This is a genomic window from Thioalkalivibrio sp. ALJ16 (assembly GCF_000377345.1).
Classification (GTDB): Bacteria; Pseudomonadota; Gammaproteobacteria; order Ectothiorhodospirales; family Ectothiorhodospiraceae; genus Thioalkalivibrio.
This window is the reverse complement of the sequence record NZ_KB898050.1, coordinates 1-57671: the sequence shown is the minus strand read 5'-3', so window position 1 is coordinate 57671 and position 57671 is coordinate 1. Positions and strand designations below refer to the sequence as shown.

Genomic DNA, 57671 nt, shown 5'->3' with positions numbered 1-57671 from the left:
TATTCGAGGAACTGCATCGCGGTGCTCGGCGAGGACGGGATGTAGATCGCCTCCGGTTCCCAGCCGTGATCCAGCGGCGGATGCGCCGCAGGGTCGGTGAAGTCCGTTTCCAGGTAGTTCATCCCGGTAATGCCCTGAGCCGCCATGCGCACCCGCAGGCCGGCCTCGATCAGGTTCTCCAGGACCCCGGCATGGAAGTCCCCCTGCTGGGCGCTGGCGGCAAAGCGATCCGGATACAGGCGCGCACGGACCATCACATACCGCTTGCGATCCGCGGGCGGGATATCGGATTCGTAGACCACGGAGGTAAAGGTCAGGTCAGTCACCTCCCCGATCGTGACCCCGCGAAACTTCACCGGCGCCCCGATCTCGAGCCCCTGCACCGAGGCATCCATGTAGGTCTCGATCTGGATGGACGGTCGCAGCAGATTGCCTGCGGTCAGGATCAGCAGCGCGACCACCAGGGCCGCCAGGCCGCCCAGGATAAACAGCCCCAGGCGGAAATGATGTCGCGCACTCATGCGGGCCTCTCGTCGTCGGATTCCGTCCGCCGCAGGAACCTCTGCACCCACGGATGATTCGATGTATCACGCAGGGCGGCCGGGTCACCTTCGGCCACGATCCCCTGACTCTCCCTGTCGAGCATAATGACCCGGTCCGCGATCGCAAAAATGCTGGCCAGCTCGTGGCTCACGATCACGATGGTCATATCCAGGGTCCGTGCCAGCCGCTGGATCAGGCGGTCCAGGTCGGCCGAGGTGATCGGATCCAGGCCCGCGGAGGGCTCGTCCAGAAACAGCACTTCCGGGTCGAGCACCATGGCGCGCGCGATCGCCGCACGTTTCTGCATGCCGCCACTGATCTCCGCGGGCATGAAGTCCTTGAAGCTCCCCAGTCCCACCAGCTGCAGCCGCGACCAGGCGATGGCATCCATCGCCTCGCGCGGCAGGTCGGTGTGCGCCTCCAGCGGCAGACGCACGTTTTCCAGCAGCGTCATCGACCCGAACAGCGCCCCCATCTGGTACATCACCCCGACCCGGCGCAGGATGGCCTCCAGCTCCGCGCCGTCCGCCACCGCGACATCGGCACCGCCCACAAAGATGTGACCGGCCTGCGGTCGGTACAGCCCGATCATGTGCTTGAGCAGGGTGCTCTTGCCGCTGCCGGAGCCGCCCAGAATCACGAAGATCTCGCCCCGGCATATATCGAAGTCGAGATCGCGCATCAGCACCAGGTCATCAAAGCCCATGGTCAGACCGCGCACGCGGATCACCACGTCGCTGTCCGCGCATGCCTGTGTCCGGGCGCCGTCCTCGACCATGCCTCAGACCCCCATGTGATAGAACAGGACCGCGAACAGGCCGTCCAGCACCACGATCAGGATGATGGACGTGACCACGGCGCTGGTGGTCGCAAGCCCCACCGACGCCGCTCCGCTGCCTGTCTGCAGACCGCGCAGGCAGCCGACACCCGCCACCACCAGGCCGAATACCACGGCCTTCGCCAGACCGGAGAACAGATCGGAAGGCGTCAGCGCGGCCGCTACCTGGTTAAAATAGGCGACCCAGGGGATGCCGAAGCCCTGCATCACGACCGCGCCACCAATCAGCCCGATCATGTTCGCGTACAGCGCCAGCAACGGCGCCACCAGCAGCCCCGCCAGTACCTTCGGGAGCACCAGGAAGCGCACCGGATCCAGACCCATGGTCTTGAGGGCATTCACCTCCTCGTTCACCTTCATGGTCCCGATCTCGGCCGCGAAGGCCGCCCCCGAACGGCCCGCCAGCAGGATCGCCATCATCAGCGGCCCCAGTTCGCGGAACAGCGAGACCGCAACCAGATTGGCCACGAAGATCTCACCGCCGAACTGACGCATCGCGATCGCGGACTGAAAGGCGAGGATCACGCCCAGCAGAAAGGCAATCAGCGACACGATCGGGAGCGCCTGGAAGCCAGCCGCCTCCGCCACCCGCAGGGTATCGCCCCAGCGCACCTGCCGCGGATGACGCAGACCACTGCCGACCGCGCGGGTGAGCTCGCCGACAAAGGTAGCCTGCGAGTACGCCGCGCGCCCGACTCGGTCCACCGCGTCGAGCAGGCCCGGCCACCAGCCGTGCCCGCGCCCGGCCCGTGCCGGCTGTACGGCATCAAGCTCGCGATACGGCTTGATCTGGTCCGCGACCATACGCGCCATGCCCTCAAGCCGCAGCTCGGCACCGGCCCGCTGCAGGTCCTGCTCCAGGGCATGCAGCAGGGCCGCGCCCGCGCCGTCGCAGTAGTCGACCGCGGACAGGTCCACGATCACCGTGGCGCCCGCCCCGCCCAGCCCGCGCGCCGCGCGCCGCAGGGGCCCCCAGGCGCGCTCCACCGCGCGCACGTCCAGCCGCCCGCGCAGGCGCAGTCGGGCCGGCGATCCGGCTGTGGCATCATATTCAAACGGTTGGCCGGAACCGGCGGCAGCAGAGTCCATCCATTCACCCGCGGGACAATTGCGGCCATGGTAGCCGCAACCTGCCCCCGGGAACCATTCGCCCCGGACAAACTCTTCCACCGGGGCCTGCGCAAAACAGCCCCCGGCCCATTCGCACCAGGAGATCGGCATGGCATCGGCATCGGAGGCCCTGCAGCGGGTCGAAAACGCCCTGAACGAAGTCCTTCTGGGCAAACCGGAGCCGATACGGCTGGCGCTGGCCTGCCTGCTTGCCAATGGCCACCTGCTGATCGAAGACCAGCCGGGGGTTGGCAAGACCACTCTGGCGCATGCGCTGGCCAACGCGATGGGCCTCGAATACCGCCGAGTGCAATTCACCAGCGACCTGCTGCCCGGTGACGTCCTCGGCGTCTCCGTATTCGAGCAGGGTACCGGCGAGTTCCGTTTCCACCCGGGGCCAATCTTTACCCAGGTACTGCTGGCCGACGAGATCAATCGCGCGCCGCCCAAGACCCAGAGCGCCCTCCTCGAGGCCATGGAAGAACGCCAGGCCAGTGTCGAGGGAGCCACCCGCGAACTGCCGGTGCCCTTCTTCGTGATCGCCACACAGAACCCGGAGGAACAGGTCGGCACCCATCCCCTCCCGGAATCCCAGCTGGATCGATTCCTGATGCGCATCCAGCTCGGCTACCCGGACGCCCGCGCCGAGCGCGCACTGCTGGAACGCACGGCCCCGGCCAGCGGCACGCCACTGGCCGCCGAGACGCACCCGATCCTGCCGCACCTGGCCGTTCCGCATCAGCTGAGGGCATGGCAGGACCGGGTCGGCGAGGTGCATGCCGAGGGCGCGGTGCTGGACTACCTCCAGGGCCTGCTCGCCGCCAGCCGCGATCGTGCCCGCTTCGCCCACGGCCTGTCCCCGCGCGCCGGCCTCGGCCTGCTGCGCGCCGCCCGCGCCCATGCCTTTCTCGATGGCCGCGACTACACGACGCCGGACGACATCGCCCGCGTACTCCCCGCCGTCGCCGGCCACCGCCTGCGCACGCGCGAGCCGGAAACCCCGGAACGCAGCGTTGCCCGCCTGATGGAATGCGTGCCGATCCCGTGAGCGGGTCCGCCCGCCAGCGCATCAACCGGCTGCGCGACGATGCCATCCGCTGGATCACTCGGCGCCACGCGCAGGATGGCCAGGCTGCCCGGCTCGGCCGCGACCGCGTCTACATCCTGCCCACGCGCGCCGGCTATACCCTGGTCGCGATCCTGCTAGTCATGCTCCTGGGTTCCATCAATTACTCCAACAACATGGCCTTCCTGCTGACCTTCCTGCTGGTCGGCATCGGCCACAACGCCATGTGGTACACCCATCGCAACCTGCTGGGACTGCGTATCCACTCTCTGCCCGTGGCACCGGTGTTCGCCGGCGCCACCCTGAGCATTGCGTTCCGGCTGGAGGAGCCATCCGGGCGCCCCCGCGAGGCCCTGACCCTGAGTATCGGCGCGCGCGCCAGCGCCCCGGTGGCTGTCCCCGCCGAGGCCTCAACCCATGTCGAGCTGACGCTCCCCGCGCCGGCCCGCGGCGTCTACCAACTGCCACGCCAGCGCCTGCACACACGCTACCCGCTGGGCATCCTGGAGGCCTGGACCTGGCTGACCCTGAGCCCCGAGATCCTGGTCTATCCGGCCCCCATCGACCCCGGAAACGTCCTCGGGGGTCCCGAGGGGCACGCGACCCAGCCCCAGGCGCAGTCCCGCAACAGCGGCGAGACACCCGACCACCTGCGCCCCTATCGCCCCGGAGATCCGCCCGGCCGTATCGTCTGGAAGGCCTTTGCCCGCAGCGGCAAACTGCATGTGCGCGAATCCGTCAGCGGGCACGGCGACCACCTCTGGCTCGACTGGGAGTCCATGCCGGCCGCCGACACCGAGACCCGCCTGGCGATGCTTTGCCACCAGGTCCTCGCCGCCCACGAAGAGGGTCGACTCTTCGGCATGCGCCTGCCCGACCAGACCGTGGAGCTCGGACAGGGCGCCCGGCACCGCGACCTCTGCCTGCGTAGCCTGGCCCAGTTTCGCAGCGAGCCCCGGATCCTCGATCCAGAGGGTTCGCGCGCATGAAGCCACGCACCCATACGGTCGCCGCCGACCCCGGCCTGCGCGGCCTGGAGCTCGCTCTCATTGCCCTGCCGGTGGCTGCGCTGCCCCATGTCGCGCACCAGCCGCCCTGGATCACCCTGCTGGTGGTGCTGGCGATCGCCACGCGCGCCTGGCTCCTCGCCAGCGGCCGGCCGGCCCCGTCGATGGGCATCATGGCCATCCTGGCCGTACTTGCAGGCGGCCTCACCCTGACCCAGTACGGGACGATCTTCGGGCAGGAGGCCGGTACCGCCCTGCTGCTGGTGATGATCGCCTTCAAACTGCTGGAAACCCGCAATCGGCGGGACATTGTGATCGCCCTGTTCCTGGGCTATTTCGTGGTCGTCACCACCTATTTCTTCGATCAGTCCATCCTGATCGCGGCCTATTCGCTGCTGGCCACCTGGCTGCTCACCGCCGCGCTGGTCCAGGTCCATGCCGAACGCCGCATCGAGCGCCGCCGCCTCGCCCGCCAGGCGGGCGCCATGCTGCTGCATGCTATGCCCTTCATGCTGGTGCTGTTCCTCGCCTTTCCGCGCATCCAGGGCCCACTGTGGGGCGACCCGCAGCGCGAAGAGGCCGCCCGCACCGGACTCTCCGACGAACTCAATCCGGGCGACATTGCCGAGCTGCTGCAGGACGAATCCACCGCGTTGCGGGTGGAATTCGACGACACGGTGCCCCCCCTGCGGGCCCAGTACTGGCGCGCCTTGGTCATGACCGACTTCGACGGCCGCCGCTGGTCGGCCGACCGCGACCGCGAGACCATCCAGCCACCGGACACCGATGACCGCGTGGTGCATTACACCGTCACCCTGGAACCCACGCGCGGACGCTACCTGCCGGTCCTGGACTACCCCGTCGCACTACCCGACGACGCAGAGCTGCGCGCGAACTACCAAGTCCTTCGGGATCGCCGCATCACCAGCCGCATCCAGTACCGCGCAGCCGCCCACCTGACCACACCGCCCGGGGTCGCCGAACCGCATCTGGATCCCGCGGAACGGGAACGGGCTCTCGCCCTGCCCGCCGGAGCGGCACCGCGCGCGCGGACCGAGGTCGCGCTGTGGCGGGCCACCCATGGCAACGACGATCACGCCGTGATCGAAGCCGCCCTGCAGCGCTTCGCCGGCGAGCCCTATCGCTATACGCTGCGGCCGCCACGCCTTGCCGGCGACACCACCGACCACTTCCTGTTCGAGACCCAGGCCGGCTACTGCGAACACTACGCATCGGCCTTCGCGGTGCTGATGCGCGCCGCCGGCATCCCCACCCGGGTGGTCACCGGCTACCAGGGCGGCTCCTGGCAAACCCGCGGCGAGTACCTGCGTCTGCGCAATGCCGATGCCCACGCCTGGAACGAGGTCTGGCTGGACGGCGAAGGCTGGGTACGGGTGGACCCCACCGCCGCGATCGCGCCGGAGCGAATCGAACAGGGCCTGCCGGGACTGGCCAGCGACACCGGCGAGTCGATCCCCGACTTCCTGCGCCGCGGCGAGGGCCTGTCGTGGCTGCAACGTGCCCGGTTCGGGCTCGAGGACTGGCGGGATTTCGCCCGTTTCCGCTGGGAAAGCTGGGTCCTGGCCTTCGACCCCGAACGCCAGCGCGAGCTGTTCGCGCGGCTCGGCCTGGACCCGGGAGACTGGCGTTCGGTGCTCATCGCCCTGGGGGTCGGCTTCGGTACGATCGGCCTGGTCGCGCTGGCCTGGATGTGGCTGCGCACCCTCCGGCGCCGGCATCCCCCGGCCGACCGCGTGCTGCGGCGCCTGTCGCGCCGCCTGGCCCGTCACGACCCAGCACTGGCGCGGGCGCCGCACGAACCCGTAGACGCCTGGTCGCGGCGGGTCGCAGACGCGCGCCCGGAGCTCGCCACTGCTATGGAGACCTTCTCCCGGACCTACAACCGGCAACGTTTCGGCCGCCTGACGCCCGCCCAGCGCGCGGCGGATCTGGACCACCTGCGCGCACTGCTGCAGGCCGTGCCACGCGCCCGCCTGGCCTTCGCGCCACGCCCTTCGCGTGCGGCCAACTAGGAGGATGCGGGTCTAAATCACACGGCGCCGATACCGGCTGCACGCAGTCTCGGGTTGCGCCCCCGCCTTCCGGGACGGTCTGGTACCCCTACCCGCGTAAACACCGCCTCGCCTCGAAAAACGGTCCCCCGCGGCCACGCGCCACTGGTAGCGGACCCACAAACAAAAAAGGCCGCCCGGTCATATTGACCGGGCGGCCCGTTCCGGGTCCGTAGCCGCAAGTGCGGTTACGCCGCGTCGTTACGGAAGATGAAGTGGTGACGAGCACCGCGGCGCTCGTCCTGGCGCCGGGCCACCTTCTGCACCTCCGGACGGTTGGCAAACTGCGCCAGCGTAATGCCGTCCAAGAAATCATAGAGCTGCTGGCTCAGGTCGTCCCACAGCTCGTGCGTCAGGCAGCGACTGCCGTCCTGGCAATCCTTGTGACCCTTGCACCGGGTGACGTCCACCGACTCATCGACCGCAGTGATGATGTTGGCGATGCTGATCTGATCCGCACGCTTGGCCAGGCGATAACCACCACCCGGGCCCCGCACGCCTTCGACCAGATCGGCCTTGCGCAGCTTGGCGAACAACTGCTCCAGGTAGGAGAGTGAAATGCCCTGGCACTGCGAGATGTCGGCAAGCGTCACCGGCCCGATCCGGTCATGGATGGCCAGATCCATCATCGCGGTCACCGCGTAGCGGCCCTTGGTTGAGAGTTTCATATGCGTTGCCTCCGAAAAACGTAGCTATGTGTCCTGCTCGACATCCGTTCGCAGGCTGGAATCCGTTCTCCATTTCCTGACAACACTTATCAGGAATAATTCCCTTCTTACCTGACAAGAGTAGTCGGGAATAATTCCCTTATTCTAGCAAGCGAATGCATAAAAATCACGAATTGCTAACGTAGACCCCTGCGCGGCACCCGCGCACAGCCGGATACGCCCGCTCGGACCGTGTCCGGGCACGCGTGCAACGGGTTTGTGAGAAGGTTCCCCGAGGTACGGGACGGGCACGGCGTCAGCCGAGCTCCGGGACCTGCGGGCCGTCCAGGATCAGGACCGGGGTGCCGACGGGGAGACGCGGGAACAGCTCGATCACCTCGTCGTTGCGCATGCGTACACAACCCTCGGAGGCGGGCTCGCCAATGCGTCCCTCCTCGTCGGTCCCGTGGATGTAGATATAACGGCGCAGCGAGTCCACCGAGCCACCGCGATTGATGCCCGGCTCGAGGCCGTCCAGCCACAGGATGCGCGAAGTGATGTTGTCGCGCGGGCTGCGCGCACCGGGCTCGGTCAGGATGTCCGCGATCTCGCCGGTATTGCCGCGGGCGCGGAAGATCGTGCCCCGCGGGGCACCCTCGCCAAAACGCTCGGCGATGCGATGCAGGCCCAGCGGCGTGGTGAACGACCCTTCCTCGAAACCGACGCCGCGCGCGGCCGTGGAGACATCATAGATGTCGGTCACCCGGCCCTGTTCCCAGACATAGAGTCGCTGCTGATCCACCCGCACCAGCACGACCGGCAGGCCATCCGCATCGGGGGCCCGGCGGCGCGCATCCGCCACCACGGGATCAATCCATTCGAGACTGGGCAAGGGCACCTCGCGTCTACTTCTTGTTGGCCAGATCCAGCACCTCGCCCGCCACCGGCGTATTCACCAGCCCGTCGCCGCGCAAGGCGGCCAGATGCTCGAGGTAGCCGGGCGGCAGCCCGGTCACGTATTCGCCGGTAAACACCGAGCAGTCGAACTCCTGAATGCTCTTGTTGCCACGGCGCACCGCCTTTTGCAGATCATCCAGGTCCTGGTAGATCAGCCGGTCGGCCGCAATCGCTTCGCATACCTGCGCCTCGTCACGCCCGTGGGCAATCAGCTCCTCGGCGGCTGGCATGTCGATTCCATACACATTGGGGTAGCGCACCGGCGGCGCCGCAGAGGCGAAATAGACCTTCTTCGCACCCGCCTCGCGCGCCATCATCACGATCTCGCGCGAAGTGGTACCGCGCACAATGGAGTCGTCGACCAGCATCACGTTCTTGCCGCGAAACTCGAGCGAGATCGCATTGAGCTTCTGGCGAACCGATTTTCGCCGCTTGGTCTGGCCGGGCATGATGAAGGTGCGGCCGATATAGCGGTTCTTGATGAACCCCTCGCGGTACTTGATGTTCAGTTCATGCGCCATCTCCAGCGCGACGGTGCGGCCGGTGTCGGGGATGGGCACGATCACGTCGATGTCGTGATCCGGCCAGGTACGGCGGATCTTCTCGCCCAGCGCCGTACCCATGCGCATGCGGGCGCGATGCACGAACACGTTATCGATAACCGAATCCGGCCGGGCGAAGTACACGTGCTCGAAGATGCAGGGGTTGAGCCGGGTGTCCGCCGCGCAGACCCGGGTCGAGACCTCGCCTTCGGGCGTAATGAACAGCGCCTCCCCCGGCGCCAGGTCGCGTTCCAGCTCGAAGCCCTGGGAATCCAGCGCAGCGCTTTCCGAGGCCACCATCCACTCGACCCCGCCCTCCTCCGCCTGGCGCGAACCGTAGACGATCGGGCGGATGCCGTACGGGTCACGGAACGCCAGCAGCCCGCGCCCGGCGATCATGGCCACCACGGCGTAGGCCCCGTCCGCGCGCTGGTGCACACGCTCCACGGCATCGAACACCGAGTCCGGCGTCAGACCGTTGTCGAGGAAACGCATCAGCTCCTGCGCAAACACGTTCAGGAGGATCTCGGAATCCGAATCCGTGTTGATGTGTCGACGATCGGTGGCGAACAGCGCCTGTTTCAACTCGCGCGCATTGGTGAGATTGCCGTTGTGCCCGAGGGTGATGCCGAAGGGCGAATTCACGTAGAACGGCTGCGCCTCGGCGGAGCTCGAGGAACCGGCCGTGGGATAGCGCACGTGGCCGATCCCCATGTTCCCGGTCAGGGTCTGCATGTGCTGGTTGTTGAACACATCCCGCACCAGACCGTTGTCCTTGCGCAGATGCAGGCGCCCGTCGTCGTCACAGGTCACGATGCCCGCAGCGTCCTGACCGCGGTGCTGCAGCACCAGCAGGGCATCATAAAGGGGCTGGTTCACCGGGCTGCGCCCGACGATTCCGACAACTCCACACATACGGTTTCTGGCTCCAGGTTTACGGCGAGGGTTCGGCGCCGTCGGGGATCACTTCTTCGACCGGTTCGTCACTCGCCAGCAGGTCGCGAATCTGCTCCTGCCAGCCCTCCGGCAACTGCGCAATCAGCCAGTCCACCAGGCGTTCGAATTCGGGTATCAGGCGGCTGTTCTCCCACCATGCCTCTTCCGGCATCAGGGTCAGCGATGCCAGGAACACCAGCACCGCCACCAGCAATGCGCCGCGCAGCAGCCCGAAGATCACGCCCAGGGAGCGATCCGTTCCGGTCAGGCCGGTGCCACGCACCAGACGATTGGCGAGTGCGCCGAGGAGCCCGCCCACAATCAGCACGGCGATGAAGATCACGGCGAAACCGATCCCCAGACGCAGGGTGGCATCGGCGATCGCCTGCGGCAGCTGGTCGGCCACCGGGGCGGCATAGCGAATACCCAGCCACACCCCGATGATCCACGTGGCGAGCGAAAACGACTCGCGCACGAAACCGCGGAAAAGGCTGATCAGCCCCGATACGACGATCAGGGCGATGATGACGAGGTCGATCCAGTTCACGGAGCGGGCATCGTGGGCTGAAGGGGGGCGTAGTTTACCGCAGGCGCCGGTCGCGCGCAGGCCCGGATCGCCATCACGGGTGTGCCACCACGATGCCGGAAAGCTCGAATTCCTCCTTCAGCCGCGCACCCAGTTCCACCGCCTCGTCGCGCTGGGCCAGCGGCCCGACCTTGACCCGGTAGATCGGGCGCCCGTCCGCCATCGAATCATCCACGAAGGCGGCCCAGCCGGCCTCGCGCAGCCGTGCGAGCTGCTCGCGGGCATTGGCCTCGTCGCGGAAACTGCCCACCTGCACCGCCCAGCCCGCCTGCACCGGCTGATCCGCCTCGGCCGGCACCGTTGGCGGCGCGGGCACGGCGGCGGCCTCGGAATCGCGGCCGTTGGCGTCGGCTGCGGTGTCCGCGTCGCCTTCGAGACTGTGGAGTTCGGCGACCGGTCCCTCGCGTTCGGGCGCCGGCGCTGCAGGCGCGGCATCCCGGCGCGGTTCCGGGCGTTCCGACGGCAGGGCGATATCCGGCTCGGCAAAGGTCGGGACCGTGGGTACCGGGTCGTCGATACCGCTCATGTGTTCGTAGCCCGCCCCGTCGAACAGCCAGGGCAGGAAGATCACGGCCAGCACGATCAGGATCACGGCGCCGACCAGACGGAAGCGGATTGGATTGTCAGCGTTCATGCAAGCACCCGTGACCGCGAGGAAAGGAAACCCGGCCAGACTACACGGAAACTACGCCCCAGCCCCGCCCCGCCGCAAGCGCCAGCGCCGCGTCCGCGCTCAGCCCGCACGCCGGGCCTCCACCGTGGGCGTGCCGGCCCCGTCCACCCGCGCAGCGGCCGCGAGCGTGGGGGATGCCTCCAGCACGGCGGCCACGGTATGGAACGACCCGAACACCACAATGCGGCCCTGCGGACCCGCGAGGGCTTCGGCGCGCCGGATACAGGCCTGCGTATCGCCCGCAAGCTCCACAGCCGTCTGGCCGCCGGCCGCAAGCTCCTCGGCCAGCGCATCCGCCGGCAACGCACGTGGCAGCTCCAGGGGCAATGGCAGCCAGGCGGCGATGTGGCCAGCAAGCTGCTCCCACATGGCGGCGCGCTCCTTGTCCGCCATCACACCCACCAGGGCAATCACCGGGCCCGGCACCGGATGCGCCTCCAGCCAGCGCGCCAGTTCACCCACCGCGTGCACGTTGTGGGCGACGTCCAGCAACCATTGTGGGGCCCCCGGCAGCACCTGCAGGCGCCCGGGTGCGGAGGTGCCCAGGGCCTGGCTGATGGCCGCGTCATTCAGGTCCGCCTCGGCGCCCAGTGCCTCGACCACGGCCAGGGCCGTGGCGGAGTTCAGCAGGCCGGCCCCGTCCAGCGCTGCCGCAGGGCCCTCCACCCGCCACTCGCGCGTGGCACCCCCGTAATGCCAGTCGAGCCGATTGCCCGTACGTTCGAGTCGAAAATCCCGCCCGCTACGCAGGACTCGCGCCGCCAATTGTTCGGCGTGTTCCAGCACGCTGGCGGGCGGTTCGGGCTCGCCCAGCACCACCGGACGGCCCGCGCGCATGATCCCGGCCTTCTCGCGCCCGATCGCCTCGCGGGTGTCGCCCAGCCAGGTCTGATGATCCAGATCCACTGCGGTGATCGCGGCCACGTCGGCATCCCAGATATTCACGGCGTCCAGGCGTCCGCCCAGTCCGACTTCCAGCACCTGCACCGAGACGCCACTCTCGCGGAACCACCAGGCCGCAGCCAGTGCGCCAAACTCGAAGTAGGTCAGGGAATCGTTACCGCGTGCCTGGTCGATGGCCTCGAATGCGCGGCAGAGATCGGCATCCGCAGCCGGGGTACCGTTCACGCGGATGCGTTCGTTGTACCGGAGCAGATGCGGCGAGGTGAACAGCCCGGTCTTCACGCCACCCGTCTGCAGCAGGGCGGCGGTCCGGGTCGCGACCGTACCCTTGCCGTTGGTGCCCGCGATCACCACGCTGCGGGGGCCTTGCCCGTCGCGCAGGCCGAGCCGATCGGCGACCAGCGCGATCCGCTCCAGGGTCAGATCCATGCCAACCGGATGCAGCCGCTCCTGGAAGGCCAGCCACTGCGCCAGGGTGGAGAAACGCACGGGCGCCTAGCTGCGCGGCGGCGGCGCGTCCGCGGCCTCGTCACTGCTGTCGGCGGCGATGACATCCACTTCGTCCGCAGCCGCCCCAGTTGCGTCCTCCACGTTGCCCGGGGCGGGCCCATGCGTGAGCATGCCCAGTACCGAGGCGAGGCGGCTGCGCATGTCGCGGCGATCCACGATCATGTCGATCGCGCCGTGCTCGAGCAGGAATTCGGAGCGCTGGAAGCCCTCCGGCAGGGTCTCGCGCACCGTCTGCTGGATCACGCGCGGCCCGGCAAAGCCAATCAGCGCGTTGGGCTCGGCCACGTTGAGATCGCCCAGCATGGCCAGGCTGGCCGAGACGCCACCCATGGTCGGGTCCGTCATCACCGAGATGAACGGGATGCGTTCTTCCTGCAGACGTGCCAGGACCGCGCTGGTCTTGGCCATCTGCAGCAGCGAGAACAGTGCTTCCTGCATGCGCGCCCCGCCCGAGGCGCTGAAACAGACCAGCGGGATGCCCTTTTCCAGCGAACGATTGGCCCCACGCACGAAGCGCTCGCCCACCGCAGACCCCATGGACCCCCCCATGAAGCGGAAGTCGAACGCCGACGCCACCAGTGGGCGGCCCAGCAGCTGCCCCTGCATGACTACCAGGGCATCCCGCTCACCCGTCGCCTTCTGCGCAGCAATCAGGCGGTCCTTGTACTTCTTGGAGTCGCGAAACTTCAGGACATCCGACGATTCGATATCGGCCGCGATCTCCTCGCGGCCCTCCGAATCCAGGAAGGTCTCCAGGCGCCGGCGCGCGCTCATGCGCCGGTGGTGGCTGCACTTCGGGCAGACATCGAGATTGCGCTCCACCTCCGGCCGGTACAGCGTCGCGTCACAGCCCTCGCAGCGCACCCACAACCCCTCGGGCACGCCCCGCTTGGTCGCGTTGTCGGTGCGAATGCGCGAAGGCATCAACTTCTCGAACCAGCTCATGCCGTCTCCCTGTAATCCGAATCGGCGCCGCGCATTCTACACCGAGGCCGCCACACCGGTGGAACGCGCGGCGTCCATGGCGTCACGCATTTCGCGCACCACCGCGGCCGCGGCCCGCGCAAAACCGTCGGCATCGCCGTCGTGATCCTCGGCCAGCCGGACGATCGCGCTGCCCACCACCACGGCATCCGCGACCGCGGCCACCTGCGCGGCCGTGCGCGCGTCGCGAACCCCGAAACCGACGCCCAGCGGCAGCCCGGTATGCCGCCGCAGCCCTTCCAGACGTTCGGCCAGGGCCGAGGTATCCAGGGACTGCGAGCCGGTCACGCCCTTCAGCGAGACGTAGTACACGAACCCGCGCGCGGCGCGCGCCACGTGATCGATGCGCTTCTCCGAGGTGGTCGGCGCGACCAGAAAGATCGGATCGATCCCGGCCGACTCCAGCAGCCCGACCACATCCTCGCTTTCCTCCGGCGGCAGGTCGACCGTCAGCAGGCCGTCCAGCCCGGCTGCCCGGGCGCTGGAGGCGAAGGCCTCGTAGCCCATCCGCTCCACCGGGTTCAGATAGCCCATCAGCACCACCGGCGTGCGGCTGTCGGTCTTGCGAAATTCCGCCACCATGCCCAGCACGTCACGCAGCCCGGTACCGAAGCGCAGCGCGCGCTCACAGGCCTTCTGAATGACAGGGCCGTCCGCCATCGGGTCGGAGAACGGCACGCCCAGTTCGATCAGGTCCGCACCGGCCGCGACCAGCGCATGCATCAGCGGAACGGTGGCACCAGGCTCCGGGTCGCCGGCCGTTACATACGGGATCAAGGCCGCCCGGTTCTGCTCGCGCAGTTCGGCAAAGCGCTGTTCGATACGGCTCATAGCGTGATCCCCTCGCGTTCGGCCACGGTATTCAGGTCCTTGTCACCACGGCCGGACAGATTCATGACGATGCTCTGATCCGGGCGCATCTGCGGCGCCAGCTCCAGCACGTGCGCCACCGCGTGGCTGGTCTCCAGCGCCGGGATGATGCCCTCGGTCCGCGTCAGGCGGTGGAAGCCGGCCAGTGCCTGATCATCGGTGACCGACACATAACGGACCCGGCCGATGTCCTTGAGCCAGGCATGCTCCGGGCCCACCCCCGGGTAATCCAGCCCGGCAGACACCGAGTGGGTGCCGATGATCTGTCCGTTCTCGTCTTCCATCAGATAGGTGCGATTTCCATGCAGCACGCCCGGCTGCCCCGCACACAGCGGCGCCGAATGCCGACCGGTCTCGACGCCCTCGCCCCCTGCCTCGACCCCGATCATCTCTACCGATTCGTCCGCCAGGAACGGGTGGAACAGGCCGATCGCATTGGAACCGCCGCCCACACAGGCGACCAGCGCATCGGGCAGACGTCCGGTCATCTCCAGGTGCTGCTCCCGCGCCTCGCGGCCAATCACCGCCTGGAAATCACGGACCATCGCCGGATACGGGTGCGGGCCGGCTACGGTACCGATGATGTAGAAGGTGTCGTCGACGTTGGTCACCCAGTCGCGCATCGCCTCGTTCAGGGCATCCTTCAGGGTACGGGTGCCGGACTTCACCGCCACCACCTCGGCACCCAGCAGGCGCATGCGATAGACATTCGGCGTCTGCCGCCGCGTGTCTTCCTCGCCCATGTAGATCACGCATTCCAGGCCCAGACGTGCCGCCACCGTCGCGGTCGCGACCCCGTGCTGGCCGGCGCCGGTCTCGGCAATGATCCGGGTCTTGCCCAGGCGCTTCGCCAGCAGGGCCTGACCGATGGTGTTGTTCACCTTGTGGGCGCCGGTATGGTTCAGATCCTCGCGTTTCAGGTAGATCTGCGCGCCACCCAGCTCCCGCGACAGGCGCTCCGCGTGATACAGCGGATTCGGCCGGCCGACGAACTGTTTCAGGTCATGATCCAGTTCCGCCATGAAATCCGGATCCCCCATGTACTGCTCGTACACGGCCTGGAGCTCATCCAGCGCGCCCATCAGCGTCTCGGATACAAAGCGCCCGCCATACGGCCCGAAGTGCCCGCGGGCATCCGGAAATGCGGCCCAGTCAATCTTGCTCATCAGTCTCCACCTCGCATTGGCGCACGGCCTGCACAAAGGCCCGCATACGCCGTGCATCCTTGATCCCGGGTGCGGACTCCACCCCGGAACTCACATCGACTCCATAAGGCCGCAGGTGTTCCAGCGCCCCGCGCACAGAGGCCGCATCCAGCCCACCCGCCAGCAACCACGGCCGGCCCAGGTCCGCGGGCACCCGCTGCCAGTCAAAGCGATGCCCGGAGCCTCCGGACTGCGCCCCGCCGTGACTGTCCAGCAAGAAGCCCTGCGCCCCCGGATAGCGGTCCATCTCGCGACGCGGATCGGCCCCGGCGCCCATCGCAATCGCCTTCAGGTACGGCCTCCCGAAACCCGCACAGAACGCCGCCGACTCCTCGCCGTGGAACTGCAGGCAGTCAAGTGCAACCCGACCCAGCACCGACTCCACCCGCGACGCGTCGGGATCCACAAACAGCCCCACCGTGGTAACGAAGGGCGGCAGTGCCGCCGCGATCGAGGCCGCTTGTTCCGGGTCCACACAACGCCGACTCGGCGCATGGAACACCAACCCGATCGCATCGGCCCCGGCTGCGGCCGCGGCACAGGCCTGTTCCGGGGTCGTCACACCGCAAATCTTCACCCGATACCGCATGCACCCTGACCTCGTCTAGTGGCGGCAAGCCTACCAGAAGCTGACAGCACGCCCGCCTTTCCCGCAATCAGCCCGCTCCATTGCCCGGAACACCGTCGTACACCGGCCCCGCCGTCACCGGCAGCTCGAACTCGGCCGGGTAATCGACGTGCACGAAATACAGCCCACCAGCCGGTGCCGTAATCCCGGAGGCGCGGCGATCGCGCGCCGCCAGCACCTGCTGCGGCCAGTCCGTGTCCATCCGCCCGTCACCCACGGCCAGCAGTACCCCGGCAATGTTGCGCACCATGTGATGCAGAAACGCGTTCGCGTGAATATCCAGAACCACCAGCGAGCCGTGTCGCCGCACGGACAGCGAATGCACCCGCCGCATCGGCGACTTGGCCTGGCAGGCGGCCGCCCGCAGGCTGGTGAAGTCGTGCTCGCCCACAAAGGCCTGACCGGCATAATGCATGCGCTCGGCATCCAGGGGGCGGCGCCACCAGGACACCCGCCCCGCATCCAGCGCCGGGCGTACGGCCCGGTTCAGGATCACATACCGGTAGCGGCGCCCGAATGCACCGAAACGGGCATGAAAGCGGGTGGGCACCGCCCGCGCCCAGGTCACTGCGATACCGTCCGGCAATCGGCTGTTGCTCCCCAGCACCCATGCACCTGCCTCGCGGCGGGACGGCGAATCGAAGTGCACCACCTGGGCCGTCGCATGCACCCCGGCATCGGTACGGCCTGCGCAGCCCAGCTCAACCGGATGGTTGGCCACATAGCCCAGCGCCGCCTCCAGGTGCTCCTGCACGCTGGGCCCGTCCTTCTGACGCTGCCATCCGAGCAGGCCCCGCCCGTCGTACTCGACCCCCAGGGCCCACCGCTGCAGGCCGCCCCCGGGGACCCGGCGCAGGGCCGCATCCTGCTGTTCTGTTTCGCCGCCCATCAAATCCCGACCCTCACAGCCACCACCACAACAGCCAGGCCACCGCCACGCCCAGCCACAGCACCACCACCGGCCACCGGGAACCCGCACGCGGTGCCGCCGAGCCGTGCCCCCCGGATGCCAGAGGTGGCTCCTCCCATGCGCCCGCAAGGGCCTGATCCAGGCGAACGACCAGCCACTCGCGCACGGCGGCAAGACGCGCCTTGCGTGATCCGGAAAGTGCGTGCCGCTTGCGCTGCAGCGCCTCCTGCTCCGACTCGAAATAGGCCAGGGCGAGAAACAGCCGGCGCGCGAAACGCTCGCCCCTGTTTCCGGGCCCTCGCCAGGCCGCCCCCAGAATCGCTCCCAGGGCGCGCACCAAAACCGGTCTTGCCGCATATTCGGTGAGCCAGACCACCAGCAGTACCACCACCATCAGCGCCAGAATGCGGACAATCGCCTCCCCCATACCGGACACCATGCCAGCGGCACCGGTCGGCCACAGGCCGTAAAACACCAGCAGCGACAGATAGAACCACTTCATCCGCAGCAGCAGGCGCCCTGCCCGGCGCCAGGAGAAGGCACTGCCAAAAGCCAGCAACAGCGCCAGCGTCGCCGTGACCCCCACCACCAGTACCTGGGCCGATACCAGCGCCAGCGACGCCGCCAGCACCCCCAGCAGGGCCCACACCGCCTGCGCGACCTCCCGCGGGGCCGGGGCCGTTTGCAACTGCCCTCCCGGAGTATCGATCACCCGCCTGCCACCCTGCTCAAGCCATCCACATGAAAAGGCCCCGACCGGGACATACCCCCGGCGGGGCCCTGCACTGCTCCAGCTGAAAGACCGCCGGGCGGCATCTTCCGCCCGGCCCGCGCCGAGGCGGAAGGTCACGAACCCTTGATCTGCTCCCGGATCGCTTCGGCCTCGCGCTTCTGCTCATCAGTACCGGACGCCAGCACCTCGTCGATCAGCTCCTGGGCACCTTCCTGATCACCCATGTCGGCGTAGGCCTGGGCCAGACTCAGACGCGTGACGTTCTCGTCCGTCTCGGCATCCTCTCCACCCGCGGCAGCCGTCTCGGACCCGAGCAGGGTCTCGTCCAGATCCAGTCCCGCGTCCTCGGAACCGGCGTCGCCACCACTGGCCTCCGCGTCCTCGTCCGGCAGCTCGCTCTCGTCCAGATCGAACGACAGGTTGTTCAGGTCGTCGGTGATCGCATCACCGGCGTCGTCATCGGCCGCCTTCGCCAGATCCGATTCGAGGTTCTCGTCGATATCAAACGACAGGCCCTGCTCGTCCTCATCCGTGCTGGCAGCAGCCGTCTCCGGTCCGATCTCGCTGTCGGTCTCCGGCAACTCCAGCCCGGAGAAATCGATCTCGTTGCTGTCGCCGTCGGCATCCGCACTCGCGTCTGCTGCAGACGGCAGATCCAGATCGGATGCGGGCATCTCATCGGCTTCCGCAGCCCCGTCACCCCCGGACGCCCCCATACGCGATTCCAGCTCGGACAGCTGATCGCGGATGTCGCTGTCGCCCTCATCCAGCAGATCACGCAGCCCGCTGGCCGCCTGACGTGCGCTGGCTTCGTCTTCCAGCGCCAGATGCGCCTCGACCAGCTTCAGGCGGTACTGCTTGTTCTCGGGGTTGCCTTCGATCGCGGCATTCAGCGTTTCCACCGCCTGATCGTTCATGCCATACGCCAGGCACACATCGACCTCGGCCAGAACGTCGTCCGACCCTTCGCCTTCCTGCGGGCCGGTGCTGGCCACGACAACCTCGCCGAGGTCTTCATCGTGCTCATCGGTGCGTGCGACCGCGTCCTCCGGCTGCGACTCACCGTCCTCTTCCTCTCGCGTGCCGGCCGCGGCAGCACCTGCCACGACACCCGCTGCGGCGCCCGCGGCAACGGAGGGGGCCTGGGATCGGTCGTCAGCGGTCACATCCCGCGCCTCGTAGCCCGCGGTTTCGGACTCGCTGGCCTGAACCTTGCTGTTGTCCGCGCGGGGCTTCAGCCCGGCAGCCTGTTCATCAACCAGCATCTCGCGGCGCCCACCGCGGGCAAAGGCCAGCAGCACCAGCAGCAGCAGGATCACAAGCGCAATCGCCATCATCAGCAACAGCGGGTCGTTCATGATCCGTTCGTGCAGCGGAGCGTTGCGCTCGGCGTCCGCGCGATCCAGCCGGGCTCGCAGCTGCTCGCGTTCGGACCGCAGCTGGCTCAGCTGCGCCTCCAGTTCGGCCATGTTCTCGCTGGAGATATCGGCCAGGCGGCCGCGCTCGCCCAGTTCTTCGCGCAGTTCGGAGAGTTGCTCGCGCATCCCCTCCATTTCCGCGCGCTGGGACAGCAGGGCCTCCTGCAACAGATCTTCGGAACCGGCCGCGTCCGCGCCCGCCGCCACGTCTTCGGGCAGCAGGTCCGCGACGATCTCGAGGCGATCTTCGGCCACCGCGGCTTCCTCTTCCGCGGCCACTTCGGCCTCGGCCGCCGCTGCTTCATCCTCGGCGGCCACGGCTTCGTCTTCGTCTTCCTCACGCGCGGCCGCTTCGGCTTCGGCTACCGCCTCGGCCGCCTCGTCTTCCGCTGCAGCGGCGTCGTCCGCGGCGACCGCATCGGCGTCCTCCGGTGCGGGCTCCGGCTCTTCCCGCGCGGTGCGGACCGATTCCTGCCAGGAGCGTGTCTGTTCCGCCACTTCGGCACGGGCCTCGGCCGCACTGCGCGCCTCGAGCTGGGCGCGCGAGGGCGTGCGCAGCTCGGCATCGGCGCGCAGCGTATTGATGTTGTTGCCGATAAAGGCGCGGGGGTTCGCTTCCAGGAAGGCCAGCATGGCCTGCTCGTCGCTGTAACCCGAGATCCCGCTGCGACGCACGACGGCGTACAGCGTGTCCCCGCTGCGCACCCGAATCGTGTCGCCTTCGCGCGGTGCCCGCCGCACGTCGTCCGCTTCCGCCGCGCTCACCGCCGGGGCACCCACACCGGAAGGCATGGTGCCGGGCGGGTCCAGCAGCAGCGAGACTTCACGCAAGGCACGGCCACCATCCCAGCGGGCCTCCAGCAGGATGCCCACGTAGGGCTCACGCACCGGACGCCGCGTGGTCAGGATCACGCGATCATCCTCCACCGAGATCTCGAGGTCCCCTGGCACTCCGCCGCGGTTGAGACCGGCACGGCGGTAAGCGTCCTCTGAGGCCTGGCGGACTCGCAGGGAGTCCGCGACGGCGGATACGCCGCGCAGGGGAATCTCGGCCCGCAAGGGCTGATTCAGGAAGGATTGAAGGTCTACTTCACCGAAGCCCACGGAGTTCGAGGACACCGGGGCCACCAGCAGCAAGAACAAAAGCCCGACCATTAACTTGCGCACGAATTCCCCCTGAATGTGCCGCGTGGCCCATACACCCCTGGCCACGGATATGCCGAACACAAAGCCCGGCGTTTTCCCGGATTAAATCACAGGTAATCGCGGATCAAAACCTCCGCGATCTGGATTGTGTTCAGCGCGGCTCCCTTGCGCACGTTGTCGGAGACCACCCAGAGGTCCAGCCCGCGGGGATGCGAGATGTCCTCGCGGATGCGGCCGACGAACACCGCGTCCTTGCCGGAACCCTCGGTCACGGCGGTCGGATAGCCGCCGTCCTCGTGCTTGTCCAGCACCGTCACCCCGGGTGCAGCGGACAGGATCTCGCGCGCCTTCTCGGCACTGATCTTCTCGCGGGTCTCGATGTGCAGGGCCTCGGAATGCCCGTAGAACACCGGGATGCGCACGGCGGTCGGGTTCACCAGGATGGACTCGTCACCCATGATCTTGCGGGTCTCCCAGACCATCTTCATCTCTTCCTTGGTGTAGCCGTTGTCCTGGAAGACGTCGATGTGCGGCAGCGCGTTGAACGCGATCTGCTTGGGATACACGTTGCACTCGACCGGGCGGCCGTTCAGCAGTGCCGCCGTCTGGTGCGCCAGTTCCTCGATCGCATCCTTGCCGGTGCCGGAGACGGCCTGGTAGGTCGCGACGTTGATCCGCTCGACGCCGACCGCGTCGTGCAGCGGCTTCAGCGCCACCAGCATCTGGATGGTGGAGCAGTTCGGGTTCGCGATGATCCCGTGCTTCTTGTATCCGGCGACGGCCTCGGGGTTGACCTCCGGCACCACCAGCGGGATCTCCGGGTCGTAGCGAAACTGCGAGGTGTTGTCGATCACCACGCAGCCGGCCGCGGCCGCCTTGGGCGCGTATTCCGCGGACACCGGGGCCCCCGGCGAGAACAGCCCGATCTGCACGGTGGAGAAATCGAAGGTGGCCAGATCCTCCACCTCCAGCTCGCGGCGGCCGAAGGCGACCGTCTTGCCGACCGAGCGCGAACTGGCCAGCGCATGCACCCGGCCCAGCGGCAGGTCGCGCTCCGCCAGGATGGAGAGCAGGGTCTCGCCGACGGCGCCGGTTGCGCCCACCACGGCCACGTCAAACTTGCGGTCACTCATCGTTCATTCCCGGTTTAATTTTAATCTTCAAGCTACTGATATTTGGTTAGTCGTCCAGCGCGGCCACCAGGGCATCTCCCATCCCCTGGGTGCCCACCAGCGTCATGCCCTCGCCGAAGATGTCCGGCGTACGCAGGCCCTGATCCAGCACCCGACCCACGGCCTGTTCGATGCGCTCGGCCAGGTCATTGCGGTTCAGGCTGTGACGCAGCAGCATCGCCACGGACAGCACGGTTGCCATCGGATTGGCCTTGCCCTGCCCGGCGATATCCGGCGCGGACCCGTGGATCGGCTCGTACAGACCGACCCCTTCGCTGTTCAGCGAGGCCGAGGGCAGCATGCCGATGGAGCCGGTCAGCATGGCCGCGGCATCGGACAGGATGTCGCCGAACATGTTGCCGGTGACCATCACGTCGAACTGCTTCGGGTCACGCACGAGCTGCATGGCCGCGTTGTCCACATACATGTGAGACAGCTCGACCTCGGGGAATTCCTTCCCGACGCGCTCGACCACCTCGCGCCACAGTTCCGAGACCTCGAGCACATTGGCCTTGTCCACCGAGCACAGGCGTTTGCCGCGCTTCATCGCCGCCTCGAACCCAACCCGCGCGATGCGTTCGATCTCCGATTCGCTGTAGGCGGCCGTATTGAAGCCGTAGCGTTCGCCGTTGCGTTCCTCGATCCCGCGCGGCTGGCCGAAGTAGATCCCGCCGGTCAGCTCGCGCACGATCAGGATATCCAGCCCGCTGACGACCTCCGGCTTCAGCGTGGAGGCCGAGGCCAGCTGCGGATACAGGATCGCCGGGCGCAGGTTTGCGAACAGGCCCAGGTCCGAACGGATACCCAGCAGGCCACGCTCGGGGCGCAGGTCGCGCTCCAGCGATTCGTATTGCGGGCCGCCGACCGCGCCCAGCAGGATCGCGTCGGCGCGGCGCGCCGCCTCGCGGGTGGCCTCCGGATACGGGTGACCTGCCGCATCGTGCGCCGCGCCCCCGATCAGGCCCTGCTCGATCTCCAGATCCAGGCCCCCGATCTCGCCCACGCGCTCCAGCACCTTCAGCGCCTCGGCCACGATCTCGGGCCCGATCCCGTCCCCGGGCAATACCAGAATTCGGCTCACAAACCTCTCCTAACCATCAGATCAATCGAATTTCTTCTCTACCTGTAGGAGGCCAGCCCCCAGGCCGATTGGGCCTGTCCTGGCGCCCAATCGGCCAGAGCGCTGGCCTCCTACAAGGGGAAGCATTCAGCCCTGCGAGTGCTCCGCCATCCAGGGCCACTCGCGGCGCTGGCGCTCCTCATAGGCGCGGATGTCATCGGCGTACTGCAGTGTCAGGGCGATATCGTCCAGGCCGTTCAGCAGGCGGTGGCGCCGGTCCTCGTCGAGCGTAAAACGGAACACCGTACCGTCCGGCGCCGTTACGGTCATCTCTTCCAGGTTCACCGCGACCTGCGCGCCCGGGTTCGCCTGGACCTGATCGAACAGCGTCTGCACCTCGTCCTCGGCCAGCACCACCGGCAGCAGGCCGTTCTTGCAGCTGTTGGAGAAAAAGATGTCCGCGAACGACGGCGCGATCACCGCGCGAAAGCCGAAGTCGGTCAGCGCCCACACCGCGTGTTCGCGCGAGGAGCCGCAGCCGAAGTTCTTGCGCGCCAGCAGGATGCTCGCCTGGTCGAACGGCGCCTGGTTGAGCACGAAATCCGGGTTCATGCGGCGCTGGGAGCTGTCCATGCCGGGCTCGCCCGGGTCCAGGTAGCGCCAGTCGTCAAAGGCGTTCGGGCCAAAGCCCGTGCGCTTGACCGATTTCAGGTACTGCTTCGGGATGATCGCGTCGGTGTCGACATTGGATCGATCCAGCGGCGCGACAATCCCCTTGTGTACGGTAAAGGCCTGCATCGCTTACGCCTCCTTCAGCGCCGACGGTTCGACGAAGTGCCCGGCCACGGCGGCCGCGGCGGCCAGCGCCGGACTGACCAGATGGGTACGTCCGCCCTGCCCCTGACGGCCCTCGAAGTTGCGGTTCGAGGTCGAGGCGCAACGCTCGCCCGGCTCCAGCCGGTCGGCGTTCATCGCCAGGCACATGGAACAACCCGGCTCGCGCCACTCGAAGCCGGCATCCAGAAAGATCCGGTCCAGCCCTTCCTGCTCCGCCTGCTGTTTCACCAGCCCGGAGCCCGGCACCACCATCGCCAGCTTGATGTTGTCAGCCTTCTTGCGGCCCTTGACCACCTCGGCAGCCGCGCGCAGGTCCTCGATCCGCGAGTTCGTGCAGGAGCCGATGAATACCTTGTCCGGACGAATCTCCGTCATCGGCGTGTTCGGCTGCAGGTCCATGTACTCCAGCGCACGCTTCATGCCTTCGGCGCGCACCGGATCGGACTCGGCCGCCGGGTCCGGCACGCGGCCGTCGATCGGTGCGACCATCTCCGGCGAGGTGCCCCAGCTCACCTGCGGGGCGATTTCGGCGGCATCCATCTCCACCACCGCATCGAACTGGGCATCCGGGTCGGAGACCAGCGTGCGCCAGTACTCCGCCGCCTTTTCAAACAGCTCGCCGCTCGGCGCCTGCGGCTTGCCGCGCACGTACTCGATGGTCTTCTCGTCCACCGCGACCATGCCCGCGCGGGCCCCGGCCTCGATGGACATGTTGCAGATGCTCATGCGGCCCTCGACCGACAGGCTGCGGATCGCCGAGCCGGCGAACTCGATCGCATAGCCGGTGCCGCCGGCGGTGCCGATACGGCCGATGATCGCCAGCACCACATCCTTGGCGGTCACGCCCGGGCGCAGCTCGCCCTCCACGCGGATCTGCATGGCCTTGGTTTTCTTCTGCCACAGGCACTGCGTGGCCAGCACATGCTCGACCTCGGAGGTACCGATGCCGAAGGCCAGCGCGCCCAGCGCGCCGTGGGTGGAGGTGTGCGAGTCGCCGCAGACGACCGTCATGCCCGGCAGGGTCGCGCCCTGTTCGGGACCGATCACATGCACGATGCCCTGGCGCACATCGGCCATCGGGAAGAACTTCAGCCCCAGGCTCGTGACGTTGGTCTCCAGCGTCTCCACCTGGGTACGCGAGACCGGATCCTCGATCCCGCGGTCACGATTGGCAGTGGGCACGTTGTGGTCCGGCACCGCCAGCACGGAATCCCCGCGCCAGGGCGTGCGCCCGGCCAGACGCAGACCCTCGAAGGCCTGCGGGCTGGTTACCTCGTGAACCAGGTGGCGGTCGATGTAGAGCAGCGTCGAGCCATCCGGCTCCTCGCGCACCACATGCGCCTCCCACAGCTTGTCGTACAGTGTCTTGCCTGCCATCACCTGCTCCCGCGGCCGCGCCGCGTTCTATCGTTCTTGCGCCCCACCGCCGATGATCTACCAGCGCTCCAAAGGCCCGCCCTTGCACCGCGCCGCAACACGCACCGTCATTGCGAGGAGCCGAAGGCGACGCGGCAACCTCCGAAAGCTGGCAGAGCGCCAGTATCAGGATCCGGTGGTTCCGGACGGAGCTTGCCACGGCCCCTGCGGGGCCTCGCAATGACGTCATTTCAGGACGACTGTTTAACGGAGTCTGCGGCCGCCCTTCCATTCTTTCAAATCCGATTTATTATCTTTATCATTCCAAACGGTTATGGATTGGCGATCCGGCACCGCATCGGTCAGCCGGTCATTATCCCACGGAGGCGGCGGAAATGCGGCCGGAACAGCTCAGCATCGAGTCCCTGCAGGCCTTCGTGGCGGTGGTCGATACCGGCGCCTTCTCCGCCGCGGCCGAGCGGCTGCACCTGACCCAGCCGGCGATCAGCAAGCGCATACAGTCGCTGGAGGCGACGTTGCAACGCCCCCTGTTCGAGCGCCAGGGGCGCCGCGTTCGGCCCACCGAGGTCGCCGAACGCCTGCTGCCCGAGGCCCGCGAGATTCTGGCCCGCCTGCACGCAATCGAGCAGCAGGTGGCGGACCTCGACCAGGTCGTTCGTGGCCGCATCCGCCTGGCCACCTCGCACCACATCGCCCTGCACCGGCTGCCCACGCCGCTGGCCGCTCTGCGCACCCGCTACCCCGAGCTGGAACTGGAACTCGCGTTCATGGATTCCGAGGCCGGCATCGAGGCGGTGATGCACGGCGACGCCGACCTGGCCCTGGCCACCCTGCCCGACGACCTGCCGGAGGGCTCCGAGGCCCAGCCCGTCTGGACCGATGACCTGGTCCCGATGATCGCCCGCGGCCGCGCCCAGGATGCCCCGCAGGAGACCCTGCAACGGCTGCATGAGTGGCCAACGATCCTGCCGCCCGTGGGCTCCACCACCCGCCGCCAGATCGACCAGGCCCTGGCCGCACAGGGCCTGCACCCCGCCGCAGCCCAGGAGAGCCCGTACCTGGAGGTCATCCGCATGATGATCGCCGCCGGCCTCGGCATCGGCTTCCTCCCCCGCACCATGGCCACCGACGAGCTGGCCATCCTCGAGTGGCCCGCCCCGCCCATCGCCCGCCAGCTCGGCTGGGTCCGCCACGCGGACCGCTACCGCTCCCGAACCCTTGCGGCCGTGATCGAGGGACTACATAACGGGGAGGATCAGGAGCCCCCGGACCTTACCGATCTCCAGGCGTGAGCCTGCTGGGCAGGTCCATTGCATCATGGAGCACACGCAATAGCTCCACACAACGCGGTTTGTCGGACGCGGGCCGGAAAACCAGCACATGTCGGCCTCTCCGCCCTCCGCGTGCGACATGGAGGGTGCAGATACCCGGACCGATATCCTCGCGGTTGTGCACAGTCGGGTTGGCGGGCCCGTCCTGCAATGCCCGGATCGCCGCGGACAGGGTGCCGGCATAGGCGCGGGCCTGATGCTCGCCAAAGTGCTCCGCCGTCCACGAAACAATATCCCGCAGATCCTGCTCGGCATGCGCCGCGAGACGGACAGTCCATTGTCCGGATGACTCGTTCACGGCTTATCCCTTCGCGATGGACTGTTCTGTCAGTTCCTGCAAATGCGCCTCGAGGTCGCGCTCGGTATCCAGTTCGGTGTAGCGGCCTGCCTCCAGGTCCGCGATACCTTTCGCAGTCGCCCGCCGCAAGGCTTCCAGACGCGCCTCCTGCTCACGCTCGCGAGCCTGTACGAGGCGGAGCCCGTCACGCAGAACCTCGCTGGCATTCTGATAGCGCCCGGATCGAACCAGCTGCTCCACAAAACCGCTTTGCTCCGGCGTCAGGACAATGTTTCGTGTAGGCATGCTTAACCTCCGTCCATCACTATTGGCATTTTATGCCAAGAGCCACAGGCGATCCAGGCGCCGCCCTGCTGCACGCCCCTTCTCTGCGGGCTGTGCACTCAACAAAACGAGCGCTGCACGATTCTCGACAACGGCAACCGAGCCTTGCCGGCATCAGGCGCGTGCGGCCTCGCGGGGGAGCAGGGAGGAGATCATCCAGGTGGCGAAGATGAACAGGGTGGAGGCGACCAGCGCGCCCTCCAGGCCCCAGACCATGAAGATGGCACCGGAGGCGACGGTGCCGACCAGACGCCCACCGGCGTTGGCCATGTAGTAGAAGCCGACCTTCATTGCGACCCGGTCGGTCTCGGCGTAGTCGAGGATCAGGAAGGAGTGCACGGCAGAGTTGATCGCAAAGATCACGCCGAACACGCCCAGCCCGACCATCAGCACCCAGGCCGGGTCCAGCCCCGTCTCCAGGCCGATTACGATGCCGATGGGCAGCAGCATCAGGATGAAGGCCCAAAGCCGCGCGGTCAGCCCGGTCGGATGCAGCCCGCCGCGGCCCAGCAGGCGCGGCACCGAGGCCTGTACGATCCCGTAACCGATCACCCACAGCGCCAGAAACGCCCCCACCTGCATGTGGTTCCAGTCCAGGGTCGCGCTCAGAAACACCGGCAGGGCGACCACGAACCAGACATCACGCGCGCCGAACAGGAAGAAGCGTGCGGCGGAGAGCACGTTGATCGCCGCGGAGTTGGAGAACATCTGGGTGAATTTCGGCTTGCCGCCGACCTTCCCCAGCCCGCGTGGCAGGCCGACGATGGAGAACAGCATCACCACCGCCAGCATCCCGGCCAGGATCACCAGCGCCATCTGGAACCCGACCGAGTACAGCAGCGCGCCGCCGACGAAGAAGCCCACCCCCTTCAGCGCGTTCTTCGATCCGGTAAGGACCGCCACCCAGCGAAACAGCCGCCCCTCGCCGTCGCCGGCGACCAGCTTCACCCCGGACTTGGCACTCATCTTGTTCAGGTCCTTGGCGATGCCCGACAGCGCCTGCGCGAACATCACGTAGGCCACGCCCAGCCAGGCCTCGGGCACCGTGAGCATCAGCAGCGCGGCGACCTGCAGCAAGGTCCCGGCGATCATCGTCGTGTTCACCCCCAGCCGCGCGGCCAGCCAGCCGCCGGTCAGGTTGGTAATCACCCCGAACAGTTCGTAGAACAGGAACAGAAACACGATCTCCAGCGGGCTGTAGCCCAGCTGGTGGAAGAACAGCACGACCAGCATGCGGATCGCGCCGTCGGTGACGGTAAACGCCCAGTAGTTCGCGGTGATACGCGCGTAGGCGCCCAGCCCCAGGGTAGGCGGTGCGTTCGGCGTTTCGGCCGGGCCGCCCATTCGTCTTACGCGCCCTGCTCGGCCACGCGCGCGACCAGTTCGACCAGCCGGTTGGCATAGCCCCATTCGTTGTCGTACCAGGCCAGCACCTTCACCTGCGTGCCATCCACCACCATCGTCGACTGCGCATCGACAATGGACGAGCGCGGGTCGGTACGAAAATCGCTGGAGACCAGCGGACGTTCCTCAAAGCCCAGGATCCCGGAGAGGTCGCCGTTCGCGGCCTCGCGCAGCAGGGCGTTGACCTCCTCCGCGGAGGTCTCGCGCGCCGCCTCGAAAGTGAAATCCGTCAGCGAGGCATTCATCAGCGGCACGCGCACCGCATGGCCGTTCAGCCGTCCGTTCAGTTCCGGAAAGATGTCGCCGATCGCCTTCGCCGACCCGGTGGTGGTCGGGATCAGGTTCAGCCCGGCGGCACGGGCCCGGCGCAGGTTGTCGCGCGACAGGTCCACGGCCGACTGCGTGGCGGTCATGTCATGCACCGTCAGGATCGTCCCGTGGCGGATCTCCAGGGCCGGATGCAGCACCTTGACCAGGGGCGCCAGGCAGTTGGTGGTGCAGGAGGCAGCGGTGACGACGCGGTGCCGGGCCGGATCGTAGGCCGAATCGTTGACGCCCATCACTACGTTCAGCGCAAGCTCGTCCTTCACCGGCGCCGCGACGACCACACGCCGGGCCCCGCGATCGAAGTGCGGCTGCAGGGTCTCCATGGTGCGAAAGGCGCCGCTGGCATCGATCACGATATCCACACCGGACTCGGCCCAGGGCACCTGCCCCGGCTCGCCCAGCTGCGTATGTCGCAGGCTGCGGCCGTCGATCTGCAGCGCATCCGGCTCGGCCCGGATGCCGCGATCCCAGCGCCCGTGCACCGAATCGAACTCCAGCAGGTGCCCGGTGACCGTACCGTCCGCCGCGATCTCGTTCAGGTGCACGATCTCGAGATCGTCCCGATCCCAGGCCGCGCGCAGTGCCAGGCGGCCGATCCGCCCCATCCCGTTGATGCCAATCCGCACGGCCATTTCGCCCTCCCGCGAAAAATCGCGTCAGTTTACTCCGCCCACATGACCAACGCATGACACCCGGGCACCAAAATCCGGGGCCACCACGAAGCTCACGAAGGCACGAAGAAGGGCAAGAGCTTGTAACCACAGAGTGCACGGAGGACACGGAGGGAAAGAAGCGGCTCCGGCGTTTCGGCTGGCGAAAGAGGACAGAACCCGCGACCGTGTCTATTGGACCTTCCTGCTTTTCAGTCTTACCCCTTCTCCGTGTCCTCCGTGCACTCCGTGGTGTAATCGCCCTCGATCTCGACCTTCTTCGTGCCTTCGTGAGCTTCGTGGTGAAACCGGGTTTCAGCGGCACCCGATCAGGTATTGAGCCAGACGATGCCGGCGTTGAGGTAGACGGCAAAGCCGACCCACAGCAGGTAGGGCACCAGAAGCGCGCCGGCGATGCGGTCGATGCGCCAGAAGGCGATCAGCGTGGCGAGGATCAGCGGCCACAGGATCAGGATCTCGGCGAGTGCCAGATCCGGGCGCTGCAGGCCGAAGAAGAGCACCGACCAGCCCAGGTTCAGTGCAAGCTGCGCCAGGAACAGACCCAGCGCGACCGGTGCCCCGGTCAGGCCGACGCGGCGCCACACATGCCACGCCGCCAGCCCCATCAGGCCGAACAGCACGCTCCAGACCGGGCCGAACACCGCATCCGGCGGGTTCAACGGCGGCCGTGCCAGGGTTGGGTACCAGTCGCCCACCGAAAGACTGGTGGCCCAGCCACCCAGCCCTGCCACCGCAAACACCAGTACCATCCAGGCCAGCAGCCCGAGCATGTCCCCACCGAAAGAGCGCCGTCGCGGACGCGACGCATGGGCCGTATCGCCTGTCATTACAGAATTCTCCTCGAGATTCGTGGTCGCATGGCAGGATGCCCCGAACAAGGCCCGGATTCCGAACCGAATTCATTCAGGATTCAGTGAACCACGCCACACTACCCCTGACTACCCCGAATAAAAGCGAGCTGTGATGCCCCGCCCCGCCACCCTGATCACCACGGCTCTCTTCCTCCTGGCCGCCGGCCTGCTGGGCTGGATGCTGCTCGCCCCGGATGACGATGCCGCGCCAGGCACTCGCCCTGGCGGTGGCGAGACGAGACCGGTGGCCGTGGCGGCTGCCGCCATCGAGACCCGTGACCTGGTCGAGCGCCGGCGCTTCATCGGAAGCATCGAGGGCGCGGACCGCATCGAGATCACACCCCGTGTCGGCGGCCGGGTCGCCGAGGTCTTCGTCAATCTGGGGGACCGCGTGGAACCGGGGGATCCCCTGCTGCAGCTGGATACCGAGGAGTTCGAGCAGGACCTCGCCCAGGCCGCGGCGGAACTGGAAGTGGCCGAGGCCAGCCTGGCGGAGGCCATCGCCAGCCGCGACGCGTCCCGGCGCGAGCTGCAGCGCACCCGTGAACTGCGCGATCAGGGGATCGCCTCGCGTTCCGAGCTGGAGGCCGCCGAGACCGAACTGGCCCTGGCGCAGACCCGAGTGGCCCTCGCCGAATCGCAGATCCGGCAGCGACGCTCCGCACTGCGCACCCGCGAGATCCAGCTTGGCTACGCCCGCCTCGAGGCGGATGCATCCAGCACCACGCGCTGGGTAGCGGAACGGTATGTCGATCCCGGCGCCGTCATCAGCGCCAGCGAGCCGGCGCTGGCACTGGTCCGGCTCCAGCCGGTCCGGGCGATCCTTGCCGTGACGGAGTCCGACTACGGTCGGCTGTCTCCCGGCCAGGCCGCCGAGGTGCGCACCGGCGCCTACCCCGACACCGCATTCGCGGGGACCATCGCGCGGATCGCACCGGAGTTCCGCCCCGGCTCGCGCCAGGCGCGGATCGAGGTGGAACTACCCAACGACGACGCCCGCCTGCGCCCGGGGATGTTCGTCGAGGCGGCGATCACCCTGGGACGGCGCGACGGCGCGCGGGCCATCCCGCGCGACGCGATCATCCAGCGCGAGGCCGGCCCCACCGTATTCAGCGTGGACCGCAGTGGCGAGCGCCCAACGGCCCGGCGCCATCAGGCCGTCACTGGTGTCCGTGAAGGGGGCTGGGTCGAGCTGCTGGAACCCGATCTGCCGCCGGGCACCGAGGTCGTGATCCTCGGCCAGCACCTGCTTGCGGACGGCACCCCGCTGCGGCTGAGTGAACCGGGCCGCATCCCCGACCACGATGACGCGCGCGAGGCACAGACCCCGTGAATCCCGCGCGCCTGACCGTCCACCGCCCCGTGCTGACCAGCATGGTGGCCCTGATCGTGGTCATCCTCGGGCTGACCGCGCTGACGCGCCTGCCGGTGGACCTGCTGCCCGACATCACCTACCCCGTGGTCACGGTGATGACCTCCTACCCCAACGCCGGGGCCGAGGAGGTCGAGCAACTGGTCACGCGCCCGGTGGAACAGGCAGCGGCCGCAATCACGGGTGCCCAGGAGATCCGTTCCACCTCGGCCGAGGGCAACAGCAACGTCCGCATCAACTTCGCCTGGGGCACGGACATCCGCCAGGCCGTGGACGACCTGCGCGATCGTCTGGCGCGCATCCAGGACCGCCTGCCGGATGATGCCGACCGCCCGCTGGTGCGCCAGTTCGACACCCAGGACTCGCCCATCATGCGCCTGGGGGTGGGCTCGCAGCTGGACGCCATCCACCTGCGCACCCTGATCGATAACCGCATCGCCCCGCGCCTGGAGCGCATCCCCGGCGTCGCCGCCGTGGATACCTTTGGCGGGCTGGAGCGCGAGGTCCGCGTGGAGGTGGATCCGGAGCGTCTGGAGGCCATCGACCTGGGCCTGGACGACCTGCGCAACCGCATCCGCGACGCCAACGTGATCACCCCCGGCGGGCCGATCATGGACGGCCGGCGGGAGTACCGCCTGCGCACCCCGGCCGAGTTCCGCTCGGTGGACGAGGTCCGCGACACCATCGTGCAGCGCAGCGAGGATGGCGTGACCTACCTGCACCAGGTCGCGGAGGTGCGCGATACCCATCAGCGCGTCACCCGCCGCTTCCGGGTCAACGCAGAGGAAGGCGTCCAGCTCGCCGTGCGCAAGCTGGCCGACGCCAACACGGTCGAGGTCTCCGAGGCGGTGCATGCCGAACTGGTGCGCCTGAACCGCGACTTCCCTCAGATCGACATCCGCGCGGTCACCGACGAGGCGGGGTTCATCCGCAACTCCATTACCAACGTCGGCCAGGCCATCCTCTACGGCAGCGCACTGGCGGTACTGGTGCTGCTCGTGTTCCTGCGCAACATCCGCTACACGCTGGTCGCCGCCACCGCAATCCCGCTGGCGGTGATCTCCACCTTTGGCCTGGTCTACTTCGGCGGGCACTCCCTCAACCTGATGACCATGGGCGGGATCGCGCTGGGCGTGGGCCTGATGGTCGACAACGCCATCGTGGTGATCGAGAGCATCGCCCGCCGGCGTGAAGAGCACGCGGAACAGACCGCCGCCGAGGCCGCGATCAGTGGCACCGGGCGCGTTGCCCCCGCGATCGTCGCCAGCACCCTGACCACGGTCGCCATCTTCCTGCCGCTGTTCTTCGCCGAGGAACTCGCCGGCCAGCTGTTCAAGCCCCTGGCGGCCGTGGTCGCGTTTGCCCTGGCCGCCTCGTTGATCGTCGCCCTGACCCTCGTGCCGATGCTAATGGCCCGAGCACCGATGCCCAAGCACGACACCAGCGCCCTAGCGCGCATGGAACATCGCTACCAGGGCCTGTTGCGGCACACCCTGACCCAGCCGTGGATGGTCATTGGCATCAGCCTGCTACTGCTGATGATCGCCCTCGTCGGTCTGCGCGGCGTGGGCACCGAGTTCCTGCCCGCCACCGACGAGGGCGAGATCCGGGTGCATGTATCCATGGAACCCGGCACCCCGCTGAACGAGCTGTACGCCACCATGGCCGGGCTGGAGGCGATCATCCGCGACGAGGTCCCGGAGCTGCAGAACCTGGTCTCCAGCTCCGGCGCCTCGGCGTTCCGGGCCTCCTCGCCGGCCTCCGGCAACATGCGCGTGATGGTCGGCTCGCGCGATACCCGCAGCCGCTCCTCCGATGCCATCGCCGCCGCGCTGCGCGAGGCGCTGGGCAGCCCGCCCGGGGTCGAGGTCCGCGTACGCGCCTCCAGCGGGATCTTCTTCCGTGGCTTCGGCCGCGGCGCGGACGAGGAGAGCCTGTCCATCGAGGTCCGTGGCTTCGAACTGCCCACGATGAACGCGGTGGTCGAGCGGTTCGAGGCCGCGCTGGCCGACATTCCCGGCGTGACCGATACCCGCGTCGGCTCCGACGGCGGCCAGCCCGAGTTCGCCACCCGCATCGACCGCGCCCGCGCCGCCGACCTGGGCGTGGACGTGCGTACCATCGCCCAGACCCTGGAGACCGCGCTGGGCGGCTCCAGCGCCGGACAGCTGCGCGCCGGCGGAGACGAGACCCGTATCTGGGTCCAGCTGCGCGACGCCGACCAGAGTTCGCTGGACGACCTGCTGAACCTGACGGTGCGCAGTGAGGACGGCGAGCGCGTCGCCCTGCGGAGCCTTGTTTCCTTCGAAACCGCGATGGGCCCGGACAGCATCCAGCGCCGCGAGCAGGCGCGCATCAGCACGCTGTTCGTCAATATCGGCGATCGCTCGCTGGGCGAGGTCGCGGCGGACGTGCGTGCCGCCCTGGCGGATATCCCCCTGCCGGAGGAGATCGACTTCTCGGTCACCGGCGATATCGAGGAACAGGAGGCGGCCTTCTCCGAGCTGCTGCTGGGCACCCTGCTGGCCACCCTGCTGGTGTACATGGTCATGGCCAGCCTGTACGAATCCCTGCGCGACCCGCTGATCGTGATGTTCTCCATCCCGCTGGCCCTGATCGGCGTCACCGCAGCGCTGCTGATCACTGACACCACGCTCAACGTGCAGTCACTGATCGGCATCCTGCTGCTGGTCGGGATCGTGGTGAACAACGCGATCCTGCTGGTGGACCGAATGGCCCGGCGCCACCGCGACGACGGCACGGAACTGACCGCGGCGATCGTGGCCGCAGCCGGCGAGCGCCTGCGCCCGATCCTGATGACCACGCTGACCACCATCCTCGCGCTGTCGCCGCTGGCGATCGGCATGGGCGACGGTGGCGAGGCCCAGGCCCCGATGGCGAGGGTGGTGATCGGCGGCCTGCTGTCGTCTACCCTGATCACCCTGGTGCTGATCCCGACGCTATACCTGCTGTTCCACCGTCGAAGCCAACAGCACGGCCATGAACCCGTCTACCGGATGCCCGTTAACCATGCGTAGCCTTACCTCCGCCCTTTCGCTTCTCGTTCTGGCGCTGTCTGCGACGGCCAACGGAGAGAGCACCACCGATGACGGCCTGCGTCTCACGCTATCGGCCGAAGAATTGCTGGAACAACGTACGTTCGCCCGCAACCAAGTGGCCGAAGAGAGCTTGTCACTCGAAGAGGCTGTAGCACGCGCCCTGGAAGGCAACCGAGGCCTTCGGGCCGAACGATTACAAACGGCCATCGAGGGCACCTTTGAGGCTCAGGAACGTTCGGTCTTTGATCCGGCGCTTTTCGCTGAATTCGATGTCTTTCGTGATCGCGAAGAGCGTGAATTCGAAGGCTTCACACAGGATTCCTTCTTTAGCGAAAGACGGGGACAAGCCGGATTGCAACAGTCCCTGCCGACTGGCACGGACCTGACCTTGTCCGTTCGCAGCTCTCGGGTTAACAGCTCTTTTCAAAACCAGATCGAATACACCACCCGCGCCGGCCTGAGCCTGACTCAGGCATTACTGCGCGGGGGACGGATCGAATCCAACCTAGTGCGCCTGCGCCAGGCCAGCCTGGATGTGGAGGCCTCGGAATACGAGGTGCGCGGCTTCGTGGAGCAGCTGATCACGGACGTGGAGGGCCGCTACTGGGACCTGGTACTGGCCGACGCACAGATCGCCATCTTCGAGGAGGCCCTGGCGGTCGCCCGCGCCCAGCTGGACCAGACCGAACGCCGCATCCGGGCCGGCGACCGCCCGGAGACCGAGGCCGTATCCGCGCGCGCCGAGGTAGCGCTGCGCCGCCAGGGGCTGATCGACGCGCGTGCCGATCGTGCCCGCGCCCAGGACGCGCTGGCCCGGCTGCTGCAGGCCGACAACGGCGGGCTCTGGGATACCCGGCTGGAGGCCCGTTCGGAGCCGGAGCTGGAGCGCTACGCCCTGGAGCCCCTGGATGCCTACGTGGCGCTGGCCCGCGACCACCGCGCCGACCTCAACGAGACCCGCCTGCGCGTGCAGCGCAACCAGCTGGAGGTGGTGCGCACCCGCAACGGCCTGCTGCCGCGCCTGGATTTCTTCGTCACCCTGGGCCAGTCCGGCTACGCCGACAGCTTCAGCCGCACCTGGCGCGACCGCCAGGGCGACGGCTACGACCTGGCCGCCGGCCTGCGCTTCGAGATGCCGATCGGCAATCGCGCGGCCGAGGCCGAGCACACCCGCGCGCGCCTGACCCGCCAGCAGATCCAGGAGACCCTGGCCAACCTGGAGCAGCTGGCCATCGAGGACGTGCGCGCCACCTGGTTCGACGCCGCCCGCGTGCGCGAACAGATCCAGGCGCAGAAGGAGACGGTGGAACTGCAGGAAGAACTGCTGCGCGTGGAACAGACCCGCTTTCGGGTCGGGGCCGGTACCGCCCTGGCGGTGGCCCAGGCCCAGCGCGACCTGCTGGAGAGCCGCCTGCGCCTGACCGAGACGGTGGTGCGCTTTCGCCAGCTGAGCACCGAACTGCTCAATGCCAGCGGCACCCTGCTACTGCACCGCGGCATCGACGCCCCGGGCGCCGAACGCGTGGAGATCCTCCTGTAACCGGGCCTTCAGCCGGATTACGGGTCGACCGGGCGCGCGTCGCCGGCGGCGTCGATCTCCACCACCAGCATCGCACCGGACCCCAGACTGCGACCGCTGAGCTCGCGAATATTGGCCAGGTGGGTCACATACACCGCGGGCCCCGCCCCATCGCGGTATGCCTCGGCCAGATGTTCGCGCCAGGCCCGCATGCGCCGTTCGCGGTGCACCGCGTTGGCCCGAAAGATCGACGCCAGCGCATCCTCGAGCACCGTGGGCGTGCCATAGCCCAGCAGCTCGGCCGTCTCGAGGTTGCGGCACCAGGGTCCGGCAAACACACGAATTGAAGTGAGTCCTGCGGCCCGCAGCCGCTCACCGCTCGCACGTGCCTGCTCGCGCCCCCCGTCCGACAGGTTGCGCTGGGTGGAACAGTCTTCGACATCGAAGCCCTGTGGATCGCCGATTCCGGGGGCAAGGGCGTGCCGCATCAGCAGTACACGGTGGGGTTCCCCGAGCTGTTCCACAATGGCGCGCTCGGCGGCGAGGTCCTCCGCCATCACCGCCGTCGGTAAAACCATGAAGACGAGCATCAGGCCCAGCTTCGCAAACAGGCTCACAGGCTTCGCCTCACGTTCACGCACTATGCCTCACGGGGGGTCCGAACCTGCGAACGGCGGCGCCGACAGGCCTCGGAGCAGTAACGCACCTCGTCCCAGCAACGCGCCCATTTGCGTCGCCAGGCAAACGGCCGCCCGCAGACCGTGCAGGTCTTGTGCGGGAGATGAGGTTTGGCGTGGGCCACGGGGAGGTCAGCGATCCGGGCGACACAGGCCGTCCGCACAGCGCGAACGCCAGCGATAGCGCGCAAAGACCCGGTAACCCGCATCCATCACCCAGACCACCGGCGGCAGACGGTGCAGCACCACACCCATCCAGCGGTAATACGGCAGATGGCGCCAGACCAGCACGAAGGCCCAGGCTCCGCTGCGCACCTGCCCATCCGGCGCGATCGCGTGCATGCGCTGCATGGCCTGCTCCCATTCGATGCCCCAGGCCGCGAGCGGCTCGGCATCGGCGTGGATATCCTGCCAGTCCACCGCCGCGGCCGTGTCCAGCCGCTGGTAATGGCCAATCTCCCGCCGGCACAGCGGGCAGCCACCGTCGAAGAACACGATCGGGCGCCCCGGCGCCGGCAGGGTCTCAGGCATGGCCCACGGGTCCGGTTTGACGGTGCTCGGCCTCGGCCAGCGAACGCAGCGCCCGCTCCACCACATCGCGCGCCAGCCCGCGGGTCATGTCCGGATCGGCCGGGATCATCTCGGTACGCACCGCCAGCGCCATTGCAAGCGCCTGCAGCACATCGCCATTACAGGTATCGCCGAGAATCCCGATTTCGTGATCCAGGGTCTCGGTCAGACGATCCAGAAGCTGCTGCACGCGCACCGCCGAACCGGTCTCGGGATGCAGGCGGAATTCGAAGGAAACGGCCTCGCCACTCGGGGTGGTGTAGCGGTAGGGCAACAGTTCCATGGCTCTACTCCTTCACGATTCGCGGATTCGGGTTGTAGTACCGGGCAGACCCGGCCCTCTCAGGATGCACGGTTTTCGCGCGCATTACTGCCGGTCTCCTGGCTGCCTGCCCGTTTCTGGTTGCGCCGGGGCGCGACGAACGATCCCCTGAGGACCCAGGCACAGCGGACACCCACCACAGAGGCCTTTGCACACAACAGGCTGACCGCCTGCGCACGCACTTTCGTCAAACCTTCCCTAAACGCCTTTGGCCATAAAAACCGCGAACAGTTCGCCCGTGGCTGGCATTTCCGCGCAACTCCTGCGCGGCGCGTGCGCGCGGTATGCTAGAGCCATCATGAAGCACCACCCTGCCCGCTCCCCTGTCCCCGCCCGGGGCGCCGCCCCGAGGATCGCCTGATGGCGCGGAATCGTCGGCCGCGGCCCCTTTGCCGACTACTGTACTGGGCCCTTGGCCTGGTCACCGTGCTGCTCGGGCTGGTCGCGGGCGCGATGATCGCGCTGGTGCTGCTGTTTGCCCGCGTCGATCCACCCTACGGCATGGCCATGGTCTGGGCGACGGACTGGCAGACGGCCTCGCGGCTGCGACCCGAATGGCAGCGCCTGGACGACCTGCCCCGTCACCTGATGCTTGCGGTCATCGCGGCCGAGGATCAGCAGTTTCCGCTGCACCGCGGTTTCGACTGGGGCTCGGTGCGCAAGGCAGTGGACGACCATGTCGCGCGCGGGGACCGCCTGCGCGGGGCCAGCACCATCAGTCAGCAGACCGCGAAAAACCTGTTCCTGTGGCATGACCGGTCGTGGTTCCGCAAGACCCTGGAGGCCGGCTTCACCGCCACCATGGAGGCGATCTGGCCGAAACGGCGGATCCTGGAGATCTATCTCAACCTCGCCGAATTCGGACCCGGCATCTACGGCATCGAACATGCGGCTCAGCATTACTTCGGGCGCCCCGCCCGCGAGCTCGACCGCCAGCAGTCGGCCCGGCTCGCGGCCATGCTGCCGGCCCCGGGACTGTACGACCCGGTGAATCCCGGGCCCCGCATGACCCGGCGTATCCAGTGGGTCGAGCAGCAGATGCGGCAGCTGGGCATCGCCTGGCTGGACCCGATGCTGCTCGAGTAGCCCGCATTGAGCATCGCCCCCCGGGGCCGTTAAGCTAGTGTCCGCCGATGGGGCCGCCTGGCCGGCCCTTGTCGCGCCTGGAGCCGCACACACAAGGCCCGATCCACGGCCGCCAGTGCCCTCCGGATCCCCGCCCACACCCGAGGTCTGCTGTGTTCCAGTCCCGCTCGACGCCGTTTGCCTTTGCCCGCCTGCTGCCGCTGCTGCTGATCCTGTTCCTCCTGCCGTGGGGCGCTGCCGCCGCACAGGCCGAGGACACCCGCGATCTGCACGACGCCCTGATCGAGGCACTGGAAAATGAGGAGGCGCGCGAACGCCTGCTGGAAACCCTGCGCGCCGAGCGCGCGGACCCCGGCACCGCAACCGCCGCACAGGACGAGGCGACGGCGGACACCGAAGACCCGGTCTCGCTGCCGCGCCAGATCGCGGAACTCACCCAGGCCTTGGCCGAGGGCACCGTGGCCGAGGTCCGCGCCCTGGGCGCGATCGCCACTGACATCGGCGACACGCTGCGCGCCGTGGAGATCGCCGCTTTCGGGGCCGGGGTGCTGGATCTTGTCATCCTGATCGCGTTCACCGTCGTCGTCTTCCTGGTCCTGCGCCGCGTCGGCAGTCCGATCTTTGCCGGGCTCGACCGCTGGGTCATCAACTCGCCGGAGCAGTACCACCTGCTGCGCGCCCTCCCCGCGGTGCTGCTGGCCGCGGTCGTCGACTTCCTGGTCGTGCTGCTGGCCTGGGTGGCCGGCTACGGTCTGGCCCTGTTCGTGCTCGGGGATTCCGGCGAGATGCTCACACGGCACTCCCTGTTCCTGAACGCCTTCCTGCTGATCGAGGTCACCAAGGCGGCCCTGCGCCTGATCTTCGCGACCCGCTATCAGGGCCTGCGGCTGTTGCCGATGGCCGGCGACGAGGCCGCCTACTGGAACGCCTGGCTGGCGCGCCTGGTCACCTACATCGGCTACGGCCTGCTGCTGCTGGTGCCGATCACCAACAACCACATCTCCACCGAGGCGGGGCGCTCGCTCGGCCTGCTGGTGATGCTGACCGCCTTCTTCTACGCGGCGGTGATCATCCTGCAGAACCGCCAGCGGGTGCATGACCGCCTGCTGCAGGTGGCCAACCGGGCCGGGTTCGCGTTCACGCGCATCACCCTGTCGCTGCTGGCCAGCAGCTGGCACTGGATCGCGCTGCTGTACTTCCTGACGCTGGCCGTGGTGAGTGTCACGCGGCCGGAAGACGCCCTGCCCTTCATGGCCAAGGCCACCGGTCAGACCCTGCTGGCCGCGTTCATCGGTGTGTTTGTCGCCAACCTGCTGAGCCAGATCATCGGCCGCGACATCCACGTGCCCGACGAGACGCGAGAAAAGTTCCCGCTGCTGGAGGCGCGCCTGAATGCCTACGTGCCGAAGGCCCTGAAGACCATGCGCCTGGTGATCCTGCTGATCGTGCTGGCCGTGATCGCGGATGCCTGGGGCGTGTTCAACCTCGCGGCCTGGCTGGGTTCCGAGGCCGGCATGCGGGTGGTGGGCACCGCGATCTCGGTTGCGCTGATCGTGCTCGCGGCACTCGCGATCTGGCTGGTGTTTGCCAGCTGGGTCGAGCACCGCCTGAACCCGAATACCGGAGAGGGTGAACCCGGCGCCCGCGAGAAGACCCTGCTGACCCTGTTCCGCAACGCGATCGCGATCGCCCTGAGCGTACTGACGGTGATGGTCGTTCTGGCCGAGATCGGCATCAACATCGGGCCGCTGCTGGCCGGTGCCGGCGTACTTGGCCTCGCGGTCGGGTTTGGTGCCCAGAAGCTCGTGCAGGACATCATCACCGGCGTGTTCATCCAGCTCGAGAAGGCGATCAACACCGGCGATGTCGTGACCGTGGCCGGCACCACCGGCACCGTCGAGAAGATGACCATCCGCTCCATGGGCCTGCGCGACCTGTCCGGGACCTATCACCTGATCCCGTTCTCCGCGGTGGATGCCGTCTCCAACTACATGCGCGAGTTCGCCTACCACGTCGGCGAATACGGCGTGGCCTACCGCGAGGACATCGACGAGGTCATCGTGCGCCTGCGCGAGGCCTTCGAGGAACTGAAGGAGGACCCGGATCAGGGCCCGAACATCCTCGACGAGATGGAAGTCCACGGCGTGACCGCCCTGGCCGACAGCTCGGTGAACGTACGCATCCGCATCAAGACGCTGCCGGGCACGCAGTTCGGCCTGGGCCGCGCGTTCAACCGCCTGGTCAAGAAGCACTTCGATGCCGCCGGCATCGAGATCCCGTTCCCGCACCAGACCATCTACTTCGGTCAGGAGAAGGACGGCAGCGCGCCCCCGGCGAATCTGCGCATGATCGAGGCCGCAACAGACACCCAGGAGGACGACCGCGACTACTCGCGTGACCGCCGCGCGCGCCCCAACCCGAAGCACAAGGGCGACTACGACGAGGCCGACGACTGACCCTCGCGCGTTCCCGGCCACAGAGCCGGGGGCGCCGGAAATGGCCACGCTACGTGGCGGCACTTTCCGCGACGCGGGGGTTCGGGTGATCATTGCAGGATGCGTCTGCTGATCCTGCTCGTCCCGCTGCTGCTGCTCGTCGCCTGGGCCCCCGGCTGGTGGGTGCGTCACACCATGAAGAAATACCACCGCCCGGCGGACCGCTACGACGGCACCGGCGCGGAACTCGCGCGCGAGCTGCTCGACCGCCACGGCCTGAACCGGGTGGCCGTAGAGACGACCGGCAGCGGGGACCACTACGACCCGGCCACGCACACGGTGCGCCTGTCGCCCGAGAACCACGACGGGCGCTCGCTCACCGCGATCACCGTGGCCGCACACGAGGTCGGTCATGCCGTGCAGCATGCCCAGGGCTACGCCCCGCTGCGCATGCGCAGCACCCTGGTCGGCATGACCCGCTACGGCCAGCAGCTCGGCGCCTGGATGCTGGTCGCGATCCCGTTCATTACGCTGATCGCCCGCCATCCGGCCCCGGGCATCCTGTTCTTCCTCGCGGGTGTCCTGTCCATGGGCCTGGCCGCACTGGTGCACTTCATCACCCTGCCCACCGAGTTCGATGCCAGCTTCCGCCGCGCCATGCCCATGCTGCGCGAAGGCGGCTATCTGCATCCGCCCGATTACCCGCATGCCGAGCGCATCCTCAAGGCCGCGGCCTACACCTATCTGTCGCAGTCGCTGATGAGTCTGCTGAACATCGCCTCGTGGTTCCGCTACCTCCGCCGTTGATCCCGGCCGACGATGCCGCCTGCCCCCTGTGCGGCCAGCACAGCCGGCCGTTCTATCACCGCGGTGCGCGCGACCCGGCGCCCGGTGACTATCGCCGCTGCCACCACTGCGGCCTGATCGCGCTGGAACGCAGTACCTGGCCGACGCGCGACGTGGAACGCGCCTATTACCAGACCCACGAAAATCGCCCGGATGACCCTGGGTACCGCGCGCATCTGGAACGCCTGAGCGACCCCCTGACCCGCGCCCTGCCTCCCCCCGCCACCGGCCTCGACTGGGGCTGCGGGCCACAGCCCGTACTCGCCGATCTGCTGCGCGCGCGCGGCTACACACTGGACGCATGGGACCCGGCCTTTGCCCCACAGCGGCCCCAGCCCCCGTCCGGCGGCTGGGATTTCATCAGCTGCACCGAAGTGCTGGAACACCTGCATCACCCCCTGCAGACCCTGACAGCCATGGTGGCCGCGCTCGGCCCCGGCGGCATCCTCGCCATGATGACCGAATGGCCGCCACCCGCGGCCGGGTTTCGCCGCTGGCATTACCGTCGCGATCCCACTCATGTCGCCTTTTACGGGCCGCATACCCTGCACTGGATCGCCGCACGGCTGGGCTGCACGCTTGAACTGCCGGCTGCGGATATCGCCCTGTTCAGGCGCACCGCCACCGCTCCCGTTCGCACTGCGGATAGCGGCCGTCCACGCCCTGCGCGGGGCCACCCGGCAGGATCAGGCCATGCTTGTTAAGCTAGGGTTAAGTCGCCTTTGACTACGATGTACCCGAATTCACCAGGAGTCCGTTTATGAAGATTCATTCCCGATCCCTCGCCGCCCTTGTTGCCGCGGCCGCACTGGCACTGGCCAGCCCGCTCGCCATGGCGCAGGGCATGGGCCAAGGTCAGGGACAGGGCGGAGGCCCGCAGATGGAGATGCAGCAGCTCCAGCAGACGCTGGCCGAGACCCAGCAGCGGGCCATCGAAAACAACCCGGACCTCGAACAGAAGGGCGAGGCACTGGAGAACCTGGTCCTGGACAAGATGGAATCCGCTGGCTACCAGCCGCGCCGTGATCTGGAAACCCTCGAATCAGCCGAAGAGCAGCTGCGTGATCCCGATCTGAGCACCGAGCAGCAGCAGGAGATCTTTCAGTCCGAGTCGGTTCAGCAGGCCCAGATGAACCTGCAGGAGGCCCAGCAGGCCGTTTCCCAGGACGAAGAAATCCTGGAGGCGCAGGCCGCCCTGCGCGAGGACCTGATGTCCGCGATGCGCGAGGAAAATCCCGACATCGACGATGTGCTCCAGCGCATGCAGGCCATTCAGCAGCAGATGCAGCAGCAGGGTGGCCAGGGCGGCGGCATGATGCGCTAAGCCCCTCGGCACCGTCGCGCCCGAGTGGCGCACCGGCAGCCCGGCCCGGCCCCGACGAGGGGCCGGGCTTCTTTATGCCTGGCCCAGTTGTTTCGTTGACCCCACCCTGACAGCCGCCCCCCGGGACGCCCTCGCGGGATCATTCCAGGCGGCCGGTGGACTCCATCAGCGCGCGCATCGCCGGTGTCTGCTCCGGCGGCAGCTGCGCCCAGTCGAAGCGCCAGCTCCAGTTCGCATCCGTCACCGTCCCCGGCAGGTTCATCCGTGCCTCCGAACCCAGCTGCAGGACATCCTGCATCGGCAGGATCGCGAGCTGTGCCGGCGAGCGGCAGGCCGCCCGCAGCATCGGCCAGGGCATCTCGTCGGCCGCTCCGGCATCCAGCGTGGCGATCACGTGCTGTTGCATCGGCGCGTCCAGACTGTGGAACCAGCCAAGCGTCGTGTCGTTGTCGTGAGTGCCGGTATACACCGCGCTCAGCTCGTCATGGTTGGCCGGCAGGTAGGGGTTGTCCGGACCACCCTCGAACGCGAACTGCAGGATGCGCATCCCGGGCAGATCAAAGCGCAGGCGCAGCGCAGTGACCTCGGGGGTAATCACACCAAGATCTTCAGCCAGTAACGGCAATGCCCCCAGACGGGCCTCCAGGCACTCGAAAAACGCAGCACCCGGACCCGCCACCCAGTGGCCGCCGGTCGCATCGGGTTCATCGGCCGGGATCGCCCAGCTCGATTCGAAGCCGCGGAAGTGATCAATGCGCACCGCGTCCACGGTCTCCAGGGTCCAGCGCATGCGCTCCACCCACCAATCGTAGTCGCGGGCCTGCAGCCGGTCCCAGCGGTAATGCGGGTTGCCCCAGCGCTGCCCGGTCGCGGAGAAGTAGTCCGGCGGCACACCGGCCACGGTCAGCGGATGACCGGTCGCGTCCAGATCGAACAGATCGCGGTGGGCCCAGACCTCGGCGGAATCATGGGCCACGAAGATCGGCATGTCGCCGAGGATCATGATGTCGCGTGCGCGCGCATGCTCGCGCACGTCCTGCCACTGGTCGAACAGCACGAACTGGGCGAAGCGCACGGCCTCCAGCGCCTCCGCGGCCTCCTGCTGCAGCGCCGCCAGCGCGTCCGGTTCGCGGTCCCGCCGCGCCTGCGGCCATTCCCACCAGGGGCGGCCGCCCTCCTGCTCGCGGATGACCACAAAGCGCGCGAAATCGTCCAGCCACACCGGGCCCTGGGCGTCACAGAAGGCCTGATAGGCCTGTGCCCAGCCCTCCGGCGCCTGTGCCAGACCGGCACGCGCCTGGTGCAGCGCTTCCGCCACCGGGATGTCCCGTTCGTCCAGGCCCGCACGTTCCGCCAGGCGGTGGCGGTCGATCATGCGGACATCACCGGCAAACGCGGAGATGCTGGCATAGGGCGACCCGTCCGCCTGCGGCGGGTGCAGCGGCAGGATCTGCCACAGCCCGAAGCCGGCTTCGCGCGCCCAGTCCACGAAGCGCAGCGCCTCGGCGCCCAGGGTGCCGACCGGCGCCGGGCCGGGCAGCGAGGTCGGGTGCAGCAGGACGCCGGCACGCCGACGCTGCATCAGGGGGTTGGCGTGTTCGCTTCCGGCCTCCATGCCCTATTGCCCCTTGCGCATGGTCCCGCCGGCTTCCGGGTCCCCGCCCCCTACCGACAGGACTTCGCCGAGGGAGTCGGGTACGTCCAGATCCGCCAGCTGGTACAGCCGCGCCAGGTGCCGCCGGTAGAGCTGCTCGAAGTCGCTCACGGAACCCGCCGGGTTGTACTCGCCGAACCACCAGCACCAGTCGGAACCCTCGCAGACCGCCAGTTGCCGGCGCAGCTCCGGGGTATCCAGAGAGGGATGCTGCGCAATGGCCTGACTCACCGCCGTCCACGCCTCGATCAGCCGATCCCAGCCCAGGTTTTTGTCACGGTCGCCGATCCAGGTGGAGAAGGTGCCGTACACCCAGGAGCCCGCCACCAGCCCGGGCAACTCACCACGATCGGCGCGGGGACCACTGCGCTGGCATACATCGGAGAAGGTGCACAGGTTCAGCCGCGGATTGACCGCCACCCGTTCGTACAGCGCACGCAGGAAGTGGAAACCGTTGTCCGGGTAGTACTCCCAGGCATTCTCGCCATCGAGGATCACGGCGACGACGCCCCCATCGGGCGAGACGTCGGCGATGTTCTCCAGGTGGTGCACGAAATCGCCAACCGCATCGTCAGCATGCCAGTCGGCGTAGCGGAAACCGATGGCATCGGATAGCCCGTCATCGCGGAAGAACAGCTCGGTCTCGGCCCCCTGCAGCCGGTAGGGCCGGTGCAGCCAGCCCTCCTGCGCCGCGGAGCCGGTGTGCGACTGCGCGGTCTCGCCCGCCGCGGCCAGGCTGTTGCCGAGGACCGTCTGCCCGCTGGCCGTCCAGCAGATGTCGTAATCGTCCAGCAGACGCACCGTGGCCTCGCTGAGGCTGCCCTCGGAGGGCCAGCAGCCCCGGGGCCGGAAGCCGAAGTGCTCCTCGAAAACCTCCAGCCCGCGTTCGATGTGCCAGCGCACCCGCGCCTCGCCATCGGGATAGCTCGGGGCCTCGGGCAGCGCCACATCGGGCATCGCCTCGCGCGCGGAGCGCAGGTCGAGCAGCAGCGGCATGATCGGATGGGCATAGGGGGTAAACGAGAGCTCCACGCGCCCCTGACGGGCCAACTCGCGATAGCGCGGCAGGATCCCCTTCACCTCGTCGCGGATCACCTTCAGCAGGCGCGAACGCACATCGCGGTTGAACCCGGTATCGGTCTTCAGCCATCCCTGCACCTCGGGGTAGGCGCGGCGTACCGTCTCGCCCAGCCAGGCCAGGTGGTAGCAGGTGGCCAGATCCTGGAAGTAGCGATTATCCAGGTGGCCCAGCAGGATCGGGTCTTCCAGCGCCTGTCGCGCCAGGGCCGCGAGACGCTCGAACAGCGGGAAGGGTTCGATCATGCGCGGGGCATGGGCCCGCAGGCACACGCGCAGGATCTCGCGTCGCTGCACCGGCTCCACCGGCACAATGTCCATCTGCAGCAGATCCAGCACCGGGTCGCCGAAACTGCAGTGGTTGCCAATACCGGACTCCAGGCGTTCGCTGTAGTCGGCGATCTGCTCCAGCAGGATCGGCGCGAAGTTCACCACCGCGCGCGCTTGGGGACAGGCCTCCAGATGCGCCGCCATATCGGTGTAGTCCTTCAGTGCGTGAAGGTAGGTCCACGGCAGCACGTATTCGCCGGCGCCGGAGTCGAAGTACTGCGGCTGGTGCATGTGCCAGCACAGCACCACATCCAGCTGCGGCGGCTGAGTGGCGAGGGCGGTGGTACTGCCGGATTCAGCGGACATGGTGGGTCGCCTGTCCGAGCATTTCCGGTGTCACCACGCGCACCCCTCCGGGCGAGACGAAGTAGTCGCGGGCATCGGCCTCGTCGTCGACGCCGATCGTGGTCCCGTCCGGGATTTTGCAGCCCTTGTCGATCACCGCCTTGCGGATCACGCAGTTCTCGCCGACAGTCACGCTCGGCAGGATCACCGAGTCTTCCACGGTGGCGCAGGCGTTAACCTGCACATTGGAGAACAGCAGCGAGTGCCGCACGGTGCTGCCGGAGATGATGCAGCCGCCGGAGACCATGGAATCGATCGCCATGCCGCGGCGGTCATCGTCGTCGAAGACGAACTTGGCCGGCGGCAGCTGTTCCTGGTAGGTCCAGATCGGCCACTCCGAGTCGTACAGGTTCAGCTCGGGCGTAACCCCGATCAGCTCCAGGTTGGCCTGCCAGTAGGAGTCGATCGTCCCCACGTCCCGCCAGTAGCCCTGACGTACGCCCTGCTCGTCCCGGAACGGATAGGCCATCACCTGATAGCGGCTGATAATGTTGGGGATGATGTCCTTGCCGAAGTCATGCGAGGAAAAGGTATCGTCCGCATCTTTGACGAGCTGCTCGAACAGGAACTTGGTATTGATCACGTAGATCCCCATCGAGGCCAGCGAATGGGTCTCGGTGCCCGGGATCGGGGCCGGGTCCTCCGGTTTCTCGGCAAACGAGGTAATGCGATTGCGGGCGTCCACCCCCATTACCCCGAATGCCTTGGCCTGGTTGCGCTCGACCTCCAGGCAGCCCACGGTCATGTCGGCGCCACTCTCCACGTGAAAGGCGATCATCTGGCCGTAGTCCATCTTGTAGATATGGTCTCCGGCCAGGATCAGCACATAGCTCGGATTGTGCTGGCGGATAATATCGATGTTCTGGTAGACCGCATCGGCGGTCCCGGCGTACCACGAGGTCTCGATCCGCTGCTGCGCCGGGAGCAGTTCGATGAACTCGCCGAACTCGCCGCGCAGGAGGCTCCAGCCACGCTGCATATGCTGGATCAGCGAGTGCGCCTTGTACTGGGTCACCACCGCCACCTGGCGGATGCCCGAGTTGATACAGTTGGACAGCGGGAAATCGATAATCCGGAATTTGCCCCCGAACGGTACGGCCGGCTTGGCCCGCCACAGGGTCAGTTGTTTGAGACGCGAGCCACGCCCTCCTGCCAGAATCAGGGCCAGGGTCTCCCGAGTCAGGCGGCTGACGTAACGTTGCGGTTGCGGATTCATGCACCCATCCTTGCCAGGTCGTGTTGTACTTTGAGGAGGCAGACACCGGATCCGACCGGCACCGCCCCGATGTGTTCGGCCCGTTCGGCCCGAACCCCGCTGTCCCACCATCGAAATGCGAGCTTGATCCGAGTATGGCAACAGCCCCCCACAAATGCACCCGTTCCGCCCCGGTGGCGTTAGCCCGCCTGGCTGAAGCCCGGCTCCATGATCCGCACAGCGTTCTGGGCTGTCATGAGCTGGATCAAAAGACGGCCTGTTATCGGGCCTGGCTGCCTCACGCGCACGCGGCCAGAATCACCCTGGCCGATGGCCGCCCTGCCGCCCTCGAGGCCGCGCCCGAGGCCCCCGGACTGTTCCTGTGGCAGGGCCCGGCGGCGACCCTCCCGGCCCACCCGCAGCTCGACTGGGAACCCGAGGGTGGCACAACCACGTTGCAGACAATTGACCCCTGGAGCTTCGCCCCGGATCTGCCCGACTTCGACCGCCACCTGTTCGCCGAGGGCCGGCACTGGCACGCCCACCGCATGCTCGGTGCGCATCCGCTGGCCCGCGACGGCATCGACGGCGTGCGCTTCGCCGTCTGGGCACCGAACGCCGAGCGCGTGTCGGTGGTGGGTGACTTCAACCGCTGGGACGGGCGCTGCCACCCGATGACGGTACACCCCGGCTGCGGCATCTGGGAGCTGTTCATCCCGGGGCTGTCCGCGGAAACGCTCTACAAGTTCGAGATCCGCAACCGCGACCACGGCAGCCTGCATCTCAAGACGGACCCCTACGCCCGCGCCTACCAGCAGCGCCCGGAGACGGCCGCGCGCATCCGCCCGTCCAGCACCTATGCCTGGGCCGATGGCGACTGGATGCAGGGCCGCGACCCGGACGCCTGGAAACACCGCCCGATGAGCATCTACGAGGTGCACCTGGGCTCCTGGCAGCGCAGCCCGGAAGGCCACTGGCCGACCTACCGCGAGCTGGCCGAGCGTCTGGTCCCGTACGCCCGCGACATGGGCTTCACCCATATCGAACTGCTCCCGGTAACCGAGCACCCCTTCGACGGCTCGTGGGGCTACCAGAGCACCGGGTTTTTCGCCCCCACCTCGCGCTTCGGCGACCCGGACGATTTCCGCTACTTCGTCGACCAGGCCCACCAGGCCGGGCTCGGCGTGCTGCTCGACTGGGTGCCCGGCCACTTCCCGCGCGACGAGTTCGCGCTCGCCCGTTTCGACGGCACCGCACTGTACGAACACGAAGATCCGCGCATCGGCGAGCACCGCGGCTGGGGCACGCTGATCTTCAACTACTCCCGCCCCGAGGTGCGCAATTTCCTGCTCTCCAGCGCCCTGTGCTGGGTCGAGGACTTCCACATCGACGGTCTGCGCGTCGATGCCGTCGCCTCCATGCTCTATCGCGACTACGACCGCGAGCCGCACGACTGGCTGCCCAACATCCATGGCGGCAACGAAAACCTGGAGGCCATCGACTTCCTGCGCCACCTGAACGAGACCGTGCAGACCGCGCACCCGGGTGTCGTGATGATCGCCGAGGAATCCACCGCCTGGCCTGGCGTCAGCCGCCCGCCGTCCATGGGCGGGCTTGGCTTCACCATGAAGTGGAACATGGGCTGGATGCACGACACCCTGACCTACTTCGGCATGGATCCGATCTACCGGTCGCATCACCACGGCCAGCTCACCTTTGGCCAGCTCTACGCCTACAGCGAGAACTTCGTGCTGCCGTTCTCGCACGACGAGGTGGTGCACGGGAAGCGCAGCCTGCGCGGGCGCATGCCCGGCAACGAATGGGAGCAGTTCGCCAACCTGCGTCTGCTGTTCGCCTGGCAGTGGCTGCATCCCGGCAAGAAACTGCTGTTCATGGGGCAGGAGTTCGGCCAGGGCCCGGAGTGGGCGGAAGATCGCGAGCTGGACTGGTACGTACTGCAGTATCCGCTGCACCAGGGCCTGCAGCAGCTGGTGCGTGACCTGAACCGGGTCTACCGCGAGCGGCCCGCCCTGCATGCCCGCGAGTTCGAGCCGGACGGCTTCGCCTGGCTGGACTGCGACGATGCCGGCCACTCGACCCTCAGCTTCCTGCGCCGCGATGATCACGGGCACGAGTGCCTGGTGGTGCTGAACCTGACCCCGATAGAGCGCCCGGCCTACCCGGTACCGGCGCCGCATACCGGCAGCTGGCGAGTCATCATGAATACCGATGCCGAGGCCTACGGCGGCGCCTCGCGCGGCCCGGCCCAGGCGCATGCGGAACCGGTCGAGCGCAGGGGGCACCCGGCCACGCTGTACCTGCACCTGCCGCCACTGGCGGCCCTCGTGCTGGAGCCGGCCGGCGACTGACCGCCAGCGGCCGCTCGCCTACAGCACCCAACCCGCCGGACCGGCCCTGTGTGCGGGCCGGTCCGGATGCGGGGCGCGCGCATTCAATGCATCGGGATCATTCCAGGCGATAAAGCCCGCCATCCGAATGGTCCGTCAGCACGTAGATGTGCCCCTCCGGTCCCTCGCGGACATCGCGAATGCGCCCGATCTTGCCGTGCAGCAGCTCTTCTATGTGCACGACTTCGTCGTCCTCGATCACGATGCGCAGGATCCGTTCAGCACGCAGGCCGCCCGCCAACAGATTGCCTTGCCAGGACCCGAAGCGATCCGCCGTGACCATCGCCAGTCCGGACGGCGCCAGCGTCGGCAGGAACTCGTAGACCGGGTCGATCATGTCCGCGTCGTAACGCGCCTCGCCAAAGGGTTCCTCGGACCGATAGTCGCGCCCCCGCGACACCACCGGCCAGCCGTAGTTGCCCCCGGCTTCCATGCGATTCAGTTCATCCCCGCCCCGGGGCCCGTGGTCCGTCAGCCAGATCGTGCCGTCCTCCGGATCCACCACTAGGGAGACGCTGATTGAATCGCACGTCCGCGCTCGAGTCGCTTTTGCGTGCGAACAAGGCGCGGTGACTGCGGTGCAGTCATTCTGCACAAGGGAGCCGCAACGCCGTGCGTGCGCAAAAGCGGCCGAGCCCCTGCTTTCAATGGCTTGTGGGGTTGGTGCCCCCTGTTCCCCGATCCTGCGTTGCGCCGCTTGCGGGTAGAATCACTACCCGCTGCACGACGCGCCTTGCCTCGGAAAACAGGGGGCGCCAACGCGGACGTGCGATTCAATCAGCGTCTCCCTAGCCCCTGCGAATTGCGCAGGCCATAGGCAAAGATGTGCGGCTGGGCATCATCGCGGTCTACAAACGGGTTATCCGCCGGGGCCTCGCCATCCTCGGTCAGGCGCAGCAGGGACCCGGTATGCGCGGACAGGTCCTGGGCCGGGTCCTCCTGGCGTCGATCGCCGATCGTCATCAGCAGGGTGCCATCGGCCTGCCAGGCCAGCCGCGAACCGAAGTGGCCCGGATTGCTCCCGCCCCGGTCCTGGCGAAACAGCTCCTCCACGTCGTGCAGGGCCCCGTCCTCCAGGCGCCCGCGGCCCAGCGCGGTGTAGGACTGATCGGAATCCCCGGTGACATAGGTGAAGTACACCCGGTGGTTCGCCGCGAAGTCCGGGTGCAGCGCAACCTCCAGCAAGCCGCCCTGACCGCGCGCCACGACCTCCGGCACACCCTCGACCGAGCTCACCTCGCCATCGCGCACCTGTTTCAGCGCACCCGTGCGTTCGGTCACCAGATAGCCGCCGTCCGGCAGGAAGGCCACCGACCAGGGGTGCTCCAGATCACCGGCCACCCGCACGAGATCGAACTGTTCGTACTCGCTGGAGATGCCTTCCTCGACCACCTCGCCGGCCAGGGCCGAGCCCATCAGGGCCAGCCCCGCGACCAGCGCACCGGTGCGGATGGCGTCGCCTCGTTTCATTCCCGCTCGCATGCCGTACCTCCCGTTATCTGCCATTGCAGAAATGGGACACGACGACCGGGGGATTGTTCACGCGACGGCGTGGCGTGCCGAATCAGGCCTCCGGGCGCAGGTGCGGGAACAGCAGCACGTCGCGGATCGAGGCGCTGTCGGTCAGCAGCATCACCAGGCGGTCGATGCCAATGCCCTCGCCCGCCGTGGGCGGCAGGCCGTATTCCAGGGCGCGGATATAGTCGGCGTCATAATGCATCGCCTCGTCGTCGCCGGCGTCCTTCTCCGCGACCTGGGCCTGGAAGCGTTCGGCCTGGTCCTCGGGGTCGTTGAGCTCGGAGAAGCCGTTGGCGATCTCGCGCCCCCCGACAAACAGCTCGAAGCGGTCGGTCACGAACGGGTCGTCGTCATTGCGCCGCGCCAGCGGCGAGACCTCGGTCGGATAGGCGGTGATGAAGGTCGGGTGACGCAGCTTGTTCTCGGCGGTGTACTCGAAGATCTCGGTCCACAGCTTGCCGAGCCCGAAGCTCTGCTTGATCGGGATCTCCAGGCGCTCGCAGTGGGCGCGCACCTTGTCGATGTCGGCCAGGTCCTCGCTGCTGATCTCTGCGTTGTGCTCGAGGATCGCCTCGCGCACGGTCATGCGGGTGAACGGCTGGCCGAAGTCGTAGGTCTCGCCCTGGTACTCGATGGTGGCCGTGCCCAGCACGTCCTCGCACAGCCCGCGCAGCAGCGTCTCGGTACGGTCCATCAGCGCGTGGTGGTCCACAAACGCCTCGTAGAACTCGAGCATGGTGAACTCGGGGTTGTGCCGGGTGGACAGCCCCTCGTTACGGAAATTGCGGTTGATCTCGAAGACCTTCTCGAAGCCGCCGACGACCAGGCGCTTCAGATACAGCTCCGGCGCAATGCGCAGGTACAGCGGCATGTCCAGCGCGTTGTGATGGGTGGCGAACGGCCGCGCGGTCGCGCCGCCCGGGATCACCTGCATCATCGGGGTCTCCACCTCGATGAAGTCCTCGCGCTCGAAGTATTCGCGAATGTAGCGCACGATCCGGGTGCGGGTGCGGAACAGCTCGCGGCTGTCCGGGCTGGTGATCAGATCCACGTAGCGCTGGCGGTAGCGCTGTTCCTGGTCGGTCAGGCCGTGGAACTTCTCCGGCAGCGGGCGCAGGCTCTTGGTCAGCAGGCGCAGATCGTCCAGCTGGACCGTCAACTCGCCGGTCTTCGTCTTGAACAGCGTGCCCTGCCCGCCGACGATATCGCCCAGGTCCCAGTGCTTGAAGGCCGCGTAGACGCCTTCCGGCAGGCTGTCGCGCTGGGCGAACAGCTGGATATCCCCGGACTGGTCGCGCAGGCGGACAAAGCTCGCCTTGCCCATCACGCGCTTGCCGATCATGCGCCCGGCAACGGTCACGCGAATCCCCTGCCCCTCCAGCGCCTCGCCTTCGGTGTCGTCATGCGCGGCGTGCAGATCGGCCGCCAGGGCATCGCGGCGGAAGTCGTTGGGGAAGGCCGGGCCGGCCTCGCGCAACTCGTTCAGCTTGGCGCGACGCTGGGCGATCAGCTTGTTCTCGTCGGTGGTTTCGGTCATCGGGAATCCCGGTAAAAGAAAGCGTTACAGCCCGCTCTTCAGGCTGGCTTCAATGAACTGGTCCAGGTCGCCATCGAGCACGGCCTGGGTGTTGCCGACCTCCACGCTGGTGCGCAGGTCCTTGATCCGCGACTGGTCGAGCACATAGGAGCGGATCTGGCTGCCCCAGCCGATGTCGGACTTGGTGTCCTCCACCGCCTGCTTCTCGGCGTTGCGCTTCTGGATCTCCATCTCGTAGAGCTTGGCCTTCAGCTGCTTCATCGCCGTGTCGCGGTTCTTGTGCTGCGAACGGTCGTTCTGACAGGCCACCACGATGCCGGAGGGCTCGTGGGTAATGCGGATCGCGGACTCGGTCCGGTTGACGTGCTGCCCGCCCGCCCCGGAGGCCCGGTAGGTATCCACGCGCAGATCCGCCGGGTTGATCTCGACCTCGAAGCTGTCGTCCACCTCCGGCGAGGCGAACACCGAGGCGAACGAGGTATGCCGGCGATTGCCCGAATCGAACGGCGACTTGCGCACCAGTCGGTGCACGCCGGTCTCGGTGCGCAGCCAGCCGAAGGCGTACTCGCCCTCGATACGCACGGTCGCGCTCTTGATGCCTGCGACCTCGCCCTCGGACAGCTCGATGATCTCGGTCTTGAAGCCGTGATTCTCGGCCCAGCGCAGGTACATGCGCAGCAGGATGTTGGCCCAGTCCTGGGCCTCGGTACCGCCGGAGCCGGCCTGGATGTCGAGATAGGCGTTGGCCTCGTCCATCTCGCCGGAGAACATGCGCCGAAACTCCAGCGCCTCGACCCGCGCGGTCAGGGCGGCGACGTCGGCCTCCACCGCGGATGCCGTCTCGGCATCGTCATCGGCCTCCGCCATCTCCAGCAGGTCGCGGCTGTCGTCCAGCTGCGTGCCGATCTCGCGGATGTTGACGACGATGTTCTCGAGCTGGGCGCGTTCCTTGCCCAGCGCCTGGGCCCGCTCCGGGTCGTTCCAGATGTCCGGGTTTTCCAGCTCGCGCTGGACCTCTTCTAGGCGTTCTTCCTTGACCGGATAGTCAAAGATACCCCCTAAGGCCTTCCAGGCGGCCTTTCAGGTCATCAATCTGGGAATACAGCGCGTTCAGTTCCATGGCGATTTCCGTCCGGTGCCTCGCCGATCGCGGCGGCCCGTTGCGTGGGGAGAAAAGCCGCGCAGTATAACACCCGCAGGCCGTTTCAGGGCCTGCGTGCCCGCCGCCAGAACGCCAGCAGATCGCCGCGCCCGAGCGCGAGCGCCCCCGGTCCCGTCCCCGGCTCCGCCTGCGGGTCGATGAACTCCAGCGCCTTGATGTCGCCGCGCCGCAACCCCCGCATTCGCGGCGCCACCACCTCCGTGGCCACCGACTCCAGCAGTTCCAGCCGGCGCTCGGGGGTCGGCGGCGCCGCCAGCGCATCCACCACCACCACGGTATCGCCCTGCGCCACGGGGGCCGCGGCCGGATCGGCCTGCCAGTCAAGCCCCGCGCCCGCGGCCAGCCAGCGCCCCAGCGCCCCGCCCCCGCAGACACGACCGGCCGCAGACTCCGCGCCCGGCCGGCCGGGCGACCATAACCACAGGCCGTGAACGGCACCCCGCCCGTCCCGTTCGCGCTGCAGGTTCACCGGGTGCTGGAACCAGGCCATCTGCAGGCCCGTGGTCAGCACCTGCAGTCGCCGCGCAGCCTCGCCATGCAGGGGGGGCGCGGACATCGCGCGCCCCAGCCCCAGCGACGGGGGCAACCCGGATACCTCGCCTTCGGCCTCCATGCGCAGCTCCCACAGTCCGTCCGCCGCCATCACCAGTTGGGCACCGGCGGCCTCGAGTTCAGGCTGCGCGGCCGCCCACAGCGCCTCCCGCTCGGCCTCCTCGACGGCATCCACGGGGTGCGCGACCAGGTCCTTCATTCCGGGCGTCAGCTGTACCGGCGAGGCCAGAAAGTGTCGGGCCCCGCTGGCGGTCGGGCGATAACCGATACGTTCGGCGAGCGCCGCCTCCCAGCCGATTGCGAGTCCCGCCCCGCCATACGCACGCGCCCGCCCGAGCCAGCGGCCGAGGCGGTGAACGGCGCGCGGCGGTGCAGCCGCCTCGAGAGGCCCGGACCGCGCCCACAAACCCGGCAGCAGGTACGCAACCGTTGGCCGCCAGGCACCCGCCGTCATGGCTGCGCCCTGCGCGCGATACCGCGATTGCGCGGCAGCCGGACATGCCCGGCACCCGGCTTGATCCCCCCCGCGCGGGCACCACGCTCGTCTACGTTCGACGCATACAGGACCCGATGCCGGGCGTGCTCGATCATCATGGCCATCCCGACCCGTGTTCCCAAGCAAAACAGGCGGCCATCCTACCACCGCCTCCCCACCCGAACGCCCGTCGTGGCGGCTGGTCTATAACAGTAAATGAATCACAACAAAGTATGGCCATGAAACACTTCCGCCCCCTTCACTCGCTGCTGCGTACCCGCCCACGGCCCGGCCGGATGCTCCGGGGGCTTGCGACCGTGCTGGTCCTGCTGGCGTTCGCCAGCCCGGTTGCAGCGGAGGACTACCCGGCCGACTCGGCCATTGAGTGGCAGGAGTGGGACAGCGCCCTGTTCGAAGAATCCGAGGCGCGGGAGCGCCCGATCTTCTTCTACTTCCACGGCCAGTGGTGCACCTGGTGCCGTGACTTTCAGGATGAATCGCTGGAGAACCCCGATGTGGTTGACCGCATCGAGCGTCACTACATCCCGGTGCTGGTGGATCTGGACGAACGTGCCGATCTGTTCCGGCGCTACGGTGGACGCGGGCTGCCCTTCGTGGTCATCGTGAACGCCGAGGACGAAATGCTCACCCGCTTCACCGGACACGTCAGTGCCCGTGATTTGCAGAGCATCCTCGAAAGCCAGCGCGACATGTTCTCGGTGACCGGACGCGAGATCACCCCCGACGATGCCGCGATCGACAATCTCGACACCTTCGTGGAAATGCTGGACGAGGTCTACGACGCCCGCGCCGACCGCCTGAGCGGCAGCGCCACGTTCGGCACCCTCAGCAAGCGCCCGCAGCCCTGGACCTACCGTTTCCTGCTGCGCACCGAGGGCTGGGAAGACCGCATACCGGGGCTGCTGCACCAGGTTGCGGACGACCTCTTTGATGAGGTCGAAGGCGGGTTCTTCTTCTTCCACGACCCGGACCAGCGCGACCCCGTGCTGGCCCTGGAGACATCGAAGCGCCTGGACCAGAACGCCGCGTTCCTCTGGCTGTTTGCCGAGGCCTACGAGACCCTCGGCGACGAGCGCTACCGCGATATCGCCCATGGCATTCGCGACTATCTGCGTGAACAGCTGTGGGACGCGCGCCAGCTCCGCTTCGGCAACAGCCAGTACGCCGACCGCGAGTACTACCAGCTGGATACCGAAAAACGCGCGGATACCGAACCACCACAGGTCGACCGCAATACCTACGCCGACACCTCCGGCCAGGCCATCGCCGCCCTGGCCAGTTTCGCGAGGGTGATGGAGGATCGCGACACCCTGGACTGGGCGCGCGACGCCCTGCAGGCACTGGACCGCTACCTGCAGACCGAGAGCGGCTACCTGCACGGCCTCACGGCCGCCGGGCGTCCCGCCATGGAGGGCTACCTCCCGGCCCAGATCTGGCCCGAGATCGCCCGCCAGGAACTGGCACGTTCCACCGAGGCGCTGGAAGGCGAACTCCCGTCCATGCCCGACCCGGTGGCGGCACTGGACCGCCTGGAGCCCTTCTTCGACGCTGACCTGGGGGCCCATGCCGAACGCGTGGGATCCGACCTGGAGCCCTGGTCGGAGACCCGCAGTCAGGCAGCCCTGGCCTGGTGGCTGTACCGCCTGCCGGAGGCTGCGATCACCGACTCCCACATCGACCGCGACACCGTCCGCGCGCGCCTGCGGATCGAGCCCGGGGCCGACCCGGATGATGTCGCCCTCGGCTTCGACGCCCTGCGCCGGGGCTTCTAGCGACGCGCCGGAAACGGCTGGCCACCGGCCGCTGTTCCCGAATCCGACAGGCTCCTAGGGAGACGCTGATTGAATCGCACGTCCGCGTTGGTGCCCCCTGTTTTCCGAGACAAGGCGTGTCGTGCAGCGGGTAGTGGTTCTACCCGCAAGCGGCGCAACGCAGGATCGGGGAACAGGGGGCACCAACCCCACAAGCCAATGAAAGCAGGGGCTCGGCCGCTTTTGCGCGCGCACGGCGTTGCGGTTCCCTTGTGCAGAATGACTGCACGGCAGTCACCGCGCCTTGTTCGCACGCAAAAGCGACTCGAGCGCGGACGTGCGATTCAATCAGCGTCCCCCTAGGCCTGCTGGCGAAACCCCGCAACCTCGCCCTGCAGCTGCTGCGCCAGTGCCTCCAGTGCCTCGACGGCCTGCTGCATCTCGTTCGCCCCGTCGGCGTTACGAATGGCAATGTCATTGATGTGATGGATGTTCCGGTT

The 57671-nt window shown here is 67.7% G+C and carries 50 protein-coding genes and 3 pseudogenes (1 of these 53 running past the window's edge); 14 read left to right on the top strand and 39 right to left on the bottom strand.

The features are described 5' to 3' along the window. The 3 genes in view from D000_RS0111050 to D000_RS0111040 are tightly spaced (at most 3 nt apart) and all read right to left on the bottom strand, a layout consistent with a single transcriptional unit that may run on beyond the window. On the bottom strand, positions 1 to 521 hold the 5' portion of the coding sequence (locus D000_RS0111050; RefSeq protein ID WP_018873585.1) for an MlaD family protein. Its footprint begins 493 nt before the window's first position; 521 of the gene's 1014 nt are visible here — the first part of the coding sequence; the start codon lies at positions 519 to 521; its stop codon lies beyond the left edge, outside the window. After that, on the bottom strand, positions 518 to 1321 hold the full coding sequence (locus D000_RS0111045) for an ABC transporter ATP-binding protein (protein ID WP_018873584.1): 804 nt from the start codon (positions 1319 to 1321) through the stop codon (positions 518 to 520). Before D000_RS0111045 ends, D000_RS0111050 begins: the two co-directional genes overlap by 4 nt. 3 nt (positions 1322 to 1324) lie before the next feature. Continuing rightward, complete coding sequence (locus D000_RS0111040) at positions 1325 to 2470, bottom strand: ABC transporter permease (RefSeq protein ID WP_026279938.1); 1146 nt, start codon at positions 2468 to 2470, stop codon at positions 1325 to 1327. A 130-nt stretch (positions 2471 to 2600) separates the two neighbouring features. Here D000_RS0111040 and D000_RS0111035 point away from each other — a divergent pair, with 130 nt between their 5' ends. Genes D000_RS0111035 through D000_RS0111025 form a run of 3 tightly spaced genes read left to right on the top strand, consistent with a single transcriptional unit; the run spans position 2601 to position 6597 of the window. After that, a complete protein-coding gene (locus tag D000_RS0111035) occupies positions 2601 to 3539 on the top strand; it encodes a MoxR family ATPase (protein ID WP_018873582.1) in 939 nt (312 codons plus the stop codon). Next, on the top strand, positions 3521 to 4546 hold the full coding sequence (locus D000_RS0111030) for a DUF58 domain-containing protein (protein WP_018873581.1): 1026 nt from the start codon (positions 3521 to 3523) through the stop codon (positions 4544 to 4546). Before D000_RS0111035 ends, D000_RS0111030 begins: the two co-directional genes overlap by 19 nt. Continuing rightward, positions 4543 to 6597 carry a DUF3488 and transglutaminase-like domain-containing protein gene (locus D000_RS0111025; RefSeq protein ID WP_018873580.1) on the top strand — a complete coding sequence of 685 codons (2055 nt, stop codon included), beginning with the start codon at positions 4543 to 4545 and terminating at the stop codon, positions 6595 to 6597. The genes D000_RS0111030 and D000_RS0111025 overlap by 4 nt, the downstream gene beginning before the upstream one ends. Positions 6598 to 6824: 227 nt before the next feature. On the opposite strand, the gene iscR is transcribed toward D000_RS0111025, so the two are convergent. The 17 genes from iscR to leuC form a co-directional block, all read right to left on the bottom strand. After that, positions 6825 to 7304 (bottom strand): Fe-S cluster assembly transcriptional regulator IscR, encoded by a 480-nt coding sequence (iscR, locus tag D000_RS0111020; RefSeq protein ID WP_018873579.1) that lies wholly within the window; start codon positions 7302 to 7304, stop codon positions 6825 to 6827. 295 nt (positions 7305 to 7599) lie between these two features. Beyond that, positions 7600 to 8175 carry a L,D-transpeptidase gene (locus tag D000_RS0111015; RefSeq protein WP_026279937.1) on the bottom strand — a complete coding sequence of 192 codons (576 nt, stop codon included), beginning with the start codon at positions 8173 to 8175 and terminating at the stop codon, positions 7600 to 7602. A gap of 13 nt (positions 8176 to 8188) precedes the next feature. After that, positions 8189 to 9697: an amidophosphoribosyltransferase gene (gene purF, locus D000_RS0111010; protein WP_018873577.1), complete on the bottom strand. Its 1509-nt coding sequence runs from the start codon at positions 9695 to 9697 to the stop codon at positions 8189 to 8191. A 19-nt stretch (positions 9698 to 9716) separates the two neighbouring features. Continuing rightward, positions 9717 to 10265: a CvpA family protein gene (locus tag D000_RS0111005; protein WP_018873576.1), complete on the bottom strand. Its 549-nt coding sequence runs from the start codon at positions 10263 to 10265 to the stop codon at positions 9717 to 9719. Between the two features lie 73 nt (positions 10266 to 10338). Beyond that, positions 10339 to 10938, bottom strand: coding sequence for an SPOR domain-containing protein (locus tag D000_RS0111000; RefSeq protein ID WP_018873575.1), 600 nt, complete (start codon positions 10936 to 10938; stop codon positions 10339 to 10341). A 99-nt stretch (positions 10939 to 11037) separates the two neighbouring features. Continuing rightward, a complete protein-coding gene (locus tag D000_RS0110995; RefSeq protein ID WP_018873574.1) occupies positions 11038 to 12369 on the bottom strand; it encodes a folylpolyglutamate synthase/dihydrofolate synthase family protein in 1332 nt (443 codons plus the stop codon). A gap of 6 nt (positions 12370 to 12375) precedes the next feature. Further along, a complete protein-coding gene (gene accD, locus D000_RS0110990; protein WP_018873573.1) occupies positions 12376 to 13335 on the bottom strand; it encodes an acetyl-CoA carboxylase, carboxyltransferase subunit beta in 960 nt (319 codons plus the stop codon). 36 nt (positions 13336 to 13371) lie between these two features. Continuing rightward, entirely contained in the window at positions 13372 to 14205 is an 834-nt protein-coding gene (gene trpA, locus D000_RS0110985; RefSeq protein ID WP_018873572.1) for a tryptophan synthase subunit alpha, read from the bottom strand. Beyond that, positions 14202 to 15410, bottom strand: a complete 1209-nt coding sequence (gene trpB, locus D000_RS0110980) for a tryptophan synthase subunit beta (RefSeq protein ID WP_018873571.1) — start codon at positions 15408 to 15410, stop codon at positions 14202 to 14204. The genes trpA and trpB overlap by 4 nt, the downstream gene beginning before the upstream one ends. Continuing rightward, entirely contained in the window at positions 15397 to 16038 is a 642-nt protein-coding gene (locus D000_RS0110975; protein WP_018873570.1) for a phosphoribosylanthranilate isomerase, read from the bottom strand. The genes trpB and D000_RS0110975 overlap by 14 nt, the downstream gene beginning before the upstream one ends. Before the next feature lie 67 nt (positions 16039 to 16105). Next, positions 16106 to 16966, bottom strand: a complete 861-nt coding sequence (truA, locus tag D000_RS0110970) for a tRNA pseudouridine(38-40) synthase TruA (protein WP_018873569.1) — start codon at positions 16964 to 16966, stop codon at positions 16106 to 16108. 13 nt (positions 16967 to 16979) lie between these two features. Beyond that, a complete protein-coding gene (locus D000_RS0110965; protein ID WP_018873568.1) occupies positions 16980 to 17675 on the bottom strand; it encodes a hypothetical protein in 696 nt (231 codons plus the stop codon). A gap of 158 nt (positions 17676 to 17833) precedes the next feature. Then, positions 17834 to 20305 carry a FimV/HubP family polar landmark protein gene (locus D000_RS0110960; RefSeq protein WP_026279934.1) on the bottom strand — a complete coding sequence of 824 codons (2472 nt, stop codon included), beginning with the start codon at positions 20303 to 20305 and terminating at the stop codon, positions 17834 to 17836. A gap of 86 nt (positions 20306 to 20391) precedes the next feature. Then, on the bottom strand, positions 20392 to 21417 hold the full coding sequence (locus tag D000_RS0110955; RefSeq protein WP_018873566.1) for an aspartate-semialdehyde dehydrogenase: 1026 nt from the start codon (positions 21415 to 21417) through the stop codon (positions 20392 to 20394). 46 nt (positions 21418 to 21463) lie between these two features. Further along, positions 21464 to 22537: a 3-isopropylmalate dehydrogenase gene (gene leuB, locus D000_RS0110950; protein WP_196800606.1), complete on the bottom strand. Its 1074-nt coding sequence runs from the start codon at positions 22535 to 22537 to the stop codon at positions 21464 to 21466. Between the two features lie 126 nt (positions 22538 to 22663). Beyond that, complete coding sequence (gene leuD / locus D000_RS0110945; RefSeq protein WP_018873564.1) at positions 22664 to 23314, bottom strand: 3-isopropylmalate dehydratase small subunit; 651 nt, start codon at positions 23312 to 23314, stop codon at positions 22664 to 22666. Between the two features lie 3 nt (positions 23315 to 23317). Further along, positions 23318 to 24730, bottom strand: a complete 1413-nt coding sequence (gene leuC, locus D000_RS0110940; RefSeq protein ID WP_018873563.1) for a 3-isopropylmalate dehydratase large subunit — start codon at positions 24728 to 24730, stop codon at positions 23318 to 23320. A 374-nt stretch (positions 24731 to 25104) separates the two neighbouring features. Here leuC and D000_RS0110935 point away from each other — a divergent pair, with 374 nt between their 5' ends. Further along, positions 25105 to 26022, top strand: coding sequence for a LysR family transcriptional regulator (locus tag D000_RS0110935; protein ID WP_018873562.1), 918 nt, complete (start codon positions 25105 to 25107; stop codon positions 26020 to 26022). Here D000_RS0110935 and D000_RS13980 read toward each other — a convergent pair. The 5 genes from D000_RS13980 to D000_RS0110910 all read right to left on the bottom strand — a co-directional run bounded on the left by D000_RS13980 (position 26003) and on the right by D000_RS0110910 (position 29912). Next, positions 26003 to 26359, bottom strand: a complete 357-nt coding sequence (locus D000_RS13980; protein ID WP_081616672.1) for a type II toxin-antitoxin system RelE/ParE family toxin — start codon at positions 26357 to 26359, stop codon at positions 26003 to 26005. The genes D000_RS0110935 and D000_RS13980 overlap by 20 nt on opposite strands. A gap of 3 nt (positions 26360 to 26362) precedes the next feature. Continuing rightward, positions 26363 to 26644, bottom strand: a complete 282-nt coding sequence (locus D000_RS0110925; protein ID WP_018873560.1) for a type II toxin-antitoxin system ParD family antitoxin — start codon at positions 26642 to 26644, stop codon at positions 26363 to 26365. A 153-nt stretch (positions 26645 to 26797) separates the two neighbouring features. Further along, positions 26798 to 28027 (bottom strand): organoarsenical effux MFS transporter ArsJ, encoded by a 1230-nt coding sequence (arsJ, locus tag D000_RS0110920; RefSeq protein WP_018873559.1) that lies wholly within the window; start codon positions 28025 to 28027, stop codon positions 26798 to 26800. A gap of 5 nt (positions 28028 to 28032) precedes the next feature. Beyond that, positions 28033 to 29046 carry an ArsJ-associated glyceraldehyde-3-phosphate dehydrogenase gene (locus D000_RS0110915; protein WP_018873558.1) on the bottom strand — a complete coding sequence of 338 codons (1014 nt, stop codon included), beginning with the start codon at positions 29044 to 29046 and terminating at the stop codon, positions 28033 to 28035. A gap of 347 nt (positions 29047 to 29393) precedes the next feature. Next, positions 29394 to 29912 carry a TspO/MBR family protein gene (locus tag D000_RS0110910; RefSeq protein ID WP_026279933.1) on the bottom strand — a complete coding sequence of 173 codons (519 nt, stop codon included), beginning with the start codon at positions 29910 to 29912 and terminating at the stop codon, positions 29394 to 29396. 136 nt (positions 29913 to 30048) lie between these two features. Here D000_RS0110910 and D000_RS0110905 point away from each other — a divergent pair, with 136 nt between their 5' ends. From D000_RS0110905 to D000_RS0110895, 3 genes are read left to right on the top strand one after another with little or no spacing between them, the layout of a single operon-like run. Then, the gene (locus D000_RS0110905; protein ID WP_018873556.1) at positions 30049 to 31269 is read left to right on the top strand and encodes an efflux RND transporter periplasmic adaptor subunit; all 1221 of its coding nucleotides are present in this window, start codon (positions 30049 to 30051) and stop codon (positions 31267 to 31269) included. After that, entirely contained in the window at positions 31266 to 34346 is a 3081-nt protein-coding gene (locus D000_RS0110900) for an efflux RND transporter permease subunit (protein WP_018873555.1), read from the top strand. Before D000_RS0110905 ends, D000_RS0110900 begins: the two co-directional genes overlap by 4 nt. Next, positions 34339 to 35907 carry a TolC family protein gene (locus D000_RS0110895; protein WP_018873554.1) on the top strand — a complete coding sequence of 523 codons (1569 nt, stop codon included), beginning with the start codon at positions 34339 to 34341 and terminating at the stop codon, positions 35905 to 35907. The genes D000_RS0110900 and D000_RS0110895 overlap by 8 nt, the downstream gene beginning before the upstream one ends. A gap of 17 nt (positions 35908 to 35924) precedes the next feature. Here the strand turns inward: D000_RS0110895 and D000_RS0110890 are convergent, their stop codons facing one another. Genes D000_RS0110890 through D000_RS0110880 form a run of 4 tightly spaced genes read right to left on the bottom strand, consistent with a single transcriptional unit; the run spans position 35925 to position 37416 of the window. Then, on the bottom strand, positions 35925 to 36476 hold the full coding sequence (locus D000_RS0110890; RefSeq protein WP_038047847.1) for a histidine phosphatase family protein: 552 nt from the start codon (positions 36474 to 36476) through the stop codon (positions 35925 to 35927). A gap of 50 nt (positions 36477 to 36526) precedes the next feature. After that, positions 36527 to 36772: a DUF2256 domain-containing protein gene (locus D000_RS13975; RefSeq protein WP_081616671.1), complete on the bottom strand. Its 246-nt coding sequence runs from the start codon at positions 36770 to 36772 to the stop codon at positions 36527 to 36529. Further along, complete coding sequence (locus D000_RS0110885; protein ID WP_018873552.1) at positions 36696 to 37094, bottom strand: thiol-disulfide oxidoreductase DCC family protein; 399 nt, start codon at positions 37092 to 37094, stop codon at positions 36696 to 36698. The genes D000_RS13975 and D000_RS0110885 overlap by 77 nt, the downstream gene beginning before the upstream one ends. After that, complete coding sequence (locus D000_RS0110880) at positions 37087 to 37416, bottom strand: hypothetical protein (RefSeq protein WP_018873551.1); 330 nt, start codon at positions 37414 to 37416, stop codon at positions 37087 to 37089. The genes D000_RS0110885 and D000_RS0110880 overlap by 8 nt, the downstream gene beginning before the upstream one ends. 399 nt (positions 37417 to 37815) lie before the next feature. On the opposite strand from D000_RS0110880, the gene mtgA reads away from it, so the two are divergent. The 5 genes from mtgA (at position 37816) to D000_RS0110855 (ending at position 43146) form a co-directional block, all read left to right on the top strand. Then, positions 37816 to 38541: a monofunctional biosynthetic peptidoglycan transglycosylase gene (gene mtgA / locus D000_RS0110875; RefSeq protein ID WP_018873550.1), complete on the top strand. Its 726-nt coding sequence runs from the start codon at positions 37816 to 37818 to the stop codon at positions 38539 to 38541. Positions 38542 to 38693: 152 nt separating this feature from the next. Further along, on the top strand, positions 38694 to 40997 hold the full coding sequence (locus D000_RS0110870) for a mechanosensitive ion channel domain-containing protein (RefSeq protein WP_018873549.1): 2304 nt from the start codon (positions 38694 to 38696) through the stop codon (positions 40995 to 40997). A 99-nt stretch (positions 40998 to 41096) separates the two neighbouring features. Next, positions 41097 to 41783 carry a zinc metallopeptidase gene (locus D000_RS0110865; protein ID WP_018873548.1) on the top strand — a complete coding sequence of 229 codons (687 nt, stop codon included), beginning with the start codon at positions 41097 to 41099 and terminating at the stop codon, positions 41781 to 41783. A gap of 26 nt (positions 41784 to 41809) precedes the next feature. Continuing rightward, on the top strand, positions 41810 to 42526 hold the full coding sequence (locus D000_RS13505) for a class I SAM-dependent methyltransferase (RefSeq protein WP_038047844.1): 717 nt from the start codon (positions 41810 to 41812) through the stop codon (positions 42524 to 42526). Positions 42527 to 42582: 56 nt separating this feature from the next. Further along, positions 42583 to 43146: a hypothetical protein gene (locus tag D000_RS0110855; RefSeq protein WP_018873546.1), complete on the top strand. Its 564-nt coding sequence runs from the start codon at positions 42583 to 42585 to the stop codon at positions 43144 to 43146. Positions 43147 to 43285: 139 nt separating this feature from the next. Here D000_RS0110855 and malQ read toward each other — a convergent pair whose 3' ends face one another. The 3 genes from malQ to glgC are packed head-to-tail and all read right to left on the bottom strand — an operon-like array spanning position 43286 to position 47768. Beyond that, positions 43286 to 44761, bottom strand: coding sequence for a 4-alpha-glucanotransferase (gene malQ / locus D000_RS0110850; protein ID WP_018873545.1), 1476 nt, complete (start codon positions 44759 to 44761; stop codon positions 43286 to 43288). A gap of 3 nt (positions 44762 to 44764) precedes the next feature. After that, on the bottom strand, positions 44765 to 46513 hold the full coding sequence (locus D000_RS0110845) for a glycoside hydrolase family 57 protein (RefSeq protein ID WP_018873544.1): 1749 nt from the start codon (positions 46511 to 46513) through the stop codon (positions 44765 to 44767). Beyond that, positions 46503 to 47768, bottom strand: coding sequence for a glucose-1-phosphate adenylyltransferase (gene glgC / locus D000_RS0110840; protein ID WP_018873543.1), 1266 nt, complete (start codon positions 47766 to 47768; stop codon positions 46503 to 46505). Before glgC ends, D000_RS0110845 begins: the two co-directional genes overlap by 11 nt. A 134-nt stretch (positions 47769 to 47902) precedes the next feature. Between glgC and glgB the strand changes: the two genes are divergently transcribed. Then, positions 47903 to 50116 (top strand): 1,4-alpha-glucan branching protein GlgB, encoded by a 2214-nt coding sequence (gene glgB / locus D000_RS0110835; protein ID WP_026279931.1) that lies wholly within the window; start codon positions 47903 to 47905, stop codon positions 50114 to 50116. A 97-nt stretch (positions 50117 to 50213) separates the two neighbouring features. Here glgB and D000_RS13500 read toward each other — a convergent pair. The 6 genes and pseudogenes from D000_RS13500 to D000_RS14220 all read right to left on the bottom strand — a co-directional run. Then, positions 50214 to 50663, bottom strand: a pseudogene (locus D000_RS13500) (PQQ-dependent sugar dehydrogenase); the annotation flags it as partial. A 284-nt stretch (positions 50664 to 50947) separates the two neighbouring features. Then, a pseudogene (locus D000_RS13495) lies at positions 50948 to 51625 on the bottom strand (PQQ-dependent sugar dehydrogenase); the annotation flags it as partial. A 94-nt stretch (positions 51626 to 51719) separates the two neighbouring features. Then, on the bottom strand, positions 51720 to 53210 hold the full coding sequence (gene lysS / locus D000_RS0110825) for a lysine--tRNA ligase (RefSeq protein ID WP_018873540.1): 1491 nt from the start codon (positions 53208 to 53210) through the stop codon (positions 51720 to 51722). A gap of 24 nt (positions 53211 to 53234) precedes the next feature. Further along, positions 53235 to 54330, bottom strand: a protein-coding gene (gene prfB / locus D000_RS0110820; RefSeq protein ID WP_155999284.1) for a peptide chain release factor 2 whose coding sequence is annotated in 2 segments (ribosomal slippage) — positions 53235 to 54257 and positions 54259 to 54330 — 1095 coding nt in all. Because the reading frame shifts where the segments join, the coding sequence is not laid out codon by codon here. An 85-nt stretch (positions 54331 to 54415) separates the two neighbouring features. Beyond that, a complete protein-coding gene (locus tag D000_RS0110815) occupies positions 54416 to 55378 on the bottom strand; it encodes a hypothetical protein (protein ID WP_018873538.1) in 963 nt (320 codons plus the stop codon). After that, entirely contained in the window at positions 55375 to 55524 is a 150-nt protein-coding gene (locus D000_RS14220) for a hypothetical protein (RefSeq protein ID WP_018873537.1), read from the bottom strand. The genes D000_RS0110815 and D000_RS14220 overlap by 4 nt, the downstream gene beginning before the upstream one ends. Before the next feature lie 171 nt (positions 55525 to 55695). Here D000_RS14220 and D000_RS0110805 point away from each other — a divergent pair, with 171 nt between their 5' ends. Then, complete coding sequence (locus D000_RS0110805) at positions 55696 to 57192, top strand: DUF255 domain-containing protein (protein ID WP_051074970.1); 1497 nt, start codon at positions 55696 to 55698, stop codon at positions 57190 to 57192. Positions 57193 to 57530: 338 nt separating this feature from the next. On the opposite strand, the pseudogene D000_RS14215 reads toward D000_RS0110805, so the two are convergent. Next, positions 57531 to 57671 (bottom strand): annotated as a pseudogene (locus tag D000_RS14215) (methyl-accepting chemotaxis protein); the annotation flags it as partial.

Bases quoted from the DNA above. Each gene is read 5' to 3' on its own strand.
- D000_RS0111045 (WP_018873584.1), bottom strand. From the start codon at position 1,321: ATGGTCGAGGACGGCGCCCGGACACAGGCATGCGCGGACAGCGACGTG.
- D000_RS0111040 (WP_026279938.1), bottom strand. From the start codon at position 2,470: ATGGACTCTGCTGCCGCCGGTTCCGGCCAACCGTTTGAATATGATGCC.
- D000_RS0111035 (WP_018873582.1), top strand. From the start codon at position 2,601: ATGGCATCGGCATCGGAGGCCCTGCAGCGGGTCGAAAACGCCCTGAAC.
- D000_RS0111030 (WP_018873581.1), top strand. From the start codon at position 3,521: ATGCGTGCCGATCCCGTGAGCGGGTCCGCCCGCCAGCGCATCAACCGG.
- D000_RS0111025 (WP_018873580.1), top strand. From the start codon at position 4,543: ATGAAGCCACGCACCCATACGGTCGCCGCCGACCCCGGCCTGCGCGGC.
- iscR (WP_018873579.1), bottom strand. From the start codon at position 7,304: ATGAAACTCTCAACCAAGGGCCGCTACGCGGTGACCGCGATGATGGAT.
- purF (WP_018873577.1), bottom strand. From the start codon at position 9,697: ATGTGTGGAGTTGTCGGAATCGTCGGGCGCAGCCCGGTGAACCAGCCC.
- D000_RS0111000 (WP_018873575.1), bottom strand. From the start codon at position 10,938: ATGAACGCTGACAATCCAATCCGCTTCCGTCTGGTCGGCGCCGTGATC.
- accD (WP_018873573.1), bottom strand. From the start codon at position 13,335: ATGAGCTGGTTCGAGAAGTTGATGCCTTCGCGCATTCGCACCGACAAC.
- trpA (WP_018873572.1), bottom strand. From the start codon at position 14,205: ATGAGCCGTATCGAACAGCGCTTTGCCGAACTGCGCGAGCAGAACCGG.
- trpB (WP_018873571.1), bottom strand. From the start codon at position 15,410: ATGAGCAAGATTGACTGGGCCGCATTTCCGGATGCCCGCGGGCACTTC.
- D000_RS0110975 (WP_018873570.1), bottom strand. From the start codon at position 16,038: ATGCGGTATCGGGTGAAGATTTGCGGTGTGACGACCCCGGAACAGGCC.
- truA (WP_018873569.1), bottom strand. From the start codon at position 16,966: ATGGGCGGCGAAACAGAACAGCAGGATGCGGCCCTGCGCCGGGTCCCC.
- D000_RS0110955 (WP_018873566.1), bottom strand. From the start codon at position 21,417: ATGAGTGACCGCAAGTTTGACGTGGCCGTGGTGGGCGCAACCGGCGCC.
- leuD (WP_018873564.1), bottom strand. From the start codon at position 23,314: ATGCAGGCCTTTACCGTACACAAGGGGATTGTCGCGCCGCTGGATCGA.
- leuC (WP_018873563.1), bottom strand. From the start codon at position 24,730: ATGGCAGGCAAGACACTGTACGACAAGCTGTGGGAGGCGCATGTGGTG.
- D000_RS0110935 (WP_018873562.1), top strand. From the start codon at position 25,105: ATGCGGCCGGAACAGCTCAGCATCGAGTCCCTGCAGGCCTTCGTGGCG.
- D000_RS0110925 (WP_018873560.1), bottom strand. From the start codon at position 26,644: ATGCCTACACGAAACATTGTCCTGACGCCGGAGCAAAGCGGTTTTGTG.
- arsJ (WP_018873559.1), bottom strand. From the start codon at position 28,027: ATGGGCGGCCCGGCCGAAACGCCGAACGCACCGCCTACCCTGGGGCTG.
- D000_RS0110915 (WP_018873558.1), bottom strand. From the start codon at position 29,046: ATGGCCGTGCGGATTGGCATCAACGGGATGGGGCGGATCGGCCGCCTG.
- D000_RS0110910 (WP_026279933.1), bottom strand. From the start codon at position 29,912: ATGACAGGCGATACGGCCCATGCGTCGCGTCCGCGACGGCGCTCTTTC.
- D000_RS0110905 (WP_018873556.1), top strand. From the start codon at position 30,049: ATGCCCCGCCCCGCCACCCTGATCACCACGGCTCTCTTCCTCCTGGCC.
- D000_RS0110895 (WP_018873554.1), top strand. From the start codon at position 34,339: ATGCGTAGCCTTACCTCCGCCCTTTCGCTTCTCGTTCTGGCGCTGTCT.
- D000_RS0110890 (WP_038047847.1), bottom strand. From the start codon at position 36,476: ATGCTCGTCTTCATGGTTTTACCGACGGCGGTGATGGCGGAGGACCTC.
- D000_RS13975 (WP_081616671.1), bottom strand. From the start codon at position 36,772: ATGCGGGTTACCGGGTCTTTGCGCGCTATCGCTGGCGTTCGCGCTGTG.
- D000_RS0110885 (WP_018873552.1), bottom strand. From the start codon at position 37,094: ATGCCTGAGACCCTGCCGGCGCCGGGGCGCCCGATCGTGTTCTTCGAC.
- D000_RS0110880 (WP_018873551.1), bottom strand. From the start codon at position 37,416: ATGGAACTGTTGCCCTACCGCTACACCACCCCGAGTGGCGAGGCCGTT.
- mtgA (WP_018873550.1), top strand. From the start codon at position 37,816: ATGGCGCGGAATCGTCGGCCGCGGCCCCTTTGCCGACTACTGTACTGG.
- D000_RS0110865 (WP_018873548.1), top strand. From the start codon at position 41,097: ATGCGTCTGCTGATCCTGCTCGTCCCGCTGCTGCTGCTCGTCGCCTGG.
- D000_RS0110855 (WP_018873546.1), top strand. From the start codon at position 42,583: ATGAAGATTCATTCCCGATCCCTCGCCGCCCTTGTTGCCGCGGCCGCA.
- malQ (WP_018873545.1), bottom strand. From the start codon at position 44,761: ATGGAGGCCGGAAGCGAACACGCCAACCCCCTGATGCAGCGTCGGCGT.
- D000_RS0110845 (WP_018873544.1), bottom strand. From the start codon at position 46,513: ATGTCCGCTGAATCCGGCAGTACCACCGCCCTCGCCACTCAGCCGCCG.
- glgC (WP_018873543.1), bottom strand. From the start codon at position 47,768: ATGAATCCGCAACCGCAACGTTACGTCAGCCGCCTGACTCGGGAGACC.
- glgB (WP_026279931.1), top strand. From the start codon at position 47,903: ATGGCAACAGCCCCCCACAAATGCACCCGTTCCGCCCCGGTGGCGTTA.
- lysS (WP_018873540.1), bottom strand. From the start codon at position 53,210: ATGACCGAAACCACCGACGAGAACAAGCTGATCGCCCAGCGTCGCGCC.
- D000_RS0110815 (WP_018873538.1), bottom strand. From the start codon at position 55,378: ATGACGGCGGGTGCCTGGCGGCCAACGGTTGCGTACCTGCTGCCGGGT.
- D000_RS14220 (WP_018873537.1), bottom strand. From the start codon at position 55,524: ATGGCCATGATGATCGAGCACGCCCGGCATCGGGTCCTGTATGCGTCG.
- D000_RS0110805 (WP_051074970.1), top strand. From the start codon at position 55,696: ATGCTCCGGGGGCTTGCGACCGTGCTGGTCCTGCTGGCGTTCGCCAGC.